The organism is Actinosynnema sp. NPDC020468, assembly GCF_040642015.1.
Lineage (GTDB): Bacteria > Actinomycetota > Actinomycetes > Mycobacteriales > Pseudonocardiaceae > Actinosynnema.
The window spans coordinates 1-56,421 of record NZ_JBFAEO010000048.1 but is presented as its reverse complement, the minus strand read 5'-3'; the positions used below and the strand labels follow the sequence as shown (position 1 = coordinate 56,421).

General features: G+C 72.7%; 59 protein-coding genes (1 of these 59 only partly in view). 31 read left to right on the top strand and 28 right to left on the bottom strand.

Annotated features, from left to right (window positions below):
• A protein-coding gene (locus AB0G50_RS28535) for a hypothetical protein (RefSeq protein ID WP_360114291.1) crosses the window boundary here: on the top strand, nt 1–56 show its end. It extends 475 nt beyond the left edge of the window; the window shows 56 of its 531 coding nt (coding positions 476–531); its start codon lies off the left edge, out of view; it ends in the stop codon at nt 54–56.
• Nucleotides 57–121: 65 nt separating this feature from the next.
• On the opposite strand, the gene AB0G50_RS28530 is transcribed toward AB0G50_RS28535, so the two are convergent.
• Nucleotides 122–1,060: an ABC transporter substrate-binding protein gene (locus tag AB0G50_RS28530; RefSeq protein WP_360114288.1), complete on the bottom strand. Its 939-nt coding sequence runs from the start codon at nt 1,058–1,060 to the stop codon at nt 122–124.
• Between the two features lie 473 nt (nt 1,061–1,533).
• On the opposite strand from AB0G50_RS28530, the gene AB0G50_RS28525 reads away from it, so the two are divergent.
• From AB0G50_RS28525 to AB0G50_RS28510, 4 genes are read left to right on the top strand one after another with little or no spacing between them, the layout of a single operon-like run.
• On the top strand, nt 1,534–4,824 hold the full coding sequence (locus tag AB0G50_RS28525; RefSeq protein WP_360114285.1) for a nitrate- and nitrite sensing domain-containing protein: 3,291 nt from the start codon (nt 1,534–1,536) through the stop codon (nt 4,822–4,824).
• A complete protein-coding gene (locus tag AB0G50_RS28520) occupies nt 4,821–5,240 on the top strand; it encodes a roadblock/LC7 domain-containing protein (RefSeq protein ID WP_189221129.1) in 420 nt (139 codons plus the stop codon). Before AB0G50_RS28525 ends, AB0G50_RS28520 begins: the two co-directional genes overlap by 4 nt.
• A gap of 31 nt (nt 5,241–5,271) precedes the next feature.
• Nucleotides 5,272–6,024 (top strand): DUF742 domain-containing protein, encoded by a 753-nt coding sequence (locus AB0G50_RS28515; protein WP_360114282.1) that lies wholly within the window; start codon nt 5,272–5,274, stop codon nt 6,022–6,024.
• Entirely contained in the window at nt 6,005–6,610 is a 606-nt protein-coding gene (locus AB0G50_RS28510; RefSeq protein ID WP_033432210.1) for an ATP/GTP-binding protein, read from the top strand. The genes AB0G50_RS28515 and AB0G50_RS28510 overlap by 20 nt, the downstream gene beginning before the upstream one ends.
• 134 nt (nt 6,611–6,744) lie before the next feature.
• Here AB0G50_RS28510 and AB0G50_RS28505 read toward each other — a convergent pair whose 3' ends face one another.
• Entirely contained in the window at nt 6,745–7,170 is a 426-nt protein-coding gene (locus tag AB0G50_RS28505) for a hypothetical protein (protein WP_360114278.1), read from the bottom strand.
• Nucleotides 7,171–7,286: 116 nt separating this feature from the next.
• On the bottom strand, nt 7,287–9,521 hold the full coding sequence (locus AB0G50_RS28500) for a helicase-associated domain-containing protein (RefSeq protein ID WP_360114275.1): 2,235 nt from the start codon (nt 9,519–9,521) through the stop codon (nt 7,287–7,289).
• A 389-nt stretch (nt 9,522–9,910) separates the two neighbouring features.
• Between AB0G50_RS28500 and AB0G50_RS28495 the strand changes: the two genes are divergently transcribed.
• From AB0G50_RS28495 to AB0G50_RS28475, 5 genes are all read left to right on the top strand, one after another.
• On the top strand, nt 9,911–10,096 hold the full coding sequence (locus tag AB0G50_RS28495) for a hypothetical protein (protein WP_360114272.1): 186 nt from the start codon (nt 9,911–9,913) through the stop codon (nt 10,094–10,096).
• 94 nt (nt 10,097–10,190) lie between these two features.
• Nucleotides 10,191–11,573, top strand: a complete 1,383-nt coding sequence (locus tag AB0G50_RS28490; protein ID WP_360114269.1) for an NAD-dependent malic enzyme — start codon at nt 10,191–10,193, stop codon at nt 11,571–11,573.
• 9 nt (nt 11,574–11,582) lie between these two features.
• On the top strand, nt 11,583–12,050 hold the full coding sequence (moaC, locus tag AB0G50_RS28485) for a cyclic pyranopterin monophosphate synthase MoaC (protein ID WP_360114266.1): 468 nt from the start codon (nt 11,583–11,585) through the stop codon (nt 12,048–12,050).
• Nucleotides 12,047–12,520, top strand: coding sequence for a MogA/MoaB family molybdenum cofactor biosynthesis protein (locus AB0G50_RS28480; protein ID WP_360114263.1), 474 nt, complete (start codon nt 12,047–12,049; stop codon nt 12,518–12,520). Before moaC ends, AB0G50_RS28480 begins: the two co-directional genes overlap by 4 nt.
• Nucleotides 12,517–12,942, top strand: a complete 426-nt coding sequence (locus tag AB0G50_RS28475; protein ID WP_360114260.1) for a molybdenum cofactor biosynthesis protein MoaE — start codon at nt 12,517–12,519, stop codon at nt 12,940–12,942. The genes AB0G50_RS28480 and AB0G50_RS28475 overlap by 4 nt, the downstream gene beginning before the upstream one ends.
• 519 nt (nt 12,943–13,461) lie before the next feature.
• Here AB0G50_RS28475 and AB0G50_RS28470 read toward each other — a convergent pair.
• From AB0G50_RS28470 to moaA, 3 genes are all read right to left on the bottom strand, one after another.
• Nucleotides 13,462–14,127, bottom strand: a complete 666-nt coding sequence (locus tag AB0G50_RS28470) for a transglycosylase family protein (RefSeq protein WP_360114257.1) — start codon at nt 14,125–14,127, stop codon at nt 13,462–13,464.
• Nucleotides 14,128–14,498: 371 nt separating this feature from the next.
• Complete coding sequence (locus AB0G50_RS28465; RefSeq protein ID WP_360114254.1) at nt 14,499–14,756, bottom strand: MoaD/ThiS family protein; 258 nt, start codon at nt 14,754–14,756, stop codon at nt 14,499–14,501.
• Nucleotides 14,753–15,772: a GTP 3',8-cyclase MoaA gene (gene moaA, locus AB0G50_RS28460; RefSeq protein WP_360114317.1), complete on the bottom strand. Its 1,020-nt coding sequence runs from the start codon at nt 15,770–15,772 to the stop codon at nt 14,753–14,755. Before moaA ends, AB0G50_RS28465 begins: the two co-directional genes overlap by 4 nt.
• A gap of 146 nt (nt 15,773–15,918) precedes the next feature.
• Between moaA and AB0G50_RS28455 the strand changes: the two genes are divergently transcribed.
• The 4 genes from AB0G50_RS28455 (at nt 15,919) to AB0G50_RS28440 (ending at nt 18,806) form a co-directional block, all read left to right on the top strand.
• Nucleotides 15,919–16,380: a MarR family transcriptional regulator gene (locus AB0G50_RS28455; RefSeq protein WP_360114251.1), complete on the top strand. Its 462-nt coding sequence runs from the start codon at nt 15,919–15,921 to the stop codon at nt 16,378–16,380.
• An 18-nt stretch (nt 16,381–16,398) separates the two neighbouring features.
• Nucleotides 16,399–17,193, top strand: a complete 795-nt coding sequence (locus AB0G50_RS28450; RefSeq protein WP_360114248.1) for an HAD-IIA family hydrolase — start codon at nt 16,399–16,401, stop codon at nt 17,191–17,193.
• Nucleotides 17,194–17,217: 24 nt separating this feature from the next.
• On the top strand, nt 17,218–17,937 hold the full coding sequence (locus AB0G50_RS28445; protein ID WP_360114245.1) for a maleylpyruvate isomerase family mycothiol-dependent enzyme: 720 nt from the start codon (nt 17,218–17,220) through the stop codon (nt 17,935–17,937).
• A gap of 80 nt (nt 17,938–18,017) precedes the next feature.
• Nucleotides 18,018–18,806, top strand: a complete 789-nt coding sequence (locus tag AB0G50_RS28440) for a metallophosphoesterase (RefSeq protein WP_360114242.1) — start codon at nt 18,018–18,020, stop codon at nt 18,804–18,806.
• Here the strand turns inward: AB0G50_RS28440 and AB0G50_RS28435 are convergent.
• Genes AB0G50_RS28435 through AB0G50_RS28425 form a run of 3 tightly spaced genes read right to left on the bottom strand, consistent with a single transcriptional unit; the run spans nt 18,803 to nt 20,971 of the window.
• Entirely contained in the window at nt 18,803–19,177 is a 375-nt protein-coding gene (locus AB0G50_RS28435; protein WP_360114239.1) for a YccF domain-containing protein, read from the bottom strand. The two genes, AB0G50_RS28440 and AB0G50_RS28435, sit on opposite strands and share 4 nt — an antisense overlap.
• Before the next feature lie 18 nt (nt 19,178–19,195).
• The gene (locus AB0G50_RS28430) at nt 19,196–20,398 is read right to left on the bottom strand and encodes an Nramp family divalent metal transporter (protein WP_360114236.1); all 1,203 of its coding nucleotides are present in this window, start codon (nt 20,396–20,398) and stop codon (nt 19,196–19,198) included.
• A gap of 33 nt (nt 20,399–20,431) precedes the next feature.
• On the bottom strand, nt 20,432–20,971 hold the full coding sequence (locus AB0G50_RS28425; protein ID WP_360114233.1) for a TetR family transcriptional regulator: 540 nt from the start codon (nt 20,969–20,971) through the stop codon (nt 20,432–20,434).
• 60 nt (nt 20,972–21,031) lie between these two features.
• On the opposite strand from AB0G50_RS28425, the gene AB0G50_RS28420 reads away from it, so the two are divergent.
• A complete protein-coding gene (locus AB0G50_RS28420) occupies nt 21,032–21,667 on the top strand; it encodes an HAD hydrolase-like protein (RefSeq protein WP_360114230.1) in 636 nt (211 codons plus the stop codon).
• On the opposite strand, the gene AB0G50_RS28415 is transcribed toward AB0G50_RS28420, so the two are convergent.
• Nucleotides 21,633–21,824 (bottom strand): hypothetical protein, encoded by a 192-nt coding sequence (locus AB0G50_RS28415; RefSeq protein ID WP_360114227.1) that lies wholly within the window; start codon nt 21,822–21,824, stop codon nt 21,633–21,635. The two genes, AB0G50_RS28420 and AB0G50_RS28415, sit on opposite strands and share 35 nt — an antisense overlap.
• A gap of 126 nt (nt 21,825–21,950) precedes the next feature.
• Between AB0G50_RS28415 and AB0G50_RS28410 the strand changes: the two genes are divergently transcribed.
• Nucleotides 21,951–22,337, top strand: a complete 387-nt coding sequence (locus AB0G50_RS28410; RefSeq protein ID WP_360114224.1) for a cold-shock protein — start codon at nt 21,951–21,953, stop codon at nt 22,335–22,337.
• Nucleotides 22,338–22,389: 52 nt separating this feature from the next.
• On the opposite strand, the gene AB0G50_RS28405 is transcribed toward AB0G50_RS28410, so the two are convergent.
• The 4 genes from AB0G50_RS28405 to AB0G50_RS28390 are packed head-to-tail and all read right to left on the bottom strand — an operon-like array spanning nt 22,390 to nt 26,063.
• Complete coding sequence (locus AB0G50_RS28405; RefSeq protein WP_360114221.1) at nt 22,390–22,842, bottom strand: DUF2771 family protein; 453 nt, start codon at nt 22,840–22,842, stop codon at nt 22,390–22,392.
• Between the two features lie 11 nt (nt 22,843–22,853).
• A complete protein-coding gene (locus AB0G50_RS28400) occupies nt 22,854–24,350 on the bottom strand; it encodes an MFS transporter (RefSeq protein ID WP_360114218.1) in 1,497 nt (498 codons plus the stop codon).
• Between the two features lie 33 nt (nt 24,351–24,383).
• On the bottom strand, nt 24,384–25,289 hold the full coding sequence (locus tag AB0G50_RS28395; RefSeq protein ID WP_360114215.1) for a pyridoxal-phosphate dependent enzyme: 906 nt from the start codon (nt 25,287–25,289) through the stop codon (nt 24,384–24,386).
• Nucleotides 25,290–25,307: 18 nt separating this feature from the next.
• Complete coding sequence (locus AB0G50_RS28390) at nt 25,308–26,063, bottom strand: glutaminyl-peptide cyclotransferase (RefSeq protein WP_360114314.1); 756 nt, start codon at nt 26,061–26,063, stop codon at nt 25,308–25,310.
• 73 nt (nt 26,064–26,136) lie between these two features.
• On the opposite strand from AB0G50_RS28390, the gene AB0G50_RS28385 reads away from it, so the two are divergent.
• Nucleotides 26,137–26,934, top strand: coding sequence for a DUF3027 domain-containing protein (locus AB0G50_RS28385; protein WP_360114212.1), 798 nt, complete (start codon nt 26,137–26,139; stop codon nt 26,932–26,934).
• Entirely contained in the window at nt 26,931–29,747 is a 2,817-nt protein-coding gene (locus AB0G50_RS28380) for a hypothetical protein (protein ID WP_360114209.1), read from the top strand. Before AB0G50_RS28385 ends, AB0G50_RS28380 begins: the two co-directional genes overlap by 4 nt.
• A 647-nt stretch (nt 29,748–30,394) precedes the next feature.
• Here the strand turns inward: AB0G50_RS28380 and AB0G50_RS28375 are convergent.
• Nucleotides 30,395–30,655 carry a DUF2530 domain-containing protein gene (locus tag AB0G50_RS28375; protein ID WP_360114206.1) on the bottom strand — a complete coding sequence of 87 codons (261 nt, stop codon included), beginning with the start codon at nt 30,653–30,655 and terminating at the stop codon, nt 30,395–30,397.
• 63 nt (nt 30,656–30,718) lie between these two features.
• Between AB0G50_RS28375 and AB0G50_RS28370 the strand changes: the two genes are divergently transcribed.
• Genes AB0G50_RS28370 through AB0G50_RS28355 form a run of 4 tightly spaced genes read left to right on the top strand, consistent with a single transcriptional unit; the run spans nt 30,719 to nt 34,776 of the window.
• A complete protein-coding gene (locus tag AB0G50_RS28370; protein WP_360114203.1) occupies nt 30,719–32,179 on the top strand; it encodes an NCS2 family permease in 1,461 nt (486 codons plus the stop codon).
• A 47-nt stretch (nt 32,180–32,226) separates the two neighbouring features.
• A complete protein-coding gene (locus AB0G50_RS28365; protein WP_360114201.1) occupies nt 32,227–32,658 on the top strand; it encodes a MarR family transcriptional regulator in 432 nt (143 codons plus the stop codon).
• 4 nt (nt 32,659–32,662) lie between these two features.
• Entirely contained in the window at nt 32,663–33,994 is a 1,332-nt protein-coding gene (locus AB0G50_RS28360) for an MFS transporter (RefSeq protein WP_360114198.1), read from the top strand.
• 17 nt (nt 33,995–34,011) lie between these two features.
• Nucleotides 34,012–34,776 (top strand): ABC transporter permease, encoded by a 765-nt coding sequence (locus AB0G50_RS28355; protein ID WP_360114195.1) that lies wholly within the window; start codon nt 34,012–34,014, stop codon nt 34,774–34,776.
• A 143-nt stretch (nt 34,777–34,919) separates the two neighbouring features.
• Here AB0G50_RS28355 and AB0G50_RS28350 read toward each other — a convergent pair whose 3' ends face one another.
• The gene (locus tag AB0G50_RS28350; protein ID WP_360114192.1) at nt 34,920–35,549 is read right to left on the bottom strand and encodes a superoxide dismutase; all 630 of its coding nucleotides are present in this window, start codon (nt 35,547–35,549) and stop codon (nt 34,920–34,922) included.
• Nucleotides 35,550–35,596: 47 nt separating this feature from the next.
• Here AB0G50_RS28350 and AB0G50_RS28345 point away from each other — a divergent pair, with 47 nt between their 5' ends.
• Together AB0G50_RS28345 and AB0G50_RS28340 are read left to right on the top strand one after the other, a co-directional pair.
• Nucleotides 35,597–37,264, top strand: coding sequence for an ABC-F family ATP-binding cassette domain-containing protein (locus tag AB0G50_RS28345; protein WP_360114189.1), 1,668 nt, complete (start codon nt 35,597–35,599; stop codon nt 37,262–37,264).
• A gap of 4 nt (nt 37,265–37,268) precedes the next feature.
• The gene (locus AB0G50_RS28340) at nt 37,269–37,679 is read left to right on the top strand and encodes a hypothetical protein (RefSeq protein WP_360114186.1); all 411 of its coding nucleotides are present in this window, start codon (nt 37,269–37,271) and stop codon (nt 37,677–37,679) included.
• Nucleotides 37,680–37,686: 7 nt separating this feature from the next.
• Here the strand turns inward: AB0G50_RS28340 and AB0G50_RS28335 are convergent, their stop codons facing one another.
• A complete protein-coding gene (locus AB0G50_RS28335) occupies nt 37,687–39,183 on the bottom strand; it encodes a glutamate-cysteine ligase family protein (RefSeq protein ID WP_360114183.1) in 1,497 nt (498 codons plus the stop codon).
• Nucleotides 39,184–39,388: 205 nt separating this feature from the next.
• Here AB0G50_RS28335 and AB0G50_RS28330 point away from each other — a divergent pair, with 205 nt between their 5' ends.
• A complete protein-coding gene (locus tag AB0G50_RS28330; RefSeq protein ID WP_360114180.1) occupies nt 39,389–40,165 on the top strand; it encodes an RNA methyltransferase in 777 nt (258 codons plus the stop codon).
• Nucleotides 40,166–40,203: 38 nt separating this feature from the next.
• Nucleotides 40,204–40,794 (top strand): DUF2537 domain-containing protein, encoded by a 591-nt coding sequence (locus AB0G50_RS28325; protein ID WP_360114177.1) that lies wholly within the window; start codon nt 40,204–40,206, stop codon nt 40,792–40,794.
• Here the strand turns inward: AB0G50_RS28325 and AB0G50_RS28320 are convergent, their stop codons facing one another.
• On the bottom strand, nt 40,795–42,618 hold the full coding sequence (locus tag AB0G50_RS28320; RefSeq protein ID WP_360114174.1) for an ABC transporter ATP-binding protein: 1,824 nt from the start codon (nt 42,616–42,618) through the stop codon (nt 40,795–40,797).
• Entirely contained in the window at nt 42,615–44,288 is a 1,674-nt protein-coding gene (locus AB0G50_RS28315; protein ID WP_360114171.1) for an ABC transporter ATP-binding protein, read from the bottom strand. Before AB0G50_RS28315 ends, AB0G50_RS28320 begins: the two co-directional genes overlap by 4 nt.
• A gap of 192 nt (nt 44,289–44,480) precedes the next feature.
• Between AB0G50_RS28315 and AB0G50_RS28310 the strand changes: the two genes are divergently transcribed.
• Nucleotides 44,481–44,720: a hypothetical protein gene (locus AB0G50_RS28310; RefSeq protein WP_360114168.1), complete on the top strand. Its 240-nt coding sequence runs from the start codon at nt 44,481–44,483 to the stop codon at nt 44,718–44,720.
• Nucleotides 44,721–44,730: 10 nt separating this feature from the next.
• On the opposite strand, the gene AB0G50_RS28305 is transcribed toward AB0G50_RS28310, so the two are convergent.
• The 8 genes from AB0G50_RS28305 to AB0G50_RS28270 form a co-directional block, all read right to left on the bottom strand.
• Nucleotides 44,731–45,162: a hypothetical protein gene (locus AB0G50_RS28305; protein WP_360114165.1), complete on the bottom strand. Its 432-nt coding sequence runs from the start codon at nt 45,160–45,162 to the stop codon at nt 44,731–44,733.
• The gene (locus tag AB0G50_RS28300) at nt 45,155–45,517 is read right to left on the bottom strand and encodes a hypothetical protein (protein ID WP_360114162.1); all 363 of its coding nucleotides are present in this window, start codon (nt 45,515–45,517) and stop codon (nt 45,155–45,157) included. The genes AB0G50_RS28305 and AB0G50_RS28300 overlap by 8 nt, the downstream gene beginning before the upstream one ends.
• Before the next feature lie 105 nt (nt 45,518–45,622).
• A complete protein-coding gene (gene sepH / locus AB0G50_RS28295) occupies nt 45,623–46,501 on the bottom strand; it encodes a septation protein SepH (RefSeq protein WP_360114312.1) in 879 nt (292 codons plus the stop codon).
• Between the two features lie 241 nt (nt 46,502–46,742).
• Nucleotides 46,743–47,876 carry a phosphoserine transaminase gene (gene serC, locus AB0G50_RS28290; RefSeq protein ID WP_360114159.1) on the bottom strand — a complete coding sequence of 378 codons (1,134 nt, stop codon included), beginning with the start codon at nt 47,874–47,876 and terminating at the stop codon, nt 46,743–46,745.
• Nucleotides 47,877–48,009: 133 nt separating this feature from the next.
• Nucleotides 48,010–48,609, bottom strand: coding sequence for a response regulator transcription factor (locus AB0G50_RS28285; protein WP_360114156.1), 600 nt, complete (start codon nt 48,607–48,609; stop codon nt 48,010–48,012).
• On the bottom strand, nt 48,606–49,646 hold the full coding sequence (locus tag AB0G50_RS28280) for a histidine kinase (RefSeq protein WP_360114153.1): 1,041 nt from the start codon (nt 49,644–49,646) through the stop codon (nt 48,606–48,608). Before AB0G50_RS28280 ends, AB0G50_RS28285 begins: the two co-directional genes overlap by 4 nt.
• Nucleotides 49,601–50,398 (bottom strand): ABC transporter permease, encoded by a 798-nt coding sequence (locus AB0G50_RS28275; protein WP_360114150.1) that lies wholly within the window; start codon nt 50,396–50,398, stop codon nt 49,601–49,603. The genes AB0G50_RS28280 and AB0G50_RS28275 overlap by 46 nt, the downstream gene beginning before the upstream one ends.
• Complete coding sequence (locus tag AB0G50_RS28270; RefSeq protein ID WP_360114147.1) at nt 50,395–51,210, bottom strand: ABC transporter ATP-binding protein; 816 nt, start codon at nt 51,208–51,210, stop codon at nt 50,395–50,397. The genes AB0G50_RS28275 and AB0G50_RS28270 overlap by 4 nt, the downstream gene beginning before the upstream one ends.
• Nucleotides 51,211–51,305: 95 nt before the next feature.
• Between AB0G50_RS28270 and AB0G50_RS28265 the strand changes: the two genes are divergently transcribed.
• The gene (locus tag AB0G50_RS28265) at nt 51,306–52,280 is read left to right on the top strand and encodes a hypothetical protein (RefSeq protein ID WP_360114144.1); all 975 of its coding nucleotides are present in this window, start codon (nt 51,306–51,308) and stop codon (nt 52,278–52,280) included.
• Here AB0G50_RS28265 and AB0G50_RS28260 read toward each other — a convergent pair.
• Nucleotides 52,241–53,350, bottom strand: coding sequence for a citrate synthase 2 (locus AB0G50_RS28260; protein ID WP_360114141.1), 1,110 nt, complete (start codon nt 53,348–53,350; stop codon nt 52,241–52,243). The genes AB0G50_RS28265 and AB0G50_RS28260 overlap by 40 nt on opposite strands.
• 613 nt (nt 53,351–53,963) lie before the next feature.
• Between AB0G50_RS28260 and pdxH the strand changes: the two genes are divergently transcribed.
• The 3 genes from pdxH (at nt 53,964) to AB0G50_RS28245 (ending at nt 56,385) form a co-directional block, all read left to right on the top strand.
• A complete protein-coding gene (gene pdxH / locus AB0G50_RS28255) occupies nt 53,964–54,620 on the top strand; it encodes a pyridoxamine 5'-phosphate oxidase (RefSeq protein WP_360114138.1) in 657 nt (218 codons plus the stop codon).
• Nucleotides 54,621–54,685: 65 nt separating this feature from the next.
• Nucleotides 54,686–55,957 (top strand): MFS transporter, encoded by a 1,272-nt coding sequence (locus AB0G50_RS28250; RefSeq protein ID WP_360114135.1) that lies wholly within the window; start codon nt 54,686–54,688, stop codon nt 55,955–55,957.
• A gap of 146 nt (nt 55,958–56,103) precedes the next feature.
• Nucleotides 56,104–56,385: a hypothetical protein gene (locus AB0G50_RS28245; protein ID WP_360114132.1), complete on the top strand. Its 282-nt coding sequence runs from the start codon at nt 56,104–56,106 to the stop codon at nt 56,383–56,385.
• The last annotated feature ends 36 nt before the right edge of the window (nt 56,386–56,421 follow it).

The following is a 56,421-nucleotide window of genomic DNA, read 5'->3' as shown; positions in this document are numbered from 1 at the left end:
AGATCGTGTTCGTGTACTCACAGCCTGCGACCACGGTTTGTCTCGCCGAGGCGTAAACGCGAAAAAATAGGGGGCGTCCTCACTTGAGGACGCCCCCCGCGGGTCGGTTTTCGAACTCGACTCAGTTGGCCGTTCCAGGGGGTAGCAGCCCGCCGACGTCCAAACGACCGGGCAACACGTCCTCGGTGTCCATCATGTCGGCCACCCGCTGGAGCCGGACGGGGTTCAGCGACAGCGGGAACGTGCCCACCGACACCAGCGCCGCGGTCTGCTGGTCGACGTCGACATAGCCGGTCAGCGCGTCTTGCACGGAAAGCTTGTCGTTCGACGCGGCCTGCTGCGCGTCCCGCAGCACGGACCGGAACAGGGCGAGCGTCTTCGGGTTCGCGTCGGCGAACTTCTTGCTGGCCGCGTACCCGGACATGGGGAAGTCCTTGGTGGGGCCCACGGCCGTGTCGGTGAGGATCCGGGCGCCGATGTCGCGCTGCGCCTTGGTGATGTACGGCTCCACCATCCACGCCGCGTCGACGGTCTTCGAGGTCAGGGCGTTGGCCATCTGGTCGAAGCCCATCTCGTTGAACCGGATCCGGCCCTTCTCCACGCCGGCGGTCCTGAGCACGGCCTTCGTGGTCAGCGCGCCGATGTCGTTGACGTCGTTCACGGCGATCCGCGGCGACGCCAGCTTGCCCGGCGTCGTGTAGTCCGGGTTGGTCGTGACCAGCGCCATCGAGTTCGCGCCCGCCTGGTAGGCCTCGCCCTGGAGCTGGAGCTGCGCACCCTTGGAGACCTGCGTGAACAGGTTCACGTGGCTCGCCCAGGTGACGTCGAGCGTGGTGTCGAGCTGCTTGATGCCCTCGGCCTCGCTCGCCACCGTGACCAGCTGGACCTGGAGGCCCGCCTTCTCGAACAGCTTGTTGTTCAGCGCCAGCTTCAGGGGCGCGACGTCGACCACCGGCATGACGCCGATGCGCAGCGTGTTGCGCTCCACCTGGGTCTGGTCACTGCCGCCGGAGCCCGGCAGCAGGCCGCACGCCGTCAGGGTGGCGGCACACGCGAACAACGCTGCCGCACGTCGGAGAACACGTGCTGGGGTAGGCATGGCACCTCTCGCCGGAGCGCGGGTCTATTTGATCAACCGAATTAGTCGCGGAGTTGTCGACTGCGGGGATGGTAACCACCCGGAGGTATGAAAGACAGCCCTGATCGATACGGTGAGTGCTTACGGAGTCTTCCCCGAAGCAGGGGGTCGGCACTACGCTGCACGGCCGGTGGCACAGGTCTTGCGGGCACTTGTGCCCCCGTGCGGTTGCGTGGGGTGCCCTAGCCGGCGACACCACCTCTGTGCTGCAATTCGGCCCGTTTTCTAGTCCATGCTTCGGTCCGTGGGGAGAGGCCGGGGAACACTGCTGCCGGAAGAGGAAGCCCAGGGTGGCCCGACGTGAGAGAGGTCCCAGCCAGTCAGGCGTGGGGATTCCACCGCGCTCCGAAAGACCCGAATTGGGTGATGGAGTGACTGCGCTGCGTGATGGAGCTGTGACCGATTCAACCGGTGCCGGCCCCGCCACGGATATCCGGAAGCGGAATGCGCGGACGGCGGGGTGGCGGCTGCGCAACTGGCGGCTGCCCACCAAGCTGGCCGCCGTGCTGCTGATCCCGACGATCGCGGCGCTCGCGCTGGGCGGTCTGCGGGTCAACTCCGACCTCGCCGACGCCACCGAGTTCAACCAGCTCGCGAACCAGATCCAGCTGGAGGCCTCGGTCGCCGACCTCGTGCAGCAGTTGCAGCGCGAGCGGGACCTGAGCACCAGCCACGTGGCGTCCGGCCGCAGCGCCGATCAGCGGGTGGTCCTCGACCGCCAGCTCAAGCGCGTCAACGACGCGACCGACGCGCTGAACAACAAGATCGTGGAGCTGAGCGGCGACCTGTCCGAGGACACGGTGACGCGCTTCCGCCGCGCCGCCGAGCAGCTCAAGCGCCTCAACAGCCTCCGCGGCGCGGTCCGCGAGACGCAGTACCCCTCCGACGCGGTCCTCCGCACCTACTCGGAGTCCGTCGAGAGCCTCCTGGACCTGGGCGAAGAGGCCATCGCGGGCATCAACGACCCCAGCCTGGTGCGGTTGCACCTCGCCACCAACGCGATCGCGCGGATCAAGGAGCAGGAGTCGCGCAAGCGCGGCATCATGCTCGACGTCTTCCAGCGCGGCGAGTTCACCGGCGACCAGCAGCGCGCGCTGCTGGCGGCCAACGCGGAGCTCGACGCGGCGCGCAACGACTTCCGCAAGTCCGCGACCCCCGACCAGGCCAAGATCTACGACGACACGGTCACCGGTCTGATCGTCGACACCGCGAACGACATGCAGGAGTCGGCGCTCAACCTGGCGACCAACGGCCAGAGCCTCGAGTCGCTGCGCCCGGAGAAGTGGGACATCGCGGCCACGCTGACCGTGAACCTCACCCGGGACGTGGAGAACCTGCTCCTCGAGCAGCTCCAGAACCGCACCGACGAGCTGACCGGCGCGGCCCGCTCCGCGGCGTTCCGCGACTCCGGCATCGTGCTCGGCGCGCTGCTGCTGGCCCTGGTCATGGCGCTGTTCGTGGCGCGGTCGATCCTCAACCCGCTGCGCACGCTGCGCCGCACCGCCCTCGCGGTCGCCGACCACGGTCTGCCCGAGGCGGTCGGCCGGATCCTCGCGGACCCGAACCCGCAGGAAGCGGCCAAGACGGCCATCGACCCGGTGCCGATCACCACCCGCGAAGAGGTCGGCCAGGTGGCCCGGGCCTTCGACGCGGTGCACGGCGAGGCGGTCCGGCTGGCGGCCGAGCAGGCGCTGTTGAGGGACAACGTCAACTCGATGTTCGTCAACCTCTCCCGCCGCTCGCAGGCCCTGGTCGAGCGCCAGTTGAACCTGATCGACCGGCTGGAGCAGGACGAGCAGGACCCGGACCAGCTCGCGAGCCTCTTCGAGCTCGACCACCTCGCGACCCGCATGCGCCGCAACAGCGAGAACCTGCTGGTCCTGTCCGGAACGGACCTCTCCCGGCGGCTCACCCGCCCGGTGCCGGCGGCCGAGGTCCTCGGCGCCGCGGTGTCCGAGGTCGAGCAGTACGCCCGCGTGCAGGTCGGCCAAACCCCGGAGCTCACCGTCCAGGGTCGCGCGGTCAACGACCTCGTGCACCTCATCGCGGAGCTGCTGGACAACGCCACCGCGTTCTCGGACCCCGTGACAAAGGTCACAGTCCGCACCGCGCGCACCCGCAAGGGCGAGCTGGCCGTGGAGATCCAGGACCGCGGCGTCGGCATGAGCGAGCAGGACATCCGGGACGCGAACGAGCGGCTGGCGAACCCGCCGGACGTCGACGTCGCGGTGTCCCGCCGGATGGGTCTGTACGTGGTCGCGCGGCTGGCCAAGCGGCACGACATCCGGGTCCGGCTGCGCGGCAACGAGGACATCGAGGGCGGCACCACCGCGCTCGTCGTGGTCCCCGAGACGCTGGTCCAGTCGCCCGGCGCGCCCGCCGTGTCGCCGTTCCCGGCCGAGACGCCGTTCTTCGGCACGGTCGCGCCGCCGCAGCAGAACACCGCGGAGCGGGCCAGCGGCATCGCCGGCGCGTTCACCGGTGTCACGCCGCGGATCGAGGACGACCAGCCGGCCTTCCCGGTCAGCTTCGTGCAGGGCGACGGGGAGTCCGACTCCCACGCCGTCACCGGCCTGCCGTCGTTCGGCGCCGAGGCGCCCGAGGAGACCTCGCAGGAGATCTCCCAGCCGTGGCTGCCGATGGGCGACGAGCCCGTCGAGCGCGACCTCGAGAACGAGCCCGTCGGCTCCTTCGGCGAGCCCACGCTGTTCACCGCGTACGAGGACCGCGACGAGGAGGACGCGGGCCACGGCTTCGAGACGACGCAGTTCGCGCCCGTCCTCGACGGCGGCCTGCTCAACGGCACCCTCCTCGACCCGGCGGTCGAGGAGCCGGTCGAGCCGGAACCCGAACCCGAGCCCGAACCGGTCGCCGTCGAGCCCGAACGGCGCAACGGCACTGCTCCGGATTGGTCGGCCAACGGCGTCGCGGGGGGTGGGAGGAAGATCGAGCACGACCTGGACGCACCGACCGAGCGACTGCCGATCTACGAGGCCGTCCTCTCCCAGTGGTTCCAGGCCGTGGGCAGCGAGACCTCGGCGGCGACCGCGCAGGCGGTTCCACCGGCTCCCCAGCCCGAACCGGAGTCCGAGCCAGTAGCGCGGGAGGAGACGGCCCTGCCGACCCGCAAGCCCCGACCGGTGCCACCGGTCGCGCCGACGACCACCGAGGACCCCCTGCCGACGACGACCCGCCGGGAGACCCCGGCGGCGGAGAGCGCGCCGTCGCTCACCGAGGGCGGCCTGCCCAAGCGGCAGCCGCGCACGTCCGACAACCCGCCCAAGCGCACACCGGAGGCGCCGCGCGTGACCGAGCCCGAACCGGTCCACGAGCCCGAACCGGTGACCGAGCCCGAACCCGCGGCCGAGTCCGCCGAGCCGGCGTGGCAGTCTCCCGCCGACGAAGGTTGGCAGGCAGCACAGGCCCTGCTCAGCAAGGCCCCAGAGACCACGACACAGGCAGGGTTGCCCAAACGGGTGCCCAAGGCTCAGCTTGTGCCGGGAAGCGCCGCTCCCAAACCCCAGGCGGAGCGGCAACCGCAGCGGCCCCCGCTGCCACCACGATCGGCTGACGCCATCCGTGGACGCATGTCGAGTCTTCAGCAGGGCGTCCGTCGTGGGCGACACGCTTTGATCGACGCTTACGCTGGTGACATGTCGAGCCGGCAAGACGAGGAGCAGGAGTGACGACCGCAGCTCAGCCAGGCAGTTTCGGTTGGCTAATCACCGACTTCGTGCGCCGGGTACCCGGTGTCGCACATTCCGTGGTCGTGTCGGCTGACGGGCTTCTGCTCGCCGGCTCGCAGGGCCTGCCGCGTGACCGCGCGGAGCAGCTCTCCGCGGTCGCGTCAGGCCTGGTGAGCCTCACCGCCGGAGCAGCGCGCTGCTTCGAGGCGGGCGCGGTGAACCAGACCGTGGTCGAGATGGAACGGGGCTACCTGTTCCTGATGTCGATCAGCGACGGTTCGTGCCTCGCCGTACTCGCCGCACCCAACTGCGACATCGGTTTGGTCGCGTACGAGATGACCCTGTTGGTCGAGCGCGTGGGCCAGCAGCTCACCCCGGAGCTGCGTGCGCAGCTCCAGGGTGTGGTTCGGCGGTAGATCCTCATGAGATCGTGGGGGTGAGAGGTAAATGGCTGAGAGATCTGGCGCCAGAGGCCGCGGCTTGGGTAGGAAGTTCAACTACCAGCAGTGGGCAGCCGATGGCTTCCAGTTTGATGAGCCGGACGCCGACGACCCCGCACAGGACGAGGAAGCCGACGACGCACCCAACCCGCGGCCGGTCCGAGCGGAGCGGACACCGCGGGTAGAAGGCACAGGGCAGGGGCAAGACGATATGTCTCAGCGTGAGGTTGACGACTCGTCGTACGACTACGACGACGTCCCCAACCGGTTCGACATCGACGGGTACGGCAGCGGGCTGTTCGGGGGTCCGGGTGCCGACCTGTTCGGTGCCCACGGCCTGCCCGACAGCGTGCCGGAACAGCTGCCCTACACCACCGGCCCGCAGCCGGTGGTCCGTCGCGAGGAGAACCCCGCGGCGGAGTCGGGGTCGCTGGTCCGCCCGTACACGCGGACCGGTGGCCGCACCCGGCCCGACTACGATCTCGCCATCGAGGCGCTGGTCTCGACCAGCGACCGCGGCCTCGAAAGGGACGCGGCGGTGCTCCCCGAACACCGGTCGATCTGCGGTCTGTGCACCGACACCAGGTCGGTGGCCGAGGTCGCCGCTCACCTCCGGCTCCCGCTGGGCGTGGTGCGGGTGCTGATCGGCGACATGGCGAGCATGGGTTTGGTTTTGATTCACCAGGGCGGATTGGTCGTGGGGGACCGGCCGTCCATCGATTTCCTTGAGAGGGTGCTCAGTGGGCTTCGCAGGCTCTAGCCCCAACGCGGCCGAAGGCGCACGGAAGCCGACGACCTCCGCGAAGATCGTGGTGGCCGGTGGCTTCGGCGTGGGCAAGACGACGTTCGTCGGTTCCGTGTCGGAGATCGTTCCGCTGACCACCGAAGCGGTCATGACCGAGGCGAGCGCCGGGGTCGACGACCTCTCGGCCACGCCGAACAAGGTCACGACCACGGTGGCCATGGACTTCGGTCGGGTGTCACTGGACCAGGACCTGATCCTGTACCTCTTCGGTACGCCGGGTCAGCACCGGTTCTGGTTCATGTGGGACGACCTCGTGCGCGGCGCCATCGGCGCGATCGTGCTCGTGGACACCCGGCGGCTGGCCGACGCTTTCGCGTCGATCGACTTCTTCGACGACCGGCAGCTGCCGTACGTCGTGGGGGTCAACTGCTTCGACGGCCTGCTGCACCACCGCATCGAGGACGTCAGGGAAGCCCTCACGATCGACCAGTCCGTGCCGATAGTGACGTGCGACGCCCGCAACCGGCAGTCCACGAAGCAGACGCTGATCACGCTGGTGGAACACGCCATGCGCCAGTGGATGTCGGTCCGCGCCGGCTGACGCGTTCGTGAACGCCCGAAGGGCGGTCTCCTCGTGGGAGACCGCCCTTCGGGGTTTACTGCACTGTTCCGACAACGGCAGGTTGTGCCCGCCGCGGGCTTCGTGGGCGTGAACCGCGCGCCCCGGGGCCGACGTCAGCCGATGTGGATGATGCCGAGCAGGCCGCCACCGCCGAGCAGACCACCGCCGACGACGTCGCCGTCGTGGCCGCCGCCGTTGATGTCGATGTGGATGCCCAGCAGGTTCAGGTGGGCGACCAGGTCGAGGTCGATGTCGATCCCGCCGTTCAGGTCCACGACCACGCCCGAGGTGGTCGTGTGCACGTCGGTGGCCGTGGCAGCCCCGTCGACCGTGGCCGCGGCGCTGTCCACCACGTCGGTCGCGGTGGCGACGGCATCCGTGCCCCCGAGGGTCGCGTCCACCACCGCGTCGACGTTCGCGACCACGGTCGCGGTGTCGTCGGTGGGCGTCGCGGTGTCGGCGTTGGCGGTGCCGGCGGCGAAAGCCCAGGCCGCGGCGACACCCGCGAGCACGAGCATTCCCCTGCGCAAGATGGCCATTCTGGTGCTCCTCTGTAGTCCGGGTGGACGTCCGAAACGCCCACTCAGACGCTAGAGGGAAACGAGATCACCACCGGGTGGACGCATCTCACGAACGATGGAACACGGAGAGTGAGCTAGCTTTCGGCCATTGCGGCGGATGTGATGCGGTGGAGGGGGAACCTGCGCACTTCGCCGTAGGCGACGTCCACCCCTTCCAGTACGCCGCCGCCGACGAGGTGCGGAGTGATCAACCGGCGGGCCGCGGTGCCGTGCCCGTCCACGAAGTCCACCAGCACGTTGCGACCGTCCTTCGCGGCCTGCTGCAACAGCTCCAGCGTCGCGGAGGGGCCCGCGCCGAGGTGGCCCGGCACCGACACCCGCGTGCCGCCCGTCGTGCGCGCCGCGCGGTCGCCCGCCCGCACCAGCCGCACCAGCTCGCCCAGCTGCTCCTCGGACGGCGTGGCGGCGGGCACCGGCCGGCGGCGGCCCTTGCCCGGCACCCGGCGCCCGCTCTCCCGCAGGTCGAGCACCCGTCCGTCGGGGCCCTCGGCGGCGGGCGCGAAGCCGGCGCCGCGCAGCCCGTCCAGCACCTCGGCCAGCGGCAGCGGCGACACCAGCACGGTCGGCGCGATCCGGCGCAGGTCCAGCCGCTCGGCCACCGGGTGCGCCAGCACCTCGGCCACCAGCACCGGGTCGTCGCAGCGCAGGAACGAACCCGCCGTGCCGCCGCGCAACCGCCCGTGCCGCCGGGCGGCGTCGTCCAGCAGGTAGGTCAGCGACTGCGGCACCGGCGTCCGCGACCGGGACCGGAACAGCTCGTGCAGGTCCGCGGCGGTGCGGCCGGCGTCGAACGCGCGCCGCACCGAGCCCTCGTGCACCCGGTAGACCGTCGCGCTTCCCGCCGATTCCACGTCCGCGACCAGCGCGATCTCCTCGGCCAGCTCCGGCTCCAGCCTGCCGGGCGCGACCACGGTCAGGTCGGCCTGCACCAGCACGTGGTCGACCGGCGGCGGCAGCACGTCGGCCAACCGCTTCGCGGCCGGGCCGCCACCCTCGGACAGCAGGGTCCGGCCCTGCGAGGTCAGCGCGTGCAGCGCGATCACGCCCACCGCGGTGCCCTCGTCCACCGTCCAGCGGACCAGCTCGTCGCGCAGCCGGCCACCGCGGCGCGGCGCGCGCCAGGCCAGCACGGCGGCCAGCTGGGCGGTGTCCGGCACGGCCGTGCCCGGGTCGAGCGCGGCCAGCGCCTCCAGCACCCGGCGGCGGTCGCGCGGCGCGGCGGGCCGGTTCAGCTCGGGGGCGAGCGGGTTCAGCAGCCGGTCGCGGTCGTCGCGCCCGCCGATCAGCCCCGGCAGTCGGGGCAGGTCGAGCCAGGCCTGGGCGAGCGTGGCCCACCGGTGCTCCGGCCCGGCGGTCAACCAGCCGTCCGCCTGGGTGGTGGGCACCCACTCGGGTTCGGTTCCGTCGCTGTCCGCGACCAGGCCGGCGTTGACCACCAGTTCCACCAGCAGCGCGGCCCGCGGTTCGTCCACGCCCAGGTCCTTGGCGAGCCGGCGCACCTCGCGCACCCCGAGCCCGCCCGACCGCAGCACCGCGGGCGGTTCCGCGGACCAGGCCGTGAGCAGACCCTCGACGTGCCGGCACAGCTCCAGCGCCGCGCCGCCGCCCGTGCTGTCCGCGCCGACCGGGTCGAGCGACCGCGTGGTCAACGGCGGTTCGGCGCTCGCGGCCGAGGCCAGCGGCCGGTCGCCGCGCACCTTCAGCCCGATCTCGCGGGGCAGTTCGACGGTCTGGGCGTCCCGGCGGATCAGCAGGCCGCGCGCGAGCAGCTTCTGGATCGGGGTCTGCGCCCTGGCCAGCGACACGACGTGCGCGGCGTCCCTGGTCTGGCCGACCGGCGGTCCGGCGGCCAACGTCGCCAGCACCCGGCGCTCGTCCTCGCCCAACCCGCCGAGGTCCGCCTCGGCCAGCGCCGGCGCCGACCGACCGAGGCCGCACGGGAACGGGTTGACCGCGTCCCGGGTGGCGGGCGGCGTGGACAGCGCGTCGTCCTCGCCCCACAGCAGCGCCCGCGCCCGCAGCACGGCGAGCGCGTCCCGCACGTCCCGCCCGAACAGCTCGGCGAGCCGGTCCGCGCTGGTCGGCCGCTGGTCGGCGTCGACGACCAGCAACCCCTCCAGCACCGCGAGGGTGAACGTGTCGAGGTCCTCGCAGGCCCGCGCGACCGACGCCCGCGACCCGATCCGGGTCGCCAGCACCGTCGTGTCCGCGGGCGGCGGCGTCGCCAGATCCGGGCGCGCGCGCAACAACGCCACGAGCGCGGAATCCTCCCGCCCCCGCAACCACTCAGCCAACGTGCCGCCGGACATCCCCACCACGGTATATGCCCGGCCCCGCTCGCCCCCAGGAGTCCTCCGCGCCGAAGGCCCGAAGATCCGCCCGAGCAGCACGTTCCGCCCGGTACGTCCGGGTCGGTTCGCCTCCGGCCACACCGCACGACGCGCGACGCCGGGTCCGCGCTGTCCGACCCGCGCTGTCCGACCCGCGCTGTCCGACCCGCGCTGTCCGACCCGCGCTGTCCGACCCGCGCCGCCGGGTCCGCGCCGCTCGGCCGCGACGTCGGCTCCGTCGCGCCGGCTCGCGGCGCGGACTCCGCGGCACCGGGTCGACTCCGTCCGGTGGTGCCGGAGGTCTCGCGGGTGCGGGGCGGGGGTAAGGCACACTTGTGGGCGCAGACCGGCACCACCGAGGAGGAATCGTGGCCAAGGCCCGTCCCGAGCGCATCGACCCGCACTGGCCGGAGCCGCCGGCCGACGGCAAGTACGCGGTCAGCGAGTTGGCGAGCGAGACCCAGGGCGCGATGTCGCCCTTCGGCACTGTGACGTTCCCGCTGCCCGTCGACCAGTTGGGCTACCACCACCCGGTCACCGAGATCAACCGCTAGTCCGTACGGGCGCGCGCGGCGTCGAGTCGCGCGCGTTCCGTAAAGGTGCCGGGACTAGGCTTCGACCACCGCGGAACGCGTTCTGGGAGGTTCGATGCCGGTCCCCGGCCCTGGTTATTCGATCACCGTCCGACTGGAGGCGCCGCCCTCGGCGAGCGCGGCCGGTGATCTGACATCGGCCGTCGGTCGGGCCGGCGGGGTGATCACCGCTTTCGACGTCGTGGAGTCGCACACCGACCGGGTGGTCATCGACCTCACCTGCAACGCCCTGAGCGCCAACCACGCCAAGGACATCACCGACACCCTGGCCCTGCTGCCCGGGATCGTGGTCCGCAAGGTGTCCGACCGGACGTTCCTGGTCCACCTCGGCGGCAAGATCGAGATCTCGTCCAAGGTCCCGCTGCGCAACCGCGACGACCTGTCCCGCGCCTACACCCCCGGCGTCGCCAGGGTGTGCCAGGCGATCGCGGAGAACCCGGACGACGCCCGTCGCCTCACCATCAAGCGCAACACGGTCGCCGTGGTCACCGACGGCTCGGCCGTGCTGGGCCTGGGCAACCTCGGCCCGGCCGCCGCGCTGCCGGTGATGGAGGGCAAGGCGGCGCTGTTCAAGAAGTTCGCGGGCGTCGACGCGTGGCCGGTGTGCCTGGACACCCAGGACACCGAGGAGATCATCCGCGCGGTCGAGCTGATCGCGCCGGTCTACGGCGGCATCAACCTGGAGGACATCGCCGCGCCCCGGTGCTTCGAGATCGAGGCCCGGCTGCGCGAGAAGCTCGACATCCCGGTGTTCCACGACGACCAGCACGGCACCGCGATCGTGGTCGTCGGCGCGCTGCGCAACGCGCTGCGGGTGGTCGGCAAGAAGATCTCCGACTGCAAGCTCGTGGTCTGCGGCGTCGGCGCGGCGGGTAGCGCGATCATCCGGCTGCTGCTCAAGCAGGAGCCGGGCGACGTGGTCGCGGTCGACGTGGACGGCATCGTGCACCGGGACCGGCCGGGCCTGGACGACAACCTCAAGTCCATCGCCGCGGCCACCAACAAGGAGAACGTCAGCGGTCGGCTGCACGACGCGCTGGTCGGCGCGGACGTGTTCATCGGCGTGTCCGCCCCGAACCTGTTCGGCGCCGAGCAGGTCGCCACGATGAACCACGACGCGATCGTGTTCGCGCTGGCCAACCCGGACCCCGAGATCGACCCGATGGAGGCGCAGAAGCACGCCGCCGTCGTCGCCACGGGCCGCAGCGACTTCCCGAACCAGATCAACAACGTGCTGGCGTTCCCGGGCGTGTTCCGCGGTCTGCTGGACGCGAACGCGAAGACGATCACCGACGCGATGCTGCTGGCCGCCGCCAACGCGATCGCCGACGTGGTGGACGGCGACCGGATCAACGCCTCCTTCATCGTGCCGAGCGTGTTCGACAGCTCCGTGGCGCCCGCCGTCGCCGAAGCCGTCCGGAAGGCCGCGAACGCATAACATCCGGTCATGCCGTTCACGCACCTGGACTCGACCGGCGCCGCGCGTATGGTCGACGTGTCCGAGAAGGAGCAGACCGCGCGCACCGCGGTCGCGTCCGGCCGGCTGCGCACGACCACCGAGGTCGTGGGCCTGCTCGGCCGCGACGGCCTGCCCAAGGGCGACGCGCTGGCCACCGCCCGCATCGCCGGGATCATGGCGGCCAAGCGGACGTCCGAACTCGTGCCGCTGTGCCACCCGATCGCGCTGTCGAGCGTGAAGCTGGACCTGGAGTTGGCCGACGCGGAGGTGTTGATCACCGCGACGGTGCGCACGACCGACCGCACGGGCGTGGAGATGGAGGCGCTGACCGCGGTGGCCGTCGCCGGGTTGACCCTGCACGACATGGTCAAGGCGGTGGACCCGGCCGCGACGCTGGACGCGGTGCGGGTCGAGCGCAAGGAGGGCGGCAAGACCGGCCTCTGGGTGCGCCCGTGAGCACCGCGCGGGTGGTCACCGCGTCGAACCGGGCCGCGGCGGGCGTCTACGAGGACCGCAGCGGGCCGATCATCGTGGCGTGGCTGCGCGAGCGGGGCTACGCGGTGCCGGACGCCGTCGTGGTGCCGGACGGCGACCCGGTCGAGGAGGCGCTGCGCGAGGCGGTGGCCGACGGGGTGCGCGTGGTCGTGACGACCGGCGGCACGGGCGTCACGCCGACCGACCGCACGCCCGAGGCGACCAGGGCGGTGCTGGACTTCGAGGTGCCGGGCGTGGCGGACGCGATCCGGATGTCCGGGTGGCCGCGGGTGCCGTCGTCGGTGCTGTCGCGCGGCGTGGCCGGTGTCGCGGGGCGCACGTTCGTGGTGAACCTGCCGGGTTCGACCGGCGGGGTGCGGGACGGGTTGGAGGTGCTCGGGCAGGTGCTGGAGCACGCGGTCGACCAGGTTGCCGGGGGTGATCACGCGTGACGTCGGTGTTGCGGGCGACGGTGACCGACGAGGTCGTGTCGGTGGAGGAGCACGCCCGGCTCGTGGAGCACGCGGCGGCGGGCGCGGTGGTGACGTTCGCGGGTGTGGTGCGCGACCACGACCACGGCCGGTCGGTGCGGTCGCTGGAGTACGTCGGCCACCCGTCGGCGGCGGACGTCGTGGCCGAGGTGGTCACCGACGTCGTGAAGGCGTTCGAGGGCGTGCGCGCGGTCGCGGTGACGCACCGGGTGGGTCCGCTGGAGATCGGCGACGTGGCCCTGGCGGTCGCGGTGTCGGCGGAACACCGCAAGGAGGCCTTCGCGGTGTGCGCGGAACTGGTGGACGAGGTCAAGCGCCGCCTGCCGGTGTGGAAGCGCCAGGTCTTCGCGGACGGCTCCGACGAGTGGGTCAACTGCCCCTGACCGCGAGCACGGCCACGAGGCGAGCACGTCGAGCGCACCGGCCGCGCTGATCGGCACACCGCGCCGACAGACCGACCGCGCCGCGCCTTCCGCGCCGACCCGAGGACCGCGCCGGGCCGACAGAGGACGCGCCGTCCGCGCCGAGGAGCGGTCCGCGCCGACACTCAGTGCGCAGTCGACCGCAGCGGCCGGAGCCCACCACTCGCGGACACCTCGTGCCGGCGGGCCTGGGGTGTGCGCCGGCTGCTCTCACCAAACACGCTCGAACCCGCCGCCCGGGGGTGCGAGCGGCCGGCCTCGCCTTGGCCCGCTGCGGTCGAACTCGCCGCTCGGAGTTCGGCCGGCCGTCGTCGCCTGGCCCGCAGCGCTCGGACCCATCGCCCGGGGCGTGACCAGCCGGCCTCGTCCTGGCCCGCAGCGCTCGAAACCAGCCCGAGGCGCGGCCGTCCTCGCTCGGCCCGCAACGCACTCGGACCCACCGCCGGGATGGCGGTGGGTCCGTGGCGTGGTGCGTCCCGACTACTTGGTGGCGATCTTGTAGCCCGGGATGATCAGGTCGGGGTTCGGGATGAACTCCTTGTTCAGCTCGGCGAGCTTCTGCCAGCCGCCTTCGACCTTCTGCTCCTCCGCGATCTTGGACAGGCTGTCGCCCGCCTTGACCTCGTAGTCGCCGTTCGGGTTGGTCGTCGGCAGGGCCACCACCACCGGGGCTGCGGCCTGCTGCTGCACCGGCGCGGACTGCTGCTGCTGGACCGGGGCCGACTGCTGGACCGGCGCGGACTGCTGCTGCTGGACCGGGGCGGACCGCTGCACGGGGGCCGCCGAGCCGTTCAGGCCCTTCGGGCCGCAGTTCGGCCACGCGCCGATGCCCTGCGACGCCAGCACGTTCTCCGCCACGCGGATCTGCTCCTCGCGGGAGGCCTGGTAGGCCTGGCCGCTGCCGCCGTTCGCCGCCCACGTGCCGGGCGAGAACTGCAAACCGCCGGAGTAACCGTTGCCGGTGTTGATGCTCCAGTTACCGCCACTCTCGCACGCGGCCACCGTGTCCCAGTTGACGCCGGAGCCCTGGGCCTCGGCGGTGCCGACGGCCATGGCCAGCGGCACACCCGCGATGACGCCGGCGACGGCGACCTTCGCGATCGTGCGGACAGCGGTCGGACGGTGCTTGCCTCGGTAAGAAGCCATTTCCCTCTCAGCCCACCGCACCTCGGCCAGTGGCTCGGGCTCGGGTTCCCGGTGCTGCCACTCGTCGCCCTGTCCGGCGGATTTCTCTCGCTCGGGGTTGGTGCCGGGGGCCGTCGGACAGGTGAGGTGCTCGGCGTCCCGGATCTTGCTCGTGGTCGGTCGGGGCCAACCGAGAAGCGACGGTACGTAACCGGGGAAGTCGTGCCAAACGGAACAGGCTGTGATGCACGTCACTGTAACGCTATGGAGTGAAGCTTCGACCCTCGCGTTTAGCCAGCTAGAAGGCCCGTTACCGTCCCGTTTCCGTTCCGAGACCGGCCGAAATAAACTACCCAAAGTGAGGTCTGGCTCACGTGGTTCCACCGCTGGTGTCAGCCACCGGCGAAGGGTGGGAGCACGTCCAGCGACGCTCCGGAGGGCACCGGCGTGTCGCGGTCCCGGACCGCCACGCCGTCGAGCAGGAAGCTGCACGCGGCCAGCACCCGCGCCAGCCCGTCGCCGTGCCGCGAGCCGACCACCGACAGCACCTCGGCGACCGTCGCGGGCGCGGTCAGCTCCAGCCGCTCGTCGGCGACGCCCGCCGCCGCGCGGGCGCCCGCGAAGTACCGCACCGTCAGGTTCACCGTCATCCTCCGATGGCGCTCATGGGTCGGTCCGGCTGGTGGAACCCGTCCGAGTCGATGCCGTGCCCGGCGGCCTTGGCCCACGCGTTGCCGCGCCACAGGTCCGCCAACTCCTCGTCCGACGCGCCGGACCGCAGCGCCGCCCGCAGGTCCGTCTCCGACCGGCTGAACAGGCAGTTGCGCAGCTGCCCGTCGGCGGTCAGCCGGGTCCGGTCGCACGCCGCGCAGAACGGCCTGGTCACCGACGCGATCACGCCCACCGTCGCCGGACCGCCCGCCACCAGCCACCGCTCGGCGGGCGCGCCGCCGCGTTCGCCCGGCTCGGGCGTCAGCTCGAACGCCTCGCCCAGCGCCGCCAGGATCTCCTCGGCGGTCACCATCCGGTCCCGGTCCCAGCCGTGCTGGGGGTCCAGCGGCATCTGCTCGATGAACCGCAGCTGGTAGCCGCGCTCGACGCAGAACCGCAGCAGCGGCACCGCCTCGTCGTCGTTCACCCCGCGCATCAGCACCGAGTTCACCTTGACCGGCGCCAACCCGGCGTCGACGGCCGCGGCGAGCCCGGCGAGCACGTCGTCGAGCCGGTCGCGCCTGGTCAGCTCGGCGAACCGGGCGGGGACCAGGGTGTCCAGCGACACGTTCACCCGGTCGAGGCCCGCCGCGGCGAGCCCGCGCGCCCGCGCGGCGAGGGTGATGCCGTTGGTCGTCATCGACATCCGGGGTCGCGGTTCCAACGCCGCCACGGCCGCCAGCACGTCCTCCAGCCGGGGTCGCAGCAGCGGCTCGCCGCCGGTGAACCGGACGTCGGTCACCCCGAGCCGGGTCACCGCGACGTCGATCAGCCGGACCAGTTCCTCGTCGGTCAGCACGGCGGGCTTCGGCAACCAGTCCAGGCCCTGCTCCGGCATGCAGTAGGTGCAGCGGAGGTTGCAGCGGTCGGTCAGCGAGACCCGCAGGTCGGTGGCGGTCCGGCCGTGCCGGTCGACCAGCCGCGCGGTGTCCGGGCGGTCGGTCGAGCCGGGCACGCCGGGTAGTCCCAAGTCGACTGCTGTCACCCTGGCCAGGGTAATCGGCCCACCCGCCGGGGTAACGGGTCGAATACGGGACAACGCGGCGTCCCACGCACGAGGACGATGTCGGCCGCGGTCTCTCGGCGGCTAAATTACTTGACATGACGAGCGAGCACGACGTCCCGGCGGACGTGTTGGAGCGGTTCGGCCGCTACGCCCGGGAGAGCAGCACGCTCACGATCCTGTTCCACAGCCGGGTGGCGGAGCAGATGGGGTTGTCGCCGACCGACGAGAAGTGCCTGGACCTGGCGATCCGCGCGGAGGGCCCGGTCACGGCCGGCCGCATCGCCGAGCTGTCCGGGCTGTCCACCGGCGCGGTCACCGGCGTGATCGACCGGCTCGAGAAGGCCGGGTACGTCCGCCGGGTGCGCGACCCGCACGACCGCCGCAAGGTGCTGGTCGAGGTCACCGTGGACCCCCAGCGCTTCAGTCACCTGTTCGTGGGGGCCCAGCAGACGCTCAGCGAGGTGCTCGCCCTGTTCACGCCCGCCGAGCGGGACGTGCTGGAGCGCTACCACCTGGCGGTCATCGACACCTTCCGCCGCCGGGTGATCGAGGCCTGACCTGGCAGCATTGCCCCCATGGCCGAGCAGTGGAACTACCTCATGGACATGGACGGCGTGCTCGTGCACGAGGAGCACCCCATCCCCGGGTCGAGCGAGTTCGTCGCCGAGCTCACCTCGGCGGGCATCCCGTTCCTCGTGCTGACCAACAACTCCATCTACACGCCGCGCGACCTGCGCGCCCGGCTCTCGCGCACCGGCCTGGAGGTGCCCGAGGCGTCGATCTGGACCTCGGCCCTGGCCACCGCGCGGTTCCTGGACTCGCAGCGGCCGGGCGGGTCGGCGTTCGTGATCGGCGAGGCGGGCCTGACCACCGCGCTGCACGAGATCGGCTACGTGCTGACCGACCGCGAGCCGGACTACGTGGTGCTGGGCGAAACCCGCACGTACAGCTTCACCGCCATCACCAAGGCGATCCGGCTGGTCGAGGAGGGCGCGAAGTTCATCGCGACCAACCCGGACGCCACCGGACCGTCGCGCGAGGGCTCGCTGCCCGCCACCGGCTCGATCGCCGCGCTGATCTCCCGGGCCACCGGCCGCGAGCCCTACTACGTCGGCAAGCCCAACCCGCTGATGATGCGGTCGGCGCTGCGGGCGCTGGGCGCGCACTCGGCGAACACCCTGATGATCGGCGACCGGATGGACACCGACGTGCGCAGCGGCCTGGAGGCGGGCCTGCGCACCATCCTGGTGCTCACCGGCATCTCGGCGACCTCGACGGCCGAGCTGTACCCGTACCGGCCGACCAGGGTGATCGACTCGATCGCGGACCTCGTCGGGCACTCCGCGAACCCGTTCCCGGACGAGCACTGACGCCCCTCATTTACTGTGGTGATCATGGACTTCAACCGGGTGCTGGAGGAGTACGGAGCGGCGTTCACCGAGGCGGTGCGCGGCCGGTCGGCGGAACCCGTGCCCAGCTGTCCCGGGTGGACGGTCGAAGACCTCGTCGCGCACCTGACCGTGGTGCAGGCGTGGTGGACGGAGGTCCTGCTCGCCGGGGGACCGCGTCCGGACGAGGCCGCGGCGCGCGCGGCGGCGGACGTCGGGTCGGACCCGTTCGACAGCTGGCTGCGGGTCAACGCCCGGTACCTGGCCGTGCAGCGGGACAGCGACCCGGACGGGCCTGCCTGGACGTGGTGGAACCCCGGCGAGCTGGGCACGGCCGCCGAGGTCGCGTCCCGCCAGGTGCACGAGGCGGTCGTGCACTGCTGGGACGCGCGGGCGGCGGCGGGGCGGCAGGAGCCGGTGCCCGCCGCCATCGCGGCCGACGGCGTCGACGAGTTCCTGTCCCGGCTGTTGGTCGGCCCGGAGTGGCACGGCGGTCCGGTCGCGGTGGGGTTCCGGGCGACCGACGCGGACCGGACGTGGCTCGTCGCCACCGACGGCACGCGCCCGCCGGCGGTGACGACGGGCGTCGAGCCCACGTCCCTGGTCACCGGCACGGCCGAGGAGCTGTACCTCGTGCTGTGGGGCCGGTTCCCGGTCGAGCGGGCGGTCTTCGCCGGCGACGCGGACGCCGCCCACCGGGTGCTCGACTGGCAGAAGCTGAACTGAACGCGAACGCGGCGTCACGCCGGGTAGCGAAATTGCGTGATCTGTGCGCGGCACGTAGTCGTTCGCTTATGGTCACGGATGTGGAACGACCGCTCTTCGTCGTCGGCGACGTGCACGGGCACCTCGCCGAGCTGACCCGCGCCCTGCACACCTCCGACCTCGTGGACGCGGAGGGGAACTGGCTGGGCAAGGACGCGGAGCTGTGGTTCCTCGGCGATTTCGTGGACCGCGGCCCGGACGGCATCGGCGTGATCGAGTTCGTCATGCGACTGGCCGAGCAGGCGCGGGAGTCCAGCGGCCGGGTCGACGCGCTGATCGGCAACCACGAGGTGCTGCTGCTGGGCATGCACCGGTTCGGCGACGAGAACGTGCCGAACGCGCCGACACCGCGCAGCTTCGCCCGCAGCTGGCTGCTCAACGGCGGCCTGCGCAGCGACCAGGACCGGCTCACCGAGGCCCACATCGAGTGGCTGACCAGCCGGGACGTGGTGCACCTGGTGGACGACCACCTGCTGATGCACTCGGACACCATGGCCTACCTCGAGTACGGCACCGCGCTGCGGGACGTCAACGACGCGGTCCGCGAGGTGCTGCGCGGCGACGAGCTCGACCACTGGTGGGAGTGCTGGCGCAAGATGACCACCCGCTACGCGTTCCGCGGCCCGGACGGTCCGGACGCGGCGGACGAGCTGATGGCGTGCCTGGGCGGCGCGGAGATCGTGCACGGGCACAGCGTGATCGCCGACCAGCTGGGCGTGCCGCCGGAGCAGATCGACGGCCCGCTGCGGTACGCCGACGACAAGGTGCTGGCCATCGACGCCGGCCTGTACAGCGGCGGCCCGTGCCTGGTGGTCGAACTGCGGCGCTAGGGCGCCGGGACGATCTCCTTGCCCAGCGGCATCAGCGACACCGGGATCATCTTGAAGTTCGCGATGCCCAGCGGGATGCCGATGATCGTGACGCACAGCGCGACGCCGCTGACCGCGTGCGCGATCGCGAGCCAGATGCCGGCGACGACGATCCAGATCACGTTGCCGATCACCGACGGCGCGCCCGAGCCCGGCCGGTCCACCACGGTCCGCCCGAACGGCCACAGGGCGTAGTTCGCGATCCGGAACGAGGCGAGGCCCCACGGGATGGTGATGATCAGCACGCAGCAGACGATCCCGGTCACGACGTACCCGACGGCGAGCCAGAAACCGCTCAGCACCAGCCAGATCAGGTTCAGGAGGGTCCTCACGCCCCCATCCTGCCGGCCTCACCCGCCGGCGACGGTCAACCAGACCAGCGCGCCGTTCAGCGCGATCACCGCCGCGGCCACCAGCACCGCCGCGACCGTCGTCGCCCGGTGGTTCGCGTGCGCGCCGAGCACCGACCGCCGCGCGGTCAGCCACACCAGCGGCACCAGCGCGAACGGGATCCCGAACGACAGCACGACCTGCGACAGCACCAGCGCGAGCGTCGGGTCCACGCCCAGCGCGAGCACCACGAGCGCGGGCACGAGTGTGACGAGTCTCCTGGTGGTCAACGGGATCCTCCGGCGCAGCAACCCGTCCAGCACCACCGCGCCGGAGTAGCAGCCGACGGCGGTCGAGGCGAACCCGGACGCCAGCAGTCCGATCGCGAACAGCACCGCGACACCGCCGCCCAACTGCTGCCCGATGGCCGCGTGCACGCCCTCCAGGGTGTCCACGTCGGACCGCCCGCCCAGCGCGGACGCCGCGAGCAGCAGCATCGCCAGGTTCACCGCGCCCGCGAGCACCATCGCGACCACCACGTCCACCCGCGTGGACCGCAGCAGGTGCGGCGCCCGGCCGTGCCGGTCCCGGGTCAGCGCCGAGTGCAGGTACACCGCGTGCGGCATCACGGTCGCGCCGAGCATCCCGGCCGCCAGCAGCACGCTGTCCGGGCCCGCGAACCGCGGCACCAGCCCGCCGACCACCGCGCCGGACGGCGGCGCCACGACGAGCCCGGCCGCGAACCCGATCGCGACCACCAGGAGCAGCCCGGTGATCACCCGCTCGAACGGCCGCTGCCCGCGCCGGTCCTGCACCAGCAGCAGCACCGTCGACACCGCGCCGGTGACCACGCCGCCGAGCAGCAGCGGCAGGCCGAACAGCAGGTTCAGCGCGATCGCGCCGCCCAGCACCTCGGCGAGGTCGGTGGCCATCGCGACCACCTCCGCCTGCGCCCAGTACGCCAGCCGTCCCCGGCGGGGCAGCCGGTCGCGCACCGCCTCGGGCAGCGACTTCCCGGTCACCAGGCCGAGTTTGGCCGACAGGTACTGCACCAGGCCCGCCATCACGTTCGCCGCGACGAGCACCCACACCAGCAGGTACCCGTACCGGGCGCCGGCCGCGGTGTTGGTCGCCACGTTCCCGGGGTCGACGTAGGCGATGGCCGCGACGAACGCCGGTCCGAGCAGCGCCGCGCCCGATCGCACCCGCTCCAGGACCGTCACGGCCGGAGATGTTGCCAGAGACTGGCAACAGGCTCACGCGAGCAGGGCCACCGCGACCGCCACGACCGCCGCCAACCCGTCGCCGCACGGGGTGAGCAGGTGGCTCAGCGCGATCCGGGTCGTGGTCTCGGCGACCAGCCGCACCCGTGCCTCCGGCAGGTCCGGCAGCCGCGGGGCGAGGTGCTCCTGGAGCACGTCGGTGACCAGCAGCAGCACCGGCAACCCCTGCGTGGTCACCATCGGCAGCATGTCGCCGGAGTTCGCCCCGGTCAGCACCGCGCGGGCCATGGGATCGCTGTCCGCCAGGGCGAACACGTACTCGAACGCCTCCCGCAGCCCGCGCGCCGGGTCCGCCTCGGCGGCCAGCCGCACCCGCATCCCGTCGGCGAACTCGGCGGCCTTGTGCAGCGTCACGGCCTGCACGAGCCGGTCCTTGTTGCCGAACTCGTTGTAGACGGTCTGCCTGCTCACCCCGGCCCTCGTGGCGACGTCGGCCATCCGCAGTCCCCGCGCGCCGTGCGACGCGACCAGTCCGGCGGCGGCGTCGAGCAACGACCGGGTGAGTTCCGTCACGGCCACAGCTTGGCACGCGACCGGATCGGTTCCGACCGCCGGGGTTTTAAGGTGGGACCCGTGCCGCCGACCGTGGGATTCGACCTCGACATGACCCTGATCGACCCCCGTCCCGGCATGGCCGCGGTGATGGCCGCGGTGGCCGCGGAGTCCGGCTACCCGCTCGACGGCGAGCACTTCGCGAACAACCTCGGCCCGCCGCTGGACATGGTCTACCGGTCGTTCGGCGTGCCCGAGGAGGACGTGCCCGACCTGGTGGCCCGGTTCCGCGCGCTGTACCCGCGGATCGTGATCCCGGCGACCGTGGCGCTGCCCGGCGCGGCGGAGGCGCTGGCCGCGGTGCGCGACCTCGGCGGCACGACGGTCGTCGTCACCGGCAAGTACCGGGCCAACGCGGCCCTGCACCTGGCCGCGCTCGGCTGGGAGGTGGACCACCTGTTCGGCGAGCTGTGGTCGACCGGCAAGGCCGAGGCGCTCAAGGCGCACGACGCGGCGGTGTACGTGGGCGACCACGTCGGCGACGTGCGCGGCGCGAAGGCCGCGGGCGCGCTGGCGGTCGGCGTGGAGAGCGGGCCGTGCAGCGCGGCCGAACTCCTCGCGGAGGGCGCGGACGTGGTGCTGACGAGCCTGGAGGAGTTCCCCGCGTGGCTGCGGGGGACGTTCAGCGCCGGCGCTTCGAGTCCCGCACCACGCTGAGCACGCCGACGGCGAGCCCGACCGGCGCGAGCAGCCACCCGGCGGCGAACACCCACGGGGGCAGCCCGCCGGAGCCGGCGACGAACATCGCGACGATCGCCACCACGCCGAGCGCGAACAGGACCACCGCGGTCGGCATCAGTTTCGAGGTCGTCATGCGGGTGAGCGTAGTCGCGCGATCGGAGGTGCCTCGGCGGTGGTGTTCTGGATAGTCTGGTGGGACGCGTCCTGGGCACGCCCCGGGGCGCGTTCGTCGTGATTTCCGAAGGATTGGTGAGGCGAAGTGCCGACCGGCAAGGTCAAGTGGTACGACTCGGAGAAGGGCTTCGGCTTCGTCACGCAGGACGGTGGCGAGGACGTCTACGTGCGCAAGTCCGCACTTCCCCCGGGTGTCGAGGGCCTCAAAGCCGGTCAGCGGATCGAGTTCGGCATGGCCGAGGGCAGGCGGGGTCCCCAGGCCCTGTCGGTCCGGCTGATCGACCCGGCCCCGTCCGTGGCCGAGGCGCGTCGTCGCCCGGCCGAGGAACTGCACGGCCTGGTCGAGGACATGATCAAGCTGCTCGAGCTGAAGGTCCAACCCGACCTGCGCCGCGGGCGCTACCCGGACCGCAGAAACACGAAGCTGGTCGCCGAGGTCGTCCGCGCCGTGGCCAGGGAACTGGACCCGTAGGACCGGAAGTGGCGGTGGGCTCGCGGACCGCGGGCCCACCCGCGCCGGAGCGCTAACCGGCGTTGAGCACCCAGATGCCGCGCGCCACGAAGTCGACGCCGTCGCCGTTGCTCTCGATGCGGGTGCCGAACTGCTGCACCTCGACCCGGACCACCTGGTCGGACTTGCCCGGCAGGGTCAGCGTGTAGGCGTGCTTCACCTCCGCCGGGGTGAACACCGGCGAGCGCATGACCTGCTGCCTGCCCTCGGAGGCGTACAGCACGTTCACCGCCCACGCGGAGTCCGCGACGTCGCCGGGCACCGAGATCTGCACCGGGTAGCCCGGGCGGACCGCCAGCGTGGTCTCGGCGGCGGCGTCCTCGGCGCAGTTCTCCGACTTCACGTCGCAGTACAGGGTCGGTGTCGCGTCGACGGCGTGACCGTCGGCGTAGAAGGTCACCGCCGGTGGGGCGGGCGCGGAACAGCCGGCCAACAGCAGGACCAGCACGGGCAGCAGGCGGCGCACGGACAGCGAGCCTACGTGGTCACCGCGGAGGCCCGGAGGGGGCGGTCGCCGCCGAGGCCCGGTATCAGCGAACCGCCGCGCGCGGTCATGATCGTCTGGGTCAGGCCGAGCGCCAGCAGCGCCGACAGCACGGTGAACCCGATCCAGTACTCGGTGGGCAGCAGCACGCCGATCGCGCCGCCGAACACCCAGCCCAGCTGGAGGATCGTCTCCGACCGGCCGAACGCCGACGCCCGCGACTCCTCGGGCAGGTCGTCCTGGATCACCGCGTCCAGCGACACCTTGGCCAGCGCCGACGCGGTCGCGCCGACCAGCCCGACCGCGGCCGCCGTCGCGAGGCCCGGCAGCACCGCCGCCAGCACGCACGACGCGAGCGCGCCGATCAGGCAGCCGAACACGACCTGGTCCGGCGACCCGAAGTGCAGCCGCGCGCCGACCACGTTCCCGAGGAAGCTGCCGACACCCGCCGCGGCCGCGATCACGCCCAGCAGCAGCAGTTGCAGCACCGGCTCGCCCTCGGTCTGCGCGCGCACCACGAACGCCGCGAACAGCATCAGGAACCCGGTCAGCATCCGGATCGAGCCGTTGGCCCACAGCGACACCACCACCGTGCGACCCAGCGGCTGCCTCGCCCGCTTCGGCCGTGCCCGCAGCGACGTCGGCACCTCGCCCTCGGTGACCTCGACCCACGCCGGGATCCGCAGGCACAACCACCCGTTGACCAGGCACAGCACCGCGGTGAACCACAGCGCGCCGGGCGAGCCGAACAGGTTGGCGAACCCGGCCGCGACCGCGCCGAACACCCCGCCCGCGGCCAGCCCGAACACCGTCATCCGGGCGTTGGTCCTGGACAGCGTGATCTCCCGCGGCAGCACGCGCGGGGTGATCGCGGACTTGAGCACGGTGAACGACTTGGACAGCACCATCGAGCCCAGCGCCGCCGGGTACAGGCCCCAGTTGTCGAAGTTCACCGCCATCACGATCGACAGCACCACCCGCAGCACGCACGAGGCGGCGAGCGCCCACCGCCTGCCGTGCTGGATGCGGTCCAGCGCCGGCCCGATCACCGGCGCGACCAGCGCGAACGGCGCGACCGTGATCAACAGGTAGAGCGCGACCTTGCTCTTGCTCTCCCCGGTGGCCGCGGAGAAGAACAGCGTGTTCGCCAGCGCGACGGCCATCGCGGCGTCGGCCGCGTAGTTCATCATCACCGAGTAGGTCAGCGACGACAGGCCGGACTGCTTGGCGCCGTCGGCGTGCGCGGCCCGCTTGAACGCCGTCACCGCCTGGCCGCCCAGCTGCCTCGTCCGGTACAGCGCGACCCGGGTCACGGTGAGCTTGCGGGGCATCGACGGCGCGGCCGTGTGGGGCAACGGCGTGGTCTGCTTGGGCGGCACCCGCACGGGGCCGGTCGGGGCCTCGTCGGCGCGCGGACGGGCGCGCGGCCGGTACTCGTCGTCCTCCCACGGGTACCGCCGCGACTGGTCATCCGGCCGAGGGGGCGTCACCCCCCAATCCTGCCTCACCAGGCCACGCCTGTCTCAGACATTGCTCCCGGTGAGCACGGTCGCGAGGGTTTCACCCGGAAGGTCGTGCGCGGCGATGCCGGCCAGCCCGACCGCGCCCGCCGGCTCCAGCACCAGCCCCAACACCCGGTGCGCGAGCGCGGCCGCGGCCCGGATCGCGTCGTCGTCCACCAGCACCACGTCGTCCACGAGTGCACGCAATCGGGGGACGGCCTCGGGCACCGGGGTGCGCACCGCGATGCCGTCGGCGATGGTGTCCACCGGCCCGTCGCCGACCGGCTCGCCCCGCCACGCCCTGGCCACCGCGGGCGCGCCGGCCGCGCACACCCCCACCACCCGGGTGGTCGGCGAGTGCTCCCGCAGCCACCGGGCCACGCCGGTGATCAGCGCGCCGTCGCCGACCGGCAGCACGACCGCGTCCAGCGCCACCCCGGCGCGCAGCAGCTCGACGCCGATCGTGCCCGCGCCCTCGGTGATCGCCACGTCCCGACCGTCCTCCACGAACCGCGCGCCGGTCGCCTCGGCGTGCGCCCGGGCCGCCGCCTTGGCCGCGGAGAAGTCGCCGGGCACCTCGACCACGGTCGCGCCGAACGCCCGCATCCGGGTGATCTTGTCCGGCACCGCGGCCGTCGACACGAACACCTCGACCGGCACGTCGCGGCCGCGGGCCGCGTAGGCGATCGCCTGGCCGAAGTTGCCCGCCGACGCGCACACCAGCCGCGTACCGGCCGCGACCGCGCCGAGCAGGTGGTCCGCGCCGCGGCCCTTGAAGCTGCGCAACGGGTTCGCGGTCTCCACCTTCACCAGCACCCGCCTGCCCAGCGCCGCGCACAGCTGCTCGTCGAAGTACTGCGGGGTGTCCCGGAAGACCGGGTCGATCGCCGTCGCGGCGCGGGCGATGTTCGCCAAGCTGATGTCCACGACCGCCACGGTAGGACCTCAGGCCGGGACGAACCGGACCCGGAACACCGTCGGCCAGTTCTTGCCGGTCACCAGGAACTCCTCCGAGCCGGGCACCGCGGCGATCCCGTTGAGCACGTCGGTCGCCGGCACCCCCGCGGGCCGCAGCGACGACAGGTCCGCGCTCGCGGTCACCCGACCCGACGCGGGATCGATCCGGACGATCTCGTCGGTCTGCCACACGTTCGCCCACACCTGCCCGCCGACGCACTCCAGCTCGTTGAGCTGCGTCACCGGCGTGCCGTCGCGCGTGACGTCGACCGAGCCGGTGGCCTCGAACGTGGTGGTGTCGCGGAAGGTCAACCGCGCCGACCCGTCGCTCATCACCAGCCGCGCGTCGTCGTGGCACAGGCCCCAGCCCTCGCCCCGGTAGGTGACCCGCCTCACCTCGGCCAGCGACGCGCGGTCCCGCTCGAACGCGATCCCGTCCCGCCAGGTCAGCTGCCAGACCCGGTCGCCGACCACGGTGACGCCCTCGCCGAACAGCGGCGCGGGCAGGTCCACCCGCCGCCGCACGGCGCCGGTCGCCGGGTCGACCGCGCGCAGCGACGACTGCCCCTCCAGGCCGGTGCCCTCGTAGAGCACCCCGTCGTGGAGTTCCAGCCCCTCGGTGAACGCCGTCGGGTCGTGCGGCGCGCTGCCCACCACCTCCGGGCGCAGCGCGGTCGCCGACGGGGACGCCGGCGGGGGAGCCGGGTCGCCCGCGCAGGCCGACAGGACGAGGAGCGGCACCATCGCGAACACGCGCACGTCCGAAAGGGTGGCACGTGTGCGCGCGGTCGGGTGGACGTGCGGCACAATCCATCCCGTGACCGCAACGCCGACCCAGCAGCCCCAGCCCGTGCTCGCGGACCCCGCGGCCGTCCAGCTCGCGCGTGCCGCCGCGCAGCAGGAAGCAGGCCAGGAACCCGTGGGCGACCACGTGGGAGTGCGTGCCGAGGACGACGCTTCGGTCACCCACCTGTTCCTCGCCGACCACGCGGGCTACCGCGGCTGGAACTGGGCCGTGACGCTCGCGTTCGCGGGCGAGGGCACGGCGCCCTCGGTGAGCGAGGTCGTGCTGCTGCCCGGTGACGACGCGCTCGTCGCGCCCGACTGGGTGCCCTGGCACGAGCGGGTCCGCGCGGGCGACCTCGGCGTCGGCGACCTGCTGCCCGCGCCCGCCGACGACCCGCGGCTGGTGCCCGGCTACGCGGGCTCCGACGATCCGGCGGTCGAGGAGGTCGCGCTGGAGATCGGGCTCGGCCGGGTGCGCGTGCTGTCCCGCGAGGGCGTGCTCGACGCGGCGCACCGGTGGCACGGCGGCGACTTCGGCCCGCGCAGCGACATGGCCCGCAGCGCGCCCGCCCGGTGTGGCACCTGCGGCTTCTACCTCCGCGTCGCGGGCTCGCTCGGCGCGGCGTTCGGCGTGTGCGGCAACGAGATGACGCCCGCCGACGGGCACGTGGTGCACGTCGAGTACGGCTGCGGCGCGCACTCGGAGGTCGCGATCGAGGGCGGTTCGGCGGTGCCCGTCGCGGACGTGGTCTACGACGACGCGCAACTCGACGTCGAGGCGAACGAGGTCTCCGTGCCCGCGGCGTCCGCGGCCGGTCCCGCAGAGTGAGCCGGGACCCGTTCGGTACCGAGGTCCTGCGGGAGTCGGTGCTCGCCGCGTGGCGCGGTTCGCCCACCCGGTTCCGCGAGGACGCCAACGCCGAGGAGGACCTGCGGCTCGGCGGGTACCGCGACCGGCTGCTGGTCGAGCTGGCCCAGAACGCCTCGGACGCGGCGGGCGCCGAGCCCGGCGTGCTGCGGGTGTCCCTTGTGGACGGTGAGCTGCGGGCCGCGAACACCGGCGCGCCGCTGACCGCGGACGGTGTCGCGGCGCTGGCGTCGCTGCGCGCGTCGGCCAAGTCCGCCGACACGGTCGGCCAGTTCGGCGTCGGCTTCGCGGCCGTGCTGGCGGTGACCGACGCGCCGCGCGTGGTCTCCACCTCCGGCGGCGTGCTGTTCTCCGCGTCCCGCACCCGGTCCCTGGTGCCGGAACTGGCCGCCGAGCGCGGTGGCGACGTGCCGGTGCTGCGCCTGGTGTGGCCGACCGACGAGGCCGACCTGCCCGCCGGGTTCGACACCGAGGTGCGGCTGCCGCTGAAGGTCGACGGCGCGGCCCTGCTGGCCGAGTTCGCCGACCAGGTGCCCGACCTGCTGCTGGCCCTGCCCGGGCTGCGCCGCGTCGAGGTCGGCGACCAGGTGTGGGAACGCGCCGTCGACGGCGACGTGGTGGTGCTGACCGGTCCGGGCGGCGAGCACCGGTGGCTGGTCCGCCGGACCTCCGGCGAGCTGCCCGCGGCACTGGTGCAGGGCGTCGAGTCCCGTCCACAGTGGACGGTGTGTTGGGCGTACCCGCTGGACGGTCCGCTGACCGGCGACGTGCTGCACGCGCCGACGCCGACCGACGAGAAGCTGTCCCTGCCCGCGCGGCTGATCGCGACGCTGCCCGTCGAGCCGTCCCGGCGCCGGGTGCTGGTCGGGCCCGCCGCGTCGTACGTGCTGGAGCGGGCCTGCGCGGCCTACCCCGAGCTGGTGACCGGGCTGCCCGCCGTGGAGCGGACCTCCCTGGTGCCGCTGCCCGGGTTCCCGCTGTCCGAAGTGGACGATCGACTGCGGGCCGGCGTGCTGGCCGCGCTGCGGTCCGCCTCCTGGCTGCCGATGGCCTCGGGCGACTGGGCCTCGCCGGTCGGCGCGCGGGTGCTCGACGCGCCGGTCGAGGAGCTGGTCGAGCTGCTGGAGGACGTGGTGCCCGGTCTGCTCGACTACGAGCTGACCCTGCCCGCGCACGCGAAGGCGTTGGCGGCGCTGGAAGTTCCCCGGATGACGGTGTCCGAGGTGGTGACGTCGCTGGCCGGCGTCGGCGGCGACCCGTCGTGGTGGCGCGAGGTGTACGCGGCGCTGGAGCCGTTGGCGGACGTGGACTCCTCGGCGCGCGAGGAGATGGGCTCGCTGCCCGTGCCGCTGGCCGACGGCCGGCTGGTGAGCAGCCCGCGCGGGGTGTACCTGGCCGCGTCGGTGGACTTCCCGGGGTTGCGGATCGCGCACCCCGAGGCGGCGCACCCGCTGCTGCTGCGGCTGGGCGCGGTCGAGGCCGGTCCGGGTGAGCTGCTGGACTCCGACGCGGTGCGCGAGGCCGTCCGGCACAGCCTGGACGACCCGTCGGTCGACGGCGCGGAGCTGGCCGCGTCGGTGCTGGAACTGGTGTCCCGCGCGGGTTCCCGGCCGTGGCTCGGCGCGTTGGCGCTGCCCGACTCCGCCGGCGAGTGGCGGCGCGCCGACGAGCTGGCGCTGCCGGACTCGGCGCTGCTGACCGTGCTGGAGCCGGACGCGCCGGTCGGGGTGCTGTCGTCGTCGTTCGCCTCGGCGTGGCCGCGGTCGGTGCTGGTCGACGTCGGCGTGATCGACGGGTTCACCGTGGTGGTGGACGACGCGCCGACCGAGCCGGACCACGACCTCGCCGACGAGGGCTACTGGTGGGACGCGGCCGAGGTGCCGCCCTCGCGGGTGGTCGGCATCCGGGACCTGGACCTCGTGGCCCGGGACCGGTGGCCGGCGGCGCTCGCGATGATGGCCTCCTCGCCGGAGGTGTGGCGCGCGGTGACCGAGCCGGACGGGTACACGTCCTGGTGGCTCGCGCGGTACGCGACGGTCGAGGGCGTGCCGCTGGGCGCGTGGCGGCTGCCGTCGGCGACGGACCTCGAGGGCCTCTACGACGTGGTGCCGGACGTGGGGTTGGAGCCGCACGTGCTGGCCGCGTGCGGGGTGCGGACCGAGTTGTCGGTGCTGGACGAGGAGGACGTGGCCGACCTGCTGGCCCGGCTCGGCTCGTCCCGGCCGCTGTCCGACGCGCTGGTGCTCCGGGTGCACGCCGCGGTGGCCGAGGTGGCCGACCAGGTGAACGTGGAACCACCCGACCGGGTGAGGGTGCTGACCGGCGAGGCCGTGCCGGCGGACGACGTGGTGGTGCTGGACCGGCCGTGGCTGCTGGGCGTGCTGCCCGCGTCGGCCGTGCTGGCGTCCTCGGGCGCGGCCTCCGACCTGGCCGAACTGCTGGCCCTGCCGCTCGCCTCGGAGGAGGTGGCGGGCGAGGTGGTCGGCGAGGGCGACGACGTGGTCTGGTCCGAGCTGGGCGCGGTGCGGCTGGCGTGCGACCTGCTGGGCGTCGACCTGCCGCCGGGCACCGTGGTCGTGCACGACGTGCTGGAGGTGGACTCCGACGACGAGACCCACGAGGTCTCGTGGTGGGTCGCCGAGGACGTCGTCCACGCCGCGGACACCCCGGAGGGCCTGGCCCGCGCCCTGGCCTGGACGACCGACCGCTGGCCGGACCGCCACACCTTCGCGGCCCTGATCACCGACCCGACCCCGACGGTGCTGCTGGCCTGACGACCGGCTTCGCCCACCGACCTGCCCGCGCTCGCGCCGCCGGTCCGACCGCCGGCGGGTGTGCCCACCGACCTGCCGGCGCTCGCGCCGCCGGGGTCGGAGGGGGCGGCGGGCCGAATGCCGACCTGCCGGTGCTCGCGCTGCCGGGTTGGCGGACTGCGGGCCGAACTGCAACCTGCCGGTGCCCGTGCCGTGGGGTTGGCGGACTGCGGGCCGAACTGCGACCTGTCGGTGCCCGCGCTGCCGAGTCGGCGGACTGCGGGCCGAACCCCGACCTGCCGGCGCTCGCGCTGCCGGGTCGAGGTGCTGCGGGCCGGACCCGACCTGCCCGTGTGGCTTGCTCGCCCTCGCGGACCGGGCGCCGATCCGCCCGTGCGGTCGGCCTGGTCGTCGCGGCTCACCCACTCGGCCTGCTCGACCGCGCGACTCCGGACTCCGGCCTGCGGGTGCGTGGCCTCCGGCCCCCGAGTCCATTTTCCCACAGGGCACCGACAGTTTCGGCGGGTCGACCGCCGTGGGCGTCCCGGGTTCCCCGCTCCGGCATCCCGAACCCGCGTCCACCCCGTACCGGATCCGCGGCCGAACCCCGCGGCCCGAACCCGCGGCCGAACCTCTGCCCGAACCCGCGTGGCTCCCGGCAGACCGGGTCAGTCGGTGAGGCCCTGCTGGGCGGTTTTGGAGCCGCGGCGGGAGGCGGCCTGTTGCCAGCGGAAGATCGAGTAGCCGATCAGGCCCAGGAGGCCGCCGGCGAGGGTGGTGAACAGCAGGGTCGTGTCGTCCCGTGCGAACACGAGGACGACCAGGAAGGCTGCGAACCACAGCGCCGTGCCGCCCACGATGGCCGGGACCGGGTCGGTCAGGGTCTTCGGTAGGGGCGGCGGGGGCGGTAGGTGGGGCTGTTCCGGCACGTCGGCAGGCTACCCGGCGGTGGGCGGGACGGTCGCGTCGAACCACGAGGAGAGGGAGAGGGCATGGCCACCGGCACACCGTCGCGGTCGGGCGTCGACGGGTTCTTCCGGATTTCCGAGCGCGGGTCGTCCGTGGCTCGCGAGGTGCGGGGCGGGCTCGTCACGTTCGTGACCATGGCCTACATCGTGGTGCTGAACCCGCTGATCATCGGCAGTTTCGCGGCCGACGACGCGGGCGCCAAGAAGGACGTGCTCGGCGGGATCCTGCCGGTGGACCAGGTCGCCGCCGTCACGGCGCTGGTCGCGGGCGTCATGACGATCCTGTTCGGACTCGTGGCGAACTACCCGTTCGCCCTCGCCACCGGCCTGGGCATCAACTCGTTCCTCGCGGTCACCATCGCGCCGCAGATGACGTGGCCGGAGGCCATGGGCCTGGTCGTGGTCAACGGGTTGGTCGTACTGCTGCTCGTGGTCACGGGTGTCCGCACCGCCGTGTTCAACGCGGTGCCGAGCGAGCTCAAGGCCGCCATCGCGGTCGGCATCGGGTTGTTCATCTGCTTCATCGGCCTGGTCGACGCGGGTTTCGTGCGCCGCGTGCCGGACGCCGCGAAGACCACCGTCCCGGTCGGACTGGGCATCGGCGGCTCGATCGCGTCCTGGCCCACGTTCGTGTTCGTGGTCGGCCTGGTGCTGCTCGGCGTGCTCGTCGCACGGCGGGTCAAGGGCGCGATCCTGATCGGCGTGCTGGCGACGACCGTGCTGGCGATCGTGGTCGAGGCGATCGCGAAGGTCGGCCCGTCGAAGGGGGTGGACCCCGGCGGGTGGAACCTCGGCTACCCGGCGCTGCCCGAGCACGTCCTCGGCCTGCCCGACCTCTCGCTGCTGGGCGAGGTGTCGTTCGGCGCCTGGACGCGGGTGCCGGCGCTCACCGCCGCGCTGCTCGTGTTCACCCTGGTGCTCACGGACTTCTTCGACACCGTCGGCACCATGACCGGCCTGGGCAAGGAGGCGGGGTTGATCGGCGCGGACGGCCAACTGCCCGGCGTCGGCAAGGCCCTGTTCGTGGACGGCGTCGGCGCGATCGCGGGCGGCGCGGCCTCGGCGTCGTCCAACACGGTGTTCGTGGAGTCCGCGTCCGGCATCGCCGAGGGCGCGCGCACGGGATTGGCCAACGTCGTCACCGGCCTGCTGTTCCTCGCGGCCATGTTCCTCACGCCGCTCTACCAGGTGGTGCCGGTCGAGGCCGCCGCGCCGGCGCTGGTGGTGGTCGGCGCGCTGATGATCGTCCAGGTCCGGGAGATCGACTTCACCGACTTCTCGATCGGGCTTCCCGCGTTCCTCACGATCGTGGTCATGCCGTTCACCTACTCGATCGCCAACGGCATCGGCGCGGGCTTCGTGAGCTACGTGGTGCTGCGCGCGCTCACCGGCCGGGCGCGCGGTGTGCACCCGCTGATGTGGGTGGTGGCGGCGGCGTTCGTCGTGTACTTCGCGATCGGCCCGATCCGGGCGCTGTTCGGGTAGTCGACTTCACACGAACGCCCGATCATATCGTGAGGTATGCTAACCATGTGGCGGAGAACGAGGCGGAGCAGGCGTTGGCGAGCCGGTTGCGGCTGGCCGTCGTCCGGCTGAACCGCAGGCTCCGCGCGCAGCGGATCCACTCCACGATCTCGCTCACCCAGGTGTCCGCGCTGTCCACGCTGCACAAGTGCGGACCGCTGACGCCGGGCGAGCTGGCCGCCAGGGAAGGCGTCCAGCCCCCGTCGATGACCAGGGTGATCTCGGCGCTGGAGGAGTACGGCTACGCGACCAGGCGCCCGCACCCCACCGACGGCCGGCAGGCCATCGTGGAGCTGAGCGACGCCGGGTTGAGCTACATCAACGAAGAGGTGTCGGCCCGCGAGGCCTGGCTGGACGAGCGGTTGGCCGAGCTGACACCGGAGGAACGGGGCGTGCTCTCGCGCGCCTCGGAGATAATCGACAGGATGGCGGGGCAGTAACACGGTGCCGGCGTACGCGGGTGGTGGAGAGGCCGATCGGCTCGATCGCACTACAGCGCTACCCCCGCCGAAACCGGAGCGCTCCGGCATGTTCGGCTCGCTCCGGGTCCGCAACTACCGCCTCTACGCCTCCGGCCAGGTCGTCTCGCTGGTCGGCCTGTGGATGCAGCGGGTGGCGCAGGACTGGCTGGTCCTGGAGCTCTCCGACGGCTCGCCCGTCGCGCTCGGCGTCGCCGCGGCCCTCCAGTTCGCGCCCACGCTGTTCCTGTCGCTGTGGGCGGGCGTGCTCGCCGACCGGATGGACAAGCGCAGGCTGCTGCTCGTCCTGGAGACCGGGCTCGGGCTGTGCGCGCTGGTGCTCGGCCTGCTCGACGTCACCGGCGTCGCCGAGCTGTGGCACGTCTACCTGCTGTGCTTCCTGCTCGGCGCGGTCGCGGCCGTGGAGACGCCGGTGCGCCAGTCGTTCGTGGTCGAGATGGTGGGCCGCGACCAGCTGACCAACGCCGTGGCGCTGAACTCGATGACGTTCAACCTCGCCCGGATGGTCGGACCGGCGGTGGCCGGCGGCATGATCGTGTGGCTGGGCAGCACCGGCTGGGTGTTCCTGGTCAACGCGGTCAGCTTCGCCGCGGTCATCCTCGGCCTGGTGCTGATGAACCCCGCCGCGCTGCACCGGGGCGAGCCCGTGCCCCGGGAGAAGGGGCAGCTGCGCGAGGGCCTGCGGTACGTGCGCAAGCGCCCGGACCTGGTGATCCTGCTCTGCCTGGTGTTCTTCATCAGCACGTTCGGGCTGAACTTCTACGTCACGCTGGCCGTGCTGGCGCGCAACACGTTCCACGGCGAGGCCGACGCCTACGGGCTGCTGTCCACCATGATCGCGATCGGCACGCTGGCCGGCGCCACGCTGGCCGCCCGCCGCAGCGCCAAGGGCAGACCGCGGCTGCGGCTGCTGATCTTCGGCGCCCTCGGGTTCGGGGTGCTGGAGATCGTGGCCGGGCTGATGCCGTCGATCTGGCTGGTCGGGGTGGTGCTGATCCCGGTGGGCATCGCGATGATGACCTTCACGACCACCGCCAACGCGACCGTGCAGCTGGCCGTGACACCGGCCATGCGCGGCCGGGTGATGGGCCTGTACATGCTGGTCTTCCTGGGCGGCAACCCGCTCGGCGGTCCGGTGATGGGCTGGCTCGCCGAGCACTTCACCGCACGCGCGCCGCTGGTCGCGGGCGGGGTGGTGTCCATCGTGGCGGCGCTGGTCGGCGGGTTCGTGCTGGCCAGGCGCGGCGGGTTCGCACTGCCGACCTACCGCCTCGGTCTGCGCAAGCGGGTGCGCTGACCCGCAGAATCGACCCCGTGGTCATCGCGACGGACTGGGTCCGGCTGCTGGTCGTGTGCGTGCTGTTCACCGTCGTGGCGGGCGCGGTGGTGCGGTGGGGCGGGTTGAGTTCGCCGACACCGGTCGTCCGGGCCGCGCTGCGGGCCGCACTGCAACTCGCCCTGGTCTCCGCGGTGATCACCGCGGTGCTCGCGTCCCTCCCGTCGACGGTGGCGTTCCTGCTGCTCATGGCCGGTGTCGCGACCGGAACGTCGGCCGCCCGCACGAAGACCGGCCGGCGCGGAGCGTGGGTCGGCGCGGCGATCCTGGCGGGCACGGCGCCCGCCCTGGCCGTGCTGGTGCTGACCGGGTCGGTGCCGGTCACGGGCATCGCGCTGGTGCCGGTGGGCGGGATCCTGATCGGCGGCGCGATGACCGCGACCACGCTGTCCGTGCGCCGCGTCCTGGACACCCTGCACAGCCGGCACGGCGAGTACGAGGCCGCGCTCGCGCTCGGGTTCGCCGAGGACGTGGCGGTCCGGGAGCTGGTGCGGGCGCCCGCGGCCGAGGCGCTGCTGCCCGCGCTGGACCAGACCCGCACGGTCGGGCTGGTCACGCTGCCGGGCGCGTTCGTCGGGATGCTGCTGGGCGGCGCGCCGGTGTGGCAGGCGGGGGCGCTGCAACTGGTCGTGCTGCTGGGGTTGCTCGCGGTGGAGGCGGTCGCGATCGTGGTGGTCGTGGAACTCGTCGCCCGCGGTTTCGTCCGCCGCCCTTCCCAAGGAGGCGAGCTTAGGCTAACCTAAGTCTCGTCGCTTCGTGGTGGGAGCGGCAGTCAGTTCGGGAACAGACGAGGCCCCGCCTCCCGGTCGTACCGCCGGGTGTCGGGGCCTCGTCGTGTCCGGTGGCCGGAAGCTTGTCGGAGCATCCACCACCGAGTCCTGAAGGGTTACCGCGCGGGCAGCTGGAGCCCGTTCTGCCCGGCGCGCGCCGCCTCGAAGCGGGCGTTCACGTCGGTCCAGTCCACGACGTTCCACAGGGCGGAGATGTAGTCCGCCTTGAGGTTGCGGTACTGGAGGTAGTACGCGTGCTCCCAGATGTCGAAGACCAGCAGCGGCGTGGTCGCGATCGACAGGTTGGAGTGGTGGTCCTTGAGCTGCTGGGTGATCAGCCGCTGACCCACCGGCTCCCACGCGAGCACGCCCCAGCCCGAGCCCTGGATCGTGGACGACGCGGCGGTCAGCTGCGCGCGGAACTTGTCGAACGAGCCGAAGTGCTCGTCCACCGCCGCGGCCAGCTCGCCGACTGGCTTGTCGCCGCCGTTCGGGGACAGGTTCTTCCACCACACCTGGTGCAGCGCGTGACCCGCCAGGTGGAACGCCAGCGTCGTCTCCAGGCCCACGATCGACCCGAACGAGTCCTTGTCGCGCGCCTCGGCGATCTGCTCGATCGTGTCGTTGGCGCCCTTGACGTAGGCCGCGTGGTGCTTGCTGTGGTGCAGCTCGTTGATCTCGCCGATGATCGCCGGCTCCAGGTCGGCGTAGTCGTAGTCGAGGTCCGGCAGCACGTACTGGCCCATGGCGTTCTCCTCGTTGCAAGCCTCTGGTAGTTGCAACTTACTGGCAGGTGGGTGACGCGGAAACCCGGGTGCCGATCACCGAGGTTTTTGTCACCATCGGGAATGTGCTGACCGCTCGCGGAATTTCGCTCTCGTTCGGCCGCAGGCTCGTGCTCGCGGCCGTGGACCTCGACGTTTCCCCTGGTGAGCGGGTGGGCCTGGTCGCGCCGAACGGGGTCGGCAAGTCGACCCTGCTGCGCGTGCTCGCCGGGGTGCTGCCACCGGACGAGGGCACGGTCTCGGTGCGTGGGAGCACCGCGTTCCTCACCCAGGAGACGGACGTCCGGCAGGGCGAGTCGGTGCGCGGGCACCTGCTGCGCCGCACCGGCGTGGCCGCGGCGGTCGAGCGGTTCGACCGGGCCGTCGAGGACCTGGCGTCCGGCGGGCCCGGCGCCGAGGACCGCTACGCCACCGCGTTCGAGGAGTGGACGGCGGCCGGCGCGGCGGACTTCGAGGAGCGCGCGGACGCGGTGTGCGACCGGCTCGGACTGCCCGCCGACCTGCTGGACCGGCGCGGCGCGGACGAGCTGTCCGGCGGCCAGTCGGCCCGGCTGCGGTTGGCGTCGGTGCTGCTGACGCGCGCCGACGTGCTGCTGCTGGACGAGCCGACCAACGACCTCGACCTGGCCGGGCTCGCGCTGCTGGAGGCGCACGTGACGGCGAGCCCGGCGGCGGTCGTGCTGGTCAGCCACGACCGCGAGTTCCTGGCCCGCACGACCACCGCGATCGCCGAGCTGGACGAGTTCACCCACGCGGTCACCGTGTTCGGCGGCGGCTGGGACGCCTACGTCGCCGAGCGCGAGGTGGCGGGCCGGCAGGCCCGCGAGGCGTACGAAACCTATGCCGCGAAACGGGATTCGCTCGTCGCCCGGTCCCGGCGGACCCGCGAGTGGTCGCGCGCGGGCGTGCGGCGCAACGCGAAGTCCGACGAGCCGGACAAGTCGATCAAGGCCTGGCGCAAGCAGGGCGCCGAGAACACCGCGACCCGGGCGTCCACTGTGGACCGTCAGTTGGAGCGGCTGGAGGAGGTCGAGGAACCGCGCGAGGCGTGGGAGCTGCGGCTCACCCTGCCCTCGGCCGGACGGGGCAGTCGGATCGCCTTCACGCTGCGGGACGCGGTGGTGCGCCGGGGCGACGTCACGCTGGGCCCGGTGAGCCTGACCGTCGGCGCGGGCGAGCGGTGGCGGCTGACCGGTCCGAACGGGTCCGGCAAGTCGACCCTGCTCGGCGCGCTGCTCGGCGAACTGCCGCTGGAGTCGGGAACCCGCACCGAGGGCTCGTCCGTCGTGGTGGGACGGGTCGACCAGATCCGGGCCGACTTCGCGGTCGACGCGAGCCCGCTGGAGGTCGTCACCGCCGCCACCGGGTTGTCCGACGTCGACGCGCGCACGCTCCTGGCCAAGTTCCGGGTCGGGTCGGACGCCGTGCTGCGACCTGCGCGGACGCTGTCGCCGGGAGAGCGGACGCGCGCGGGCCTCGCGGTGCTTCAGGCGCGCGGCACCACGTGCCTGGTGCTGGACGAGCCGACCAACCACCTGGACGTGGCGGCGATCGAACAGCTCGAGCAGGCCCTGGAGACCTACGAGGGCACCCTGCTGCTGGTCACCCACGACCGCCGGCTCGCCGACGCGGTGGGGGTGGACCACGCGCTGGACGTGACGACCCTGGCAAGATAGGTCCATGGGCACCGAGGAGGACTGGCCGGTCGAGCAGACGTGGTCGCTGCGCAACACCCACTGGCACGCCTACGTCGAGCACACGTCGCTGGACCACGCCTCCCCGCGCGCCGAACGCCTGGAACGGACCCCGGAAGAGGTCCTGACCACCCCGGCCGAGGTGGCCGCGTGGCTGGAGGTCAACCTCCGCAGCGCCACCAAGCCGGAGGAGGCGGGCAAGAAGCGGACCAAGGACGACCGCGACTTCTCCGACTCCAACCGCGTGCACACGTCGTTGGCGTCGGCGGGGGAGAGCATCTACACCGGGGTGAAGGGCATGCTGACCCTCGCGGTGGAGGCGGTGACGCCGGAGGAGTGCCGCAGCAGCCACGACGGCGCCGACGTGGCCCCCCTGAAGGCCGGTCGGCGCCGCTAGGCCGCCGCTACTCCACGGGCCAGGTGTGCCCCGGCTCGCCGGTGTGCATCAACTCCAGGTAGCGGGCGAGCATCTCCGCGAGGGCCGCGTCCCGCGACAGGCCCTTGGACTCCAGCAGCAGCACCGTTTCGCGCTGCCACACCGACCCGGTGCGGCGGGCGAGGCAGCGGGCCTCGATGACGCCCAGGTACCGGTCGCGCGCGGACGACGAGACGCCGCACGCCTCCAAACCCTCGTGCGCCAACGGGAGCAGCCGCCGCAGCACGAGTTCGTCCGGCGGGATCCAGCCGATGCCCGGCCAGTACAGCTGGGCGCCCATCCCGTGCCGGGAGCCCGCGTACAGGTTCTCCTCCGCCGCCTGGAACGACATCTGCGTCCACAGTGGACGGTCGAGGGTGGTGAGCGCCCGCTGCGCGCCGTAGAAGAACGCCGCGTTCGCCATCATGTCGAGCACCGTCGGCCCGGCCGGCAGCACCCGGTTCTCCACCCGCAGGTGCGGCACCCCGTCCACCACGTCGTACACCGGGCGGTTCCAGCGCCACACCGTCCCGTTGTGCAGGCGCAATTCCTCGAGCGACGGCGTGCCGCCCGCGCCCAGCACGTCCAACGGGTCCTCGTCGCCGGTTTCCGGCAGCAGCGCGGGGAAGTAGCGCACGTTCTCCTCGAACAGGTCGAAGATCGAGGTGATCCACCGCTCGCCGAACCACACCCGCGGCCGGACGCCCTGGTTCTTCAGCTCCTGCGGCCGGGTGTCGGTCGCCTGGAGGAACAGCGGCACGCGGGTCTCGTGCCACAGCGCGCGTCCCAGCAGGAACGGCGAGTTGGCCGCGATCGCCACCTGCACGCCGGCCAGCGCCTGCGCCACGTTCCAGTGCGAGGCGAAGTCCTCCGGCGCGACCTGGAGGTGCAGCTGGACCGACGTGCACGCGGCCTCGGGCAGGATCGACTCCGAGTAGGAGGACAGCTTCTCCGGCGGGCGGCCGCCGAACGGCGAGCCCTCCATGGACAGCACGGCCCCCTCGCCGCGTTCGGCGAACAGCTGGTCGTTGAGCAGCGCGTAGCGCGGCAGCGCGGACAGCCACCGGCGGTCGAAGTGCTCCTGCCGCAACGTCGGCAGCACCCCGATCATCACGATCGACGTGCCCGCGTCGTGCGCCTTGTCGTCCGCGGAGGCCAGCGTCGACCGGAGTTCGCGCTCCAGGTCGAGCGTCTCGTTGCCGGCCAGCTCGCGCGGAGGGACGTTGACCTCCAGGTTGTGCTGACCCAGTTCCAGCGTGAACGACGGGTCGCCGATCTTCTCCAGCACCTCCGCGTTGGCCATCGCGGGCCGGTACGCGGCGTCGACCAGGTTCAGCTCGATCTCCAGGCCCATCTGCTGTCTGGGGAACGAGAAGCTGTCCTCGGCCAACATGGTCCCCAGCGCGTCGAGACACCGCTGCACCCGCTCGCGGTAGCGCCGGCGGTCCTCCCTGGTGAACGTCCGAACGGACACATCCCTACCCATGCCGCCTCCCCTTTGTTCGGGCTGCTCCGGCGGGCTCAGCGGAGGCCAACCGTGACACAGCGACCTCCGGTGAGGAAGCGTCCAAATCGGTGCTCTCTGTCACATAGCAGTAACAATCAGCGAGAATCCGCTGGTGGGAGGCTTGCGGTTCGACCCCTTGGGCTACGAGCGCCGTTCACCTGACGGAAAGTGGGACACTGCCCGCGTGATCGAGATCGACGACCCGGCGGACCCCAGGCTCGACGACTTCCGCGACCTGTCGACCGCGGACCGCCGCCCGGACCGCCCCGGCGGTCGCGGCCTGGTGATCGCCGAGGGGGTGGTGGTGGTCGAGCGGCTGCTCGCGAGCCCCTACCCGGTGCGCGCGCTGCTGGGCGTGCGCCGCCGCGTGGAGGCGCTCGGCGACCTCGACGCGCCCGCGTACGTGACCTCCGCCGAGGTGATGGCGGAGGTGGTCGGGTTCCACCTGAACCGGGGCGTGCTCGCGGCCGCCGACCGCGCGCCGCGGCCCGCCCTCGCCGACCTGCTCGCGGGCGCCCGGCGCGTCGCGGTGCTGGAGGGCGTCGGCGACCACGAGAACCTCGGCTCGATCTTCCGCAACGCCGCCGCGCTCGGCGTCGACGGAGTGCTGCTCGGCCCGGGGTGCAGCGACCCGCTGTACCGGCGCAGCGTCCGGGTGTCCATGGGTCACGTGCTGCGGGTGCCGTTCACCACCCTCGAGGACTGGCCGCGCGACCTGGACGTGGTGCGGGACAACGGGTTCACCACCGTGGCGATGACGCCGAGGGCGGATGCGCGCAACCTCGCCGACGCCGGGCTGCGCGGCGCGAAGGTCGCGCTGCTGCTCGGCTCGGAGGGTCCGGGGCTCACCGACGAGGCCATCGCGGCCGCCGACGTGGCCGTCAAGATCCCGATGGCGGCGGGCGTGGATTCACTGAACGTGGCGACAGCGGCCGCCGTGGCCTTCTACGCGATCACCTGAACACGCTACTTTCTCCCCGGAGAAGAGGAGGGCGTCTCGTGGAACTGCGGGTCCAGGACGGCCGGGCGGTGCTCGCCGGCCGCGACGACGAGGGTGAGCGGGAGGTCGATCCGCACACGCTGCCGCTCGGCGCCGGTCTCGCCGACGCGCTGCACGAGTGGGCCAAGGTCGCCGAGGCGGTGGGTCGGTCCGAACAGGAGTGGGACGGCGCGTCGCTCGTCACCAGCCGCGGCCGGCAACTCGCGGTGCGGCTGGCCGCGGACATGGGCAGGCCCGTCGCGTTCGCCGACCCGGTCACCGGCGAGCTGATCGTGGTCGACGCGCCCGAGCCCGAACCGGCCGGCGAACCGGCGGCGCCCCGGGAGGCCGACGAGCCGACCCCCTGGGGCACCGGGTTGACGGTCAGCGTGTTCTCCGCCGCCGTCGTGACGTTCATGGTCGTGACGCTGTCGCTCGGCCTCGGCGAGACCAGCCGGTGGCTGGCCCTGCTGGCGAACGTGCTCGTGGTCGGCGGCATCGCGCCGTCGGTCTGGCTCGCCCGCTCGGTGCCGGTGTGGCGCTGGGTCGCCTACGGCGTCGTGGCCGGTGTCCTCCTCGCCTGGTTCGCGCTGATCACGACCCTGCTGTAGCTAGGCGAGCGAATCGCGCCAGGCCGAGTGCAGGGTCGCGAACCGGCCCTCGTCGCCGATCAGGTCCGCCGGCGAGCCGTCCTCCACGACCTCGCCGCCGTCGACCACGAGCACCCGGTCCGCGATCAGCACGGTCGAGAGCCGGTGGGCGATGATGAACGCGGTCCGGTCCGCCAGCACGGTCTCCAGCGCGCCCTGCACCAGCTTCTCCGACGGCACGTCGAGGCTGGAGGTCGCCTCGTCCAGCACCAGCACCGCCGGGTCGGCCAGGAACGCCCTGGCGAACGCCACGATCTGGCGCTGCCCGGCCGACAGCCGCCCGCCGCGCTTGCGCACGTCGGTGTCGTAGCCGTCGGGCAGCGCGGTGATGAACCCGTGCGCGCCCACGGCCTCCGCCGCCGCCTCGACCTCGGCCCTGGTCGCCGACGGCCGCCCGAGCGCGATGTTGTCCGCGACCGACCCGTCGAACAGGAAGTTCTCCTGGGTCACCATCACGATCGAGCGCCGCAGGTCGACGTCGGCCACCTCGCGCAGGTCCACGCCGTCCAACCGCACCGCGCCCTCGGTCGGGTCGTAGAACCGGGCCACCAGCTTCGCCAGCGTCGACTTGCCCGCGCCGGTCGTGCCGACCAGCGCCACCGTCTGGCCCGCCGGCACGTGCAGGTCGAACCGCGGCAGCACCACCGGCGTGTCGGGCCGGTACCGGAACTCCACGCCGTCGAAGTGCACCTGGCCGCGCGGGTCGGGCAGCGGCGTCGGGTCCGCGGGCTCCGGCACCGACGGCTCCTCCTCCAGCAGCCCGGAGATCTTCTCCAGCGCCGCCGTCGCCGAGGCGTAGGAGTTGGTGAACATCGCGATGTCGTCGAACGGGTCGTAGAACCGGCGCACGTACAGCGTGAACGCGGCCAGCACGCCGAGCTCCAACTGCCCGTCGGCCACCCGGAACGCGCCCCACGCGAGGATGACCGCGAGCGAGACGTTGCCGATGGTCCGCACCGACGCGGTGAACCGGGCCAGCACGCCGAGCGCGTCGGTGTTGGCGTCCCGGAACTGGGCGTTGAAGCCGGTCAGGATGGTCCGGTTGCGCGGCTCGCGGCGGAACGCCTGCACCGCGCGGATCCCGTTCATGGTTTCCACGAACTGGACGATGATCTTCGCGATCGCGCCGCGGGTGCCCCGGTACGCGCTCGCCGAGCGCCGCCGGAACCACCGCACGAGCAGCAGCAGCGGCAGGAACCCGAACAGCACCACCGACGCCAGCGGCGGGTCGAGCACGACCAGCACGACCGAGATGCCGACCAGCGACAGCAGCGCGGTGAAGAACCCGTCCAGGCCCTCCTCGAGCAGGTCCTGGAGCGAGTCGACGTCGCTGGTCATCCGGGCGATGACCTTCCCGGACGTGTACTTCTCGTGGAACGACACGGACAGCCGCTGCGCGTGCCGGAAGATCCGGCCGCGCAGGTCGAGCAGCAGGTCCTGGCCGATCCGGCCGCTGAGCCGGACGAACGCCCAGCGGAAGAACGTGGCCAGGAAACCGATCGCCGCGTACCCGCCGACGCACCACGCGAGCACGCCCGGCCGGCCGTCGAGCGCCGCGGGCACACCCCGGTCGATGGCGGCCGCGATGACCAGCGGACCGGCCAGGTTGGCCAGGTTCTCGCCGAGCACGATCAGCAGCGCCAGCACCGACGCCCGCAGGTGCGGTCGCAGCAGCGAGCCCAGCAGCCGCCGCGACCGGGCCTGGAGCTTCAGGCTCGTCCGGTGGTCGAGCTCGTCCACGTCCTCGGCCGCGACACCGCGCCAGGACTCGTCGGCGACCGTCACGCCGCCACCTCCTCGTCGTCGAGCGAGGACAGCAGCTGCTGGTACTCCTCGTTGTGCGCCAACAACTCCCGGTGCGTGCCGATGGCCGCGACCCGGCCGTCCACGAGCATCGCGACCCGGTCGGCCAGCTGCACGGTGCTCGGCCGGTGCGCGACCACGAGCGCCGTCACGCCCTTGAGCACCCGCCGCAGCGCGGCCTCCACCTCGGCCTCGGTGTGCACGTCCAGCGCGGACAGCGGGTCGTCCAGCACCAGCACCGCCGGGTGGCCCGCGACCGCGCGCGCCAGCGCCAGCCGCTGCCGCTGACCACCGGACAGGGACAGGCCCTGCTCGCCGATCCGGGTGTCCAGGCCCCACGGCAGCGCGTCCACGAAGTCCTCCGCCTTGGCGACCGTGAGCGCCTCGCGCACCCGCGACTCGTCGGCCTGGTTGCCCAGCGCCACGTTCTCCGTGACGCTCGCGGAGAACAGGATCGGCTCCTCGAACGCGGTGCCGACCACCCGGCGCAGCTCGCCCAGGTCCAGGTCGCGCACGTCGACGCCGTCGATCGTGACCCGGCCGCCGGTGACGTCGGCGAGCCTCGGCACCAGCGCGGTGACCGTGGTCTTGCCCGACCCGGTCGCGCCGACCAGCGCCAGCGTCTCACCCGGCCGGATGTCCAGGTCGACGCCGCGCAGCACCTCCTCGTCGGAGCCGGGGTGGGCGAACCGCACGTCCTCGAACCGCACGTGCCCGCGCACCGGCGACGGCAGCGCGCTGGGCGCGACCGGCGGGGTGACCGTCACCGGCTCGTCCATGACCTCGTAGAACCGCTCGACGGCCGACGCGGTCTGGTTCATCTCGGCCAGCAGCCACCCGATCGAGTCGATCGGCCAGCGCACGTAGGCGCTCACCGCGAGCGCCGCGACCACGGTGCCGGTGGTGATCGTGCCCGCCGAGATGCCCAGCGCGCCGAACGCGAGCTGACCCGCGATGCCCAGTTCCGGCAGCACGATCAGCACCGCCCACAGCAGCGCGAAGATCCGGACCTTCGCGAGCTCGGTGTCGCGCAGCTCGCGGGCCAGCCGGAGGAAGCGCTTGGTCAGGTGCGGGCCGCGGCCGAACGCCTTGAGCACCCGGATGCCCAGCACCGACTCCTCGACCACGGTGGTCAGGTCGCCGGACTGGTCCTGCGCCCGCCGCGCGACGATCTTGAACCGGGACTCGAACAGGTAGGACAGCACCACCAGCGGCAGCGTGCAGGCCAGCGCCACCGCGCCGAGCACCGGCGAGAGCCAGAACAGCACGCCGAGGCCGGTCAGCACGATCAGCGTGTTCACCACCAGGAAGATCAGCGCGAACGCGGTGAACCGGCGCACGGTGGTCAGGTCGGTGGTGGCGCGGGACAGCAGCTGGCCGGACTGCCACCGGTCGTGGAAGGACACCTGCAACCGCTGTAGGTGGTCGTACATGTCCTCGCGCATCCGCGCCTCGACCTCGGCGGCGGGACGGGCGATGAGCTTGCGGCGCGCGTAGAACAGCCCGGCCTCGGCCAGGCCGAGCAGGAGGACGAGGCCGATCAGCCACGGCAGGGGACCGAGGTCCCGCTGCGCGATCGGGCCGTCCACGATCCGCTGCGTCGCCAGCGGGATGCCGAGACCGCTGAGCATCGCGAGCAGGGTCGCGGTCATGCTCAGCACGATCGGAATTCGGACGGGTTTCAGGTACGGCCACAGCCGGCGCAGTGTCGCGGCCGTGGAAGTACTTCGGTCCTTCACGAGTATTGCCCCCTCAGGTCCAACCCCGACGTTACGAAGAACCACCCGTCGCCGGCATCCTGTTTTCCCCCACCTTGCACTCTCAAGTCCGGTGGAGGTCAAGCCATGGAGGTCGGGATGGACGTCCGCTACCTGCGAGGGGAGCCCTCGATGGCGTTCCCGCGCGGTCGGCTGCTGGCGGTGCGCGGCGGCAGGTTGCACGTGTTCGCGCCGGACGGCTGGGACGCGCTGGACGGGGTGCGGCCGGAGCACGCGACACCCGTCGACCGCGCCGAGGCGGCCGACTGGTGCGTTTTCGAGGGGGTGTCGCCCGACGTGCTGGACGAGGTTCCGATGCCGGACTAGCTCAGGCGGCCTAGCGCTTGGCGCGCAGCATCGCGGGCGCGGTGAGCAGCCCGGCGAGCCCGTAGGCGACACCGGCGACGACCGTCAGCGCCGTCCACCGGTCACCGAGCGCCGGGAACTTCTCCGGCACCTGGAACCAGCTCGCGAGCCCCACCAGGACCGGGCCCAGCAGCACGATCGGCCACACCGGGCGCACCCGGAGGACCCACAGCACCGGACCGGTCAGCAGCGCGCTGACCAGCAGCGCGACCGGCAGCCCGATGATCACCACGAGCAGGAACTGGCCGAACGAGGTGTCGTTCACCACCCGGTCGAGCCACCCGGCCCGGTAGGCCGCGATCCAGGCGACGAACAACGCCGACCCGACGACGGCCGACAGCACGACCCGCACGAGCAGCTTGAACGCGAAGGCGCCCGCCGTGGGACGCGGCGTGTCAGTCACGAGCGGCAGTCTGGCCCACGGGGTGCCTGGCTGTCACCGGCGCGGCGAGCATGAACCCCAGCGCGCCCGCGAGCACGGCGCTCGCCGGCACCGAGACCCACACCGTCAGCAGCGTCAGCACCGCGGTGAACACCACCCCGACCGCCGCCATGCCCAGGGGCCGCTCGACCCGGGCCGCCCACAGCACGACCCACGCCACCACCAGCCCGACGAGCAGGCTCACCGGGATGGCGAACAGGGCCATCGCGAGGCAGTCCCAGTCGTCCTTCGAACAGATCCGCCCGGACGCGATGAACTCCCGCAACCCCCACCAGGCGGCCCCGAGCGCGGCGCCCAGCGCCGTCCCCACGACCACACGACCCACCATGCGCAGCGACTACCCGATCACCCACCGCGACAAACCCCGCGCCGACACGCCGAAGGGGGCTCACCGGTCAGGTGAGCCCCCTTCGGGTGAAGATCAGCCCCGGTTGGACCGGACGCCCAGCAGGACGTCTTCCCACGACGGCACGATCGGGTGGTTCTTCTTGCCGCGCTTGGGCGGCGGGTCCTTGCGCGGTGGCGTCGGCGGCTTCGTCGCCTCCGGCGCGGGCTCCTCGGCCACCGGTACGGGCTCGGGTTCCGGCTCCTGGACGGGCGGTGGCGGTGGCGGCGGTGTCGGCTCCTCGCGGACGAGGATCTCCGGCTCCGCCTCCTTCTCCACCTCCAGCGCCTGGCGGGCCAGCTGCGTCACCGGCCGCACCGTCCGCAGGGTCCGGTTCGGGTTCGGGTCCATCAGCTCGACCGCCGCGTCGTCCAACGCGGTGACCGTGCCGCCGTGCGCGCCGGGGTGGAACGCCCAGTGCGCCCGGTTGTCCGAACGACCCGCGGTCCAGTGCAGCTGCACGACCCACCGGCCGTCCTCACCGCGCCACGAGTCCCAGCTGACGTCGGCGTACTCCTGGCCGCGCAGGCCGAACGAGTGCGCGACGACCTCGCCGAGCGTCTGCACGTCCGGCCCGTCCTCCCGGACGGGGTGGGCGCGCTGCGCCAGGTCCGCGGTGCGGGACCGCTCCAGCAGGACGGGGTAGGCGAACCGCTCCACCCGGTGGGCCGGGATGCCGGCCGCCGAGGCGACCTGGTCCACCGACTCGCCGGCGCGGATGCGCGCCTGGATCTCACGGGGTCGCATCTGGCTCTCCACCTCGATCTCGATCTGGCCGAGTCGGGTGAGGTCGCCGCGCGCGGCGGCGCGCAGTCGTTCGTCGGCGGGCAGCGCGAAGCGTTCGCCGCGATCGGGGTCCTCGAGGATGACGGTCTTGCCGTCGTCTTCGAGCCCGATGACCCGCAGCGCTCGCATCATGGCCTCCCGTTGACTTCACCTCGCCAGGTGCCGACGTTAATCCGGCGTGCCGCCTTGACCCGGGAGGCTCGCCGTGTCCACCGATATCTTCACGTGATCTTGCCGTATGTCGCTCGTGTCCGCACGTCCGTTACCGCGAGGTTCACCTCGGGCGACGGGTCGGACCCGAAAAGCTTTCGGACAGTCGAAGGGGGCGGGCACCCGAAAGGTACCCACCCCCGCGTCCCACCGGAAGCCCTCAGAGCTGTCCGACGACCCAGTCGACCGCCTTGGTCAGCGCCGTCACGTCCGCCGGCTCCACGGCCGGGAACATCGCCACGCGCAACTGGTTGCGCCCGAGCTTGCGGTACGGCTCCACGTCCACGACGCCGTTCGCGCGCAGCACCTTGGCCACCACCGACGCGTCGACCGAGTCGTCGAAGTCGATGGTGCCCACGACCTGCGAGCGGTACGCCGGGTCGGTGACGTACGGGGTGGTGTACGAGGTCGCCTCGGCCCACGAGTACAGCCGCGACGAGGAGTCGGCGGTGCGCTCCACGGCCCAGGACAGGCCGCCGTTGCCCAGGATCCACTCGATCTGGTCGTTGAGCAGGAACAACGTCGCCAGCGACGGCGTGTTGTAGGTCTGGTCCTTGGTCGAGTTGTCCAGCGCCGTGGTCAGCGACAGGAACTCGGGCACCCAGCGGCCGGACGCGCCGATCTCGGCGACCCGCTCCAGCGCGGCGGGCGACATCAGGGCCAGCCACAGGCCGCCGTCGGAGGCGAAGCACTTCTGCGGCGCGAAGTAGTAGACGTCGAAGTCCTCGGCGTTCACCGGCAGGCCGCCCGCGCCCGACGTGGCGTCGATCGCGACGAGCGCGCCCTCCGAGCCCGCGGGCCGGGACACCGGCACCGCGACACCCGTCGACGTCTCGTTGTGCGCCCAGCCGACCAGGTCGGCGCCCTCGGCGTAGGCGATCTCGGGCGCGCCGCCCGGCTCGGCCTTGACCACGATCGAGTCGCCCAGGAACGGCGCGTCGGAGGTGACCTTGGCGAACTTCGAGGAGAACTCGCCGTAGGTGAAGTGCTGCGCGCGCTCGCGGACCAGGCCGAACGCGGCGGCGTCCCAGAACGCGGTGGTGCCGCCGTTGCCGAGCACGACCTCGTAGCCCTCGGGCAGCGAGAACAGCTCGCGCAGCCCGGAGCGGACCTTGCCGACCAGCGACTTGACCGGCTTCTGGCGGTGGGACGTGCCGAGCAGCGCGGCGCCCTCGGACGCCAGGGCCGCCAGGGCCTCGGGACGGACCTTGGACGGACCGCAACCGAACCGGCCGTCGGACGGCCGCAGGTCGGAGGGGAGCACCAAAGTGGTCGGATCGGCGGTCTGGGTCATCGCTGGGGCCTCCGGGTACGGGGACAACCTGACCGGCGCCGTTGCCGGGCTCCCAGTGTTGCAGCCGCGTGGCCGGGGGGTGACGGCCGGGTGTCCCGGCTCACGTCGAACCCGTCGAGTGGACGGTTGCGCGTCACCGTCCCAGCAGGCCTCGGTCCAGCGCGGTGGTCACGGCGGCGGTCCGGTCGGACACGCCGAGTTTGTTGAACACCCGGAGCAGGTGGGTCTTCACGGTCGCCTCGCCGATGAACAGCTCGCGCCCGATCTCCACGTTGGACAGTCCCCGCGCGACCAGCCGCAGCACCTCCATCTCGCGCGGCGAGAGCGCGGGCCGGCGCACGACGAGCTTGCGCACCATCGAGGGCGCCAGCACCGTCTCGCCCCGGCTCGCCGCGCGGACCGCCTCGACCAGCTCCTCGCGCGACGAGTCCTTCAGCAGGTACCCGGCCGCGCCCGCCTCCACCGCCCGCAGGATGTCCGCGTCGGTCTCGTAGGTGGTCAGCACCACGACCCGGCACGTCGACGCGATCCGCGCGGTGGCCTCGACACCGTCCATGCCGGGCATCCGCAGGTCCATCAGCACCACGTCCGGCGCGAGGTCGCCGACCGCGACCACGGCCTCCGCGCCGGACCCGGCCTCGCCGACCACCTCGACGTCCTCGGCGGACGCGAGCATGCCGCGCACGCCCTGTCGCACGACCGGGTGGTCGTCCACCAGCAGCACCCTGATCACCTCGGCACCTCCACCACCACGACCGCGCCGTCCGAATCGGACACCGACACGGTTCCGCCGACCTGCTCCACCCTGGCGCGCATGCCGCGCAGCCCGAAACCCTCCGCCGACGTGCCGACGCCGACACCGTCGTCGTGCACGGTGAGCCGCACCGCCGCGGCGCCGAACTCCAGGTCCACCACCACGAGCGAGGCGCCGGAGTGCCGGCGCGCGTTGGTCAGCGCCTCCTGCGCCGCCCGCAGCAGCACGACCTCGACCGACGTCGGCAGCGGCGCGGCGCCGGTCACCGAGAAGGAACCGGTGATCCCGTCCTCCTCCAGCCGCGCCACGAGCCGCTCCAGCGCGTCGGCGAGCGTGCCGTCCAGCGCGGCCGGCGCGAGCGCGGCGACCAGCGACCGCGCCTCGGCCAGGTTCTCCCGCGCGGTGCGCAGCGCGAGCTCCAGATGCCGGTCGGCGGCGGCCGGGTCGGCCTGCGCGGCCTGGACCAGGGTGACGATGCTGGTGAACCCCTGGGCGAGCGTGTCGTGGATCTCGGCGGACAGCCGTTCCCGCTCGGCCGCCACGCCCGCCTCCCGGGACAGCCGGGCGATCTCCTCGTTGCGGTCCACGATCGCGGTCAGCGCCCAGGCGAACAGCTGCGAGAACACGATCACCAGCAGCGAGGTCAGCAGCATCGCGAGCGGGTCGCCGGTCTGCACGTAGCCGATCACCCACGGCACGAAGGCGAACGCCACCATCACCGGGAACGCCCGGCGCAGCGGCAGGTCCCGGTACACCTGCGGCAGCACCGCGAACAGCACGTAGGTGGACTGGAACGACAGCCACACCGCCACCGCGAACAGCACGAACGAGCCGACGAGGAAGAACTTCGGCCGGCTCAGCCGCAGCAGCGCGATGAGGAGCAGCACCCCCACGGCGGCCAGCTCGCGGCCGAGGGAGTGCCGGTCCAGCAACACCATCACGATCGTGACACCGAGGCCGGCGACCCCGATCAGCCGCCATTGCGCCCGGTCGTCCACCTGAAGCTCAGCAGGCACGACACCAACCCGATCACGCACCACGCGCCCAGCACCAGCGCCGTCTTCCCGTGCTCCCACGACCCCGCCGCCTCCTGGAACGCCATGCCGTCGGGCAGGAACACCGACCGGAACCCCTGCGCCACCCACTTGAGCGGGAAGAACGAACTCACCGTCACCATCGCCTTGGGCAGCAAAGGTAGCTGGATGAACACCCCGGAGATGAACTGCAACCCGATGTAGGGCAGGTTCATCACGGCCGGCGCGCTGCTCGCCGACCGGGCCAGTGCGCTCGCCGCGATGCCGAGCAGCGAGCAGGACACCACGCCGAGCACGAACACCCAGGCGAAGGTCAGCCAGCGGGACGGGTCGGTGGGCAGGTGCACGTCGAACAGCCACACGCCGATCGCCAGCATCAGCACGACCTCGGCCAGGCTCAGCAGCGCGACCAGCGCGATCTTGCCCAGGAAGTACGACGCGGGCGCCACCGGCGTGCCCTGGAGCCGCTTGAGCGTGCCGTTCTCCCGGTCCTGCGCGACGCCCACGCCGAGCGTGATGAACGAGGTGGAGATGATGCCCGCGCCGACCAGTCCGGCCGCGTAGACCTGACCCATCGACACGCCGGGAACCGGCAGCGGGCCGTCGAAGATGTTGCCCAGCAGCAGGAGGATGAAGGCGGGCAGCGCGAACGTGAACACCACGCCCGCCCGGTCGCGGAAGAACTGCCGCAGCTCCACGCCGCCGCGGGCCAGTCCGAGTTCGAGGGTGCTCACGCGATCAGCTCCAGGTAGACGTCTTCGAGGGTCGGGCGGGTGACGGTCAGGTCGGCGGGTTCGCCGAGCGAGCGGATCAGCTCGCCGGGCCGCGCGGTGCGGCGCGACCGCGGCCCCTCGGCGTCGGTCCACGACACGAGCGCCTCGGCGCGGTCCCGGCCGCCGAGCGTGGCGGGCGTGCCCTCGGCGACGACCCGTCCGGCGGCCACCACCGCGAGCCGGTCGGCCAGCGCCTCGACCTCGTCCAGGTAGTGGGTGGTCAGCAGGATCGTGGTGCCGTCGCCGGAGAGCTGCCGCACCAGCCGCCAGAACTGCCGGCGCGCCTCGGGGTCGAAGCCGGTGGTCGGCTCGTCCAGGAACAGCAGCCGCGGCCGGCCGACGATGCCGAGCGCGACGTCCAGCCGCCGCCGCTGCCCGCCGGAGAGCCGACCCGCCCGCACCCCCGCCTGCGAGGTGAGCCCGACGAGGTCGACCACCTCCTCCGGGTCGCGCGGCTTCGGGTAGTAGCGGGCGAAGTGCCGCACCGCCTCGCGCACCGTCGTCTCGGCCAGGTCGGTGGCGGACTGCTGCACGATCCCGATGTCGGCCCGCCACGACCGGGGCGCGGTCGCCGGGTCCGCGCCGAGCACGGTCACCTCGCCGCCGTCGCGCCTGCGCAGTCCCTCGAGGATCTCCACGGTCGTGCTCTTGCCCGCGCCGTTGGGCCCCAGGAGGGCGAACACCTCGCCCTCCCGCACGTCGAGGGCCACCCCGTCGACCGCCGGACGGCCGCCGTAGGACTTGCGCAAGTCCCGAACTCGTATCGCGTTCATGTCGAAAATGGTTCATCGCGACGGTGGTCGGGCGGGACGACCCGAAGATGGACACCGGTTGTCCACCGATCGGTGGACGGTGAGGGGGCTCCGGAGTGGTTCCGGACGAGGTCGACACCGCGGCGCGCTTCGGCGAGCTGCTGGCGGAGCTGCACGCGCGGTCGGGCGCGCCCGACGTGCCGGGCGCCGCGGCCGGCTTCCGGGGCCTGCCGAGCAGGCGTCAGCTGGACCTGCTGCTGACCTCGTGCGCCGTGCCGCCGGAGGAGTGGGAGGCCTGGCGGGCCGCCCGCGGTCGGGTGCTGCGCGGACGCGCCGTCGTGGTCGCCCCGACCTGGGGCACGCGCGCGCTGGAGCTGTTCACCGACGACCACCGGCACGACCTCGGCGTGTGGCGCAGCCGGGACGCCGCCGCGCGGGCCGAGCGGGACCGCCGGGCCGAGCGCTGCCAGGAGCTGGTGGACCAGGCGGCCGACCTGCGCGGCCGGATCAGCCGCAAGCGGGACAAGGTGCAGGCGCTGGAGACCCGGCTCGCCGAGGTCGAGGCGGCCCGCGACCGCGAGCAGGAGGCCGTGCGGCTGCTCAACGACCAGGTGAAGCTGATCGGTGAGGTGATCGCGCAGGTCGACGCCGCGGGCGACCGGCTCGCGGAGCTGCGCACCGGGTTCGAGGAGGAGCGCGGCGAGGTCGAGGACCTGCTGGACGTGCAGTTGGCCCGGCAGCGCGAGGAGCGGCTGGTGCGCGAGGACGTCGAGCGGGCGCTGGAGGTCGAGCGGGCCCGGGTCCTGGAGCTGACCGCGGAGCTCCACGCGCGGGAGGAGGACCCGTTGGCGCGGATCCCGATCCGGCGGGGGCTGTTCGGCGCGACCGCGGTGGCGCTGCTGGTGAGCGTGCTGCTGCTGGGCGACGGCTCACCGGTGCGCATCGCGGGCGTGGTGGGCTCCGGCGTGCTGTGGGCGGTGGCCGGCTCGTTCGCCGGGGTGGCGCTGGCCAGGCGGACGGCGCCCAAGAGGCTCGGGCGCCGTCCCGAGGGTCAGCCGATCTCGTCCCAACCGTCCACTTCGGACGGCTGACGCGGGCCGGGTCCCACGTACGACGCGGACGGGCGCACGAGGCGTCCGGTGCGCTTCTGCTCCAGGATGTGCGCGGACCAGCCGGCCGTGCGGGCGCACGTGAACATCGCGGGCATCATGTGCGGCGGCACCTGCGCGAAGTCCAGGATCACCGCGGCCCAGAACTCGACGTTGGTCTCGATCGCCCGGTCCGGCCGGCGGTCGCGCAGCTCGGCCAGCGCGGCCTTCTCCAGCGCGTCGGCGGCCTCGTAGCGCTCCGCGCCCAGTTCCCGCGCGGTGCGCCGCAGCACGCGGGCCCGAGGGTCCTCCGCCCGGTACACCCGGTGCCCGAAGCCCATCAGCCGCTCGCCGCGGTCGAGGATCCCGGCCACCACGCCGCGCGCGTCGCCGGTCCGCTCGACCTCCTCGATCATCGGCAGCACCCGCGCCGGCGCGCCGCCGTGCAGCGGGCCGGACATGGCGCCGATCGCGCCGGACATCGCCGCCGCCACGTCCGCGCCGGTGGAGGCGATGACCCTGGCGGTGAACGTGGACGCGTTGAGGCCGTGCTCGGCGGCCGACACCCAGTACGCGTCGAGCGCCCGGACGTGCGCCGGGTCGGGCTCGCCGCGCCAGCGGGTCAGGAAGCGCTCGGTGATGGTGCGGCACTCGTCGATGCGGTGCTGCGGCACGGCGGGCCGGCCGATGCCCCGGGCCGACTGCGCGGCGTAGGACAGCGCCATCACCGAGGCGCGGGCGAGCTGTTCGCGGGCCTGGCCGTCGGTGATGTCCAGCAGCGGCGAGTAGCCCCAGATCGGCGCGACCATGGCGAGTGCCGCCTGGACGTCGACCCGGACGTCGCCGGTGTGCACCGGGATCGGGAACGGCTCGGCGGGCGGCAGGCCGGCGCCGAAGCGGCCGTCGACCAGCAATGCCCACACGTTGCCGAAAGTCACCTTGCCGGCGAGGTCCTCGATGTCCACTCCGCGGTAGCGGAGGGCGCCACCGTCGCGATCCGGCTCGGCGATCTCGGTGCGGAAGGCGACGACCCCTTCCAATCCCGGCCGGAAACCGTCCTCGGTCTGCACCACGCTGTGCGCTCCTTGTCCACGAGATGAGACGAAAGGGTTGGAGAAACCTTGCTCCCCCGGGAACGCACTGGCAATCGCAGCGATCCGTGGCGTCGGTCACGATCCAGGCAACGATTCAGAACGGGTGGGACGGACGGGGGTGTGTTTCCGCCGGGTGAGCACCGTGTTTCCGGTGGTCGCGCGGGTCGTCCGGGGCGCGCGGGCGGGCGTGTCCGGCGGCCTCGACCACCGGGTCGGCGGGGTGCCGGGAAACACGAAGTGATTTTCGTACCCCTCACGCGGAATAGTCGTTCCGCGGAAAGGGGAAACAGCGGTGGCCGCCCGCGCGGTGCGAGTCCACTGTGGACGCCTTCGCCCGGGCGGGTGGAAGGCGGCGGCGCGCGCGGGTGAAATCCGGGCCGACGCGGGCCATCCGAGACGGAGAGTCACACCTCGATCCCGGGTCGACTGATCTTCTGACTCGATCCCTTGCTCGATTCCGTGAACCGATTCACACCGACCGTCACGAACCGGGTGGCACTCATCACCGTGGGGGCGGTTCCGAAGGCGAGTCCGAACCCGTACGGTCGGCGGACCACTGAGGTGCCACAAGTGCCTGCTCCGGGAGGTCGGGATGACGGAGACCACGAACATCGCGCTGCCGTCCATGCGCGTGTCCTACGAGCAGGGCTCCCTCACGGAGAGCGACCTGCTGGGCACCTGGCACGAGACGTTGCAGCTGTGGCTGGACCAGGCGGCGGGCGCCGGCCTGTCCGAGCCGAACGCGATGGTCCTGGCGACCTCGGACCCCCAGGGCAGGCCGTCCTCGCGCACCGTCCTGGCCAAGGGCCTCGACGCGCGCGGGCTGGTGTTCTTCACCAACTACACCTCGGCCAAGAGCCACGACCTGATGGCGACCCGGTACGCGTCCGCCACGTTCCCGTGGTTCGCGATGCAGCGCCAGGTGCACGTGCGCGGCACCGTCGAGAAGGTCGGCGCGGCCGAGACCGCGGCCTACTGGAACAGCCGGCCGCGCGGGTCGCAGCTGGGCGCGTGGGCCTCGCCGCAGTCCAGGGTCGTCTCCGGGCGGTCCACTCTGGACAGCGCGCTGAACAAGATCGAGCGGCAGTTCGCGGACGCCGACAAGGTGCCCGTGCCGCCGCACTGGGGCGGGTGGCGCATCCGGCCCGAGGAGGTCGAGTTCTGGCAGGGCCGGCGCGACCGCATGCACGACCGGCTGCGCTTCCGGCTCGGTCGGGACGGCTGGGAGCTCCAGCGCGTCGCGCCGTAGTCCCGCATCGCGGGCGGTGGCGGACGTCTCGGCCCGTGCCCCATTAGTTGTCGTACGCTAATTTCGTGAAGCGTCTGCTGGGCAGGATCGCGATCGACACCCGGCCGCTGAAGGTGCTCGCGTACCGGCGGCTGTGGCTGTCGACGATCGTGACCGCGGTCGGCAGCCAGCTCACCGCCGTCGCGGTGCCCAAGCAGGTCTACGACATCACCGGCTCGTCCGGCTGGGTGGGCATCGCCGCCGGCGTGGCCCTGGTGCCGCTGCTGGTGTTCGGGCTCTACGGCGGCGCGGTCGCGGACGTGGTCGACCGGCGCAAGCTGCTGGTGCTGACCAACAGCGGCATCGCGGTGACGTCCGTGCTGCTGTGGCTCCAGGCCGCGTTCGACTCGCACTCGGTGTGGCTGATCATCCTGCTGCTCGGGTTGCAGCAGGTCTTCTTCGCGGCCAACGCGCCCGCGCGCACCGCGTCCATCGCCCGGCTCGTGCCCGCCGAGCAGATACCGGCCGCGTCCGCGCTGGGCGCCACCGTGATGACGTTCGGCGGCGTGTTCGGGCCGATGCTCGCGGGCGCGCTGATGCCGGTGGTCGGGCTGCCGACGCTGTACCTGGTCGACGCCGTGGCGCTGACGCTGACGATCTGGGCGGTGTGGAAGCTGCCGCCGCTGCCGCCGCTGGACGGGGTGGTCCGGCGGGCGGGCGCGCGCGAGGTGCTCGACGGGTTCCGCTACCTGGCCGGGCGCAAGGTGCTGCTGGCGTCGTTCGTGCTGGACATCGTCGCGATGGTGTTCGGCATGCCGCGGGCGCTGTTCCCCGAGATGGCCGAGAACACCTTCGGCGACCCGCCGGGCGGCGGTCTGGCGCTGGGGTGGCTGTTCGCCGCGATCCCGCTGGGCGCGCTGCTGTGCGGGCTGGTGTCGGGGTGGACCTCGCGGGTGCTGCGGCACGGCGTCGGCATCGTGCTGGCGGTGGTCGCGTGGGGTCTCGCGATGGTCGGGTTCGGGCTGTCCCACGCGCTGTGGCTCGCCGTGCTGTTCCTGGCGGTCGGCGGCGCGGCGGACATGATCAGCATGGTGTTCCGCAGCGCGATCCTCCAGTCCGCGTCGGACGAGATGCGCGGCCGGATGCAGGGCGTGTTCGTGGTGGTGGTCGCGGGCGGGCCGCGGCTGGCCGACCTGCTGCACGGGACCACCGGCGCGCTGGTGGGGCCGGGTACGGCGACGGCGTTCGGCGGCGTGCTGGTGGTGGTGGCGACGGCGGTGTCGGTGCTGCTCATCCCGGCCGTGTGGCGGTACCGGTTCACCCCGGATCCCGATCACACGATCGGGGCACTCCACTAGCTTCTCTCGAACACCTGGTCGTAACCTGGTCGCAGGCATCAGCACTCCGGCACGCGACGAGCGGCGATCACGCGAAAACTCGTCCCCATCCCGAGAGTCGGCCGACTTCCGCACTGGCCCGACACATTCCTCGTGGGGACAAGACCATGCACAAAATGATCATGCCGCGCACGCCGAGGCGCGAGTGGCTGCTGCGCTGTGAAGGCCCGGAGGACGAGGTCTTCACCCTGACCGTCGCCCGCGGCGCGGTGGAGGTCCACCCGCCCGAGGACTACGACTGCGTCCACCTCGAACTGTCCCAGATCGCCGAGTTCCGAGCGGCCCTGGACGAGGCGGTGGCCCAGGCCGAGTCCGACCTCCGCGCCCGAGCCGGCCTCCCACCCGCACTCACCCCACCACCCGACACCACCATCCCGACCCCCGACTGACGTCCCCGGCCCGAGCCGCCCACCCAGGGCGGCTCG

Coding starts and splice junctions, on each gene's coding strand:
- AB0G50_RS28245 (WP_360114132.1), top strand. CDS start 56,104: ATGCACAAAATGATCATGCCGCGCACGCCGAGGCGCGAGTGGCTGCTG.
- AB0G50_RS28350 (WP_360114192.1), bottom strand. CDS start 35,549: ATGGGCCAGTACGTGCTGCCGGACCTCGACTACGACTACGCCGACCTG.
- AB0G50_RS28445 (WP_360114245.1), top strand. CDS start 17,218: ATGGACTTCAACCGGGTGCTGGAGGAGTACGGAGCGGCGTTCACCGAG.
- serC (WP_360114159.1), bottom strand. CDS start 47,876: ATGACCCAGACCGCCGATCCGACCACTTTGGTGCTCCCCTCCGACCTG.
- AB0G50_RS28310 (WP_360114168.1), top strand. CDS start 44,481: ATGGAGGTCGGGATGGACGTCCGCTACCTGCGAGGGGAGCCCTCGATG.
- AB0G50_RS28450 (WP_360114248.1), top strand. CDS start 16,399: ATGGCCGAGCAGTGGAACTACCTCATGGACATGGACGGCGTGCTCGTG.
- moaC (WP_360114266.1), top strand. CDS start 11,583: ATGCCGTTCACGCACCTGGACTCGACCGGCGCCGCGCGTATGGTCGAC.
- AB0G50_RS28470 (WP_360114257.1), bottom strand. CDS start 14,127: ATGGCTTCTTACCGAGGCAAGCACCGTCCGACCGCTGTCCGCACGATC.
- AB0G50_RS28505 (WP_360114278.1), bottom strand. CDS start 7,170: ATGGCCATCTTGCGCAGGGGAATGCTCGTGCTCGCGGGTGTCGCCGCG.
- AB0G50_RS28390 (WP_360114314.1), bottom strand. CDS start 26,063: ATGGTGCCGCTCCTCGTCCTGTCGGCCTGCGCGGGCGACCCGGCTCCC.
- pdxH (WP_360114138.1), top strand. CDS start 53,964: ATGACGGAGACCACGAACATCGCGCTGCCGTCCATGCGCGTGTCCTAC.
- AB0G50_RS28490 (WP_360114269.1), top strand. CDS start 10,191: ATGCCGGTCCCCGGCCCTGGTTATTCGATCACCGTCCGACTGGAGGCG.
- AB0G50_RS28455 (WP_360114251.1), top strand. CDS start 15,919: ATGACGAGCGAGCACGACGTCCCGGCGGACGTGTTGGAGCGGTTCGGC.
- AB0G50_RS28340 (WP_360114186.1), top strand. CDS start 37,269: ATGGGCACCGAGGAGGACTGGCCGGTCGAGCAGACGTGGTCGCTGCGC.
- sepH (WP_360114312.1), bottom strand. CDS start 46,501: ATGCGAGCGCTGCGGGTCATCGGGCTCGAAGACGACGGCAAGACCGTC.
- AB0G50_RS28500 (WP_360114275.1), bottom strand. CDS start 9,521: ATGTCCGGCGGCACGTTGGCTGAGTGGTTGCGGGGGCGGGAGGATTCC.
- AB0G50_RS28370 (WP_360114203.1), top strand. CDS start 30,719: ATGGCCACCGGCACACCGTCGCGGTCGGGCGTCGACGGGTTCTTCCGG.
- AB0G50_RS28415 (WP_360114227.1), bottom strand. CDS start 21,824: ATGACGACCTCGAAACTGATGCCGACCGCGGTGGTCCTGTTCGCGCTC.
- AB0G50_RS28270 (WP_360114147.1), bottom strand. CDS start 51,210: ATGAACGCGATACGAGTTCGGGACTTGCGCAAGTCCTACGGCGGCCGT.
- AB0G50_RS28515 (WP_360114282.1), top strand. CDS start 5,272: ATGGCTGAGAGATCTGGCGCCAGAGGCCGCGGCTTGGGTAGGAAGTTC.
- AB0G50_RS28335 (WP_360114183.1), bottom strand. CDS start 39,183: ATGGGTAGGGATGTGTCCGTTCGGACGTTCACCAGGGAGGACCGCCGG.
- AB0G50_RS28315 (WP_360114171.1), bottom strand. CDS start 44,288: ATGACCGCGACCCTGCTCGCGATGCTCAGCGGTCTCGGCATCCCGCTG.
- AB0G50_RS28465 (WP_360114254.1), bottom strand. CDS start 14,756: ATGACGGTGAACCTGACGGTGCGGTACTTCGCGGGCGCCCGCGCGGCG.